The organism is Streptomyces sp. NPDC046759 (genome assembly GCF_040645475.1).
GTDB lineage: Bacteria > Actinomycetota > Actinomycetes > Streptomycetales > Streptomycetaceae > Streptomyces.
On sequence record NZ_JBEYYJ010000029.1, the window covers coordinates 35777 to 93447 of the forward strand.

Genomic DNA, 57671 nt, shown 5'->3' on the forward strand with positions numbered 1-57671 from the left:
CCGTCACCACCAGAGCGCGCGGCCCACCACGCCGTCACCACCAGAGCGCGCGGCCCACCACGCCGTCACCACCAGAGCGCGCGGCCCACCACGCCGTCACCACCAGAGCGCGCGGCCCACCACGCCGACGCGGTCCACCACGCCGTCCCCACACGAACCGGCCCACGAGAACCGGCCGCCCGCTACGCCGTCACCACCGCCGCCTGCGGACGGATGGGGAGCCGGTTGACCGGGCGGCCGGTGGCCGCGCGGACGGCGGAGGCGATCGCGGCCGGGGCCGTCACGACCGGGACCGCGCTGACCGACTTGGCGCCGAAGGGGGCGACCACGTCCCGTTCCTCGACCAGTTTGACGATCTGGATGTCCGGGGCGTCCAGGGCGGTCGGGAGGGCGTATCCCGTCAGGTCGGGGTGGCGGATCAGACCACGGGGCGTACGGAGGTTCTCCGTGAGCGCGATGCCGACGCCCTGGGTCACGCCCGCCTCGATCCGGGCGGCCAGCTGGGTCGGGTTGAGGATCCGGCCCACGTCCTGGGCGACCGCCAGCTCCACCACCCGGACCGAGCCGAGCTCGATGTCGACGTCGACGACCGCGCGGATCGCGCAGAAGGCCAGACCGACGAAGGCGTCGCCCTGGCCGGAGGCGTTCAGCGGCTCGGTGGGGTGCGGGCGGCACTGGGCCGTCGCCCACAGCTCCTTGCCGTCCATCGCCTCGGTGACGGTCGTGGAGAGCACGCCGTCGTACGAGGTGATCTTTCCGTCGGTGATCTGCAGCAGCTCCGTCGACATGCCGAACTTGTGGGCGAGCGGCTGGAGGAGCTGGGTGCGGACCATCTTCGCCGCCCGCTCGACCGCGCCGCCCGACACCCAGGTGTGCCGGCCCCGGCAGCCCGCACCGGCCGGCGGCTGGTCGGTGTCGACCGGCGCCACGTGGACTTCCTCGATACCGAGGGTCTCCTGCACGATCTGCCGGGCGAGGGTCGTGAAGCCCTGGCCGGTCTCCACGGCCGCGCAGAGCACGGTCGCCACGCCGTCGTGGACCTTCACGGTCGCCGTGGACACCTCGTCGGCGCCCTCCGCGCCGAGCATGTGCACCATGCCCAGGCCGTAGCCGACGCCGCGGCGCACCGCGCCCGGCTCGCCCGCGCCCTCGGGGCCGCCGGGCAGCAGCCACTCGTCCTCGGGCGTGTCCTTGGGCAGGGCGGGCAGCGGGAAGTCCTGGACCGCCTGGAGGAGTTCGGCGACCGGGGCGGGACAGGTCACGGTCTGGCCGATCGGCAGGACGTCTCCCGTCGCCAGGACGTTGCGCAGCCGCAGCTCGGCCGGGTCCAGGCCCAGTTTCTTTGCCAGCTTGTCCATCTGCGCCTCGTAGGCGGCGCACACCTGCATCGCGCCCTCGCCGCGCACATGGCCGGAGGGCGGGTTGTTGGTGCGGACGGCCCAGCCCTCGATGAAGGCGTTCGGGACGACGTACGGGCCGCACGCGAAGGAGACCGCCGCGGCCAGGGCGTCGGAGGAGGTGTCGCCGTACGCGCCCGCGTCCAGCAGGATCTGCGCCTCCACCTTCACCAACTTGCCCTCCGCGTCGGCGTGGTGGCGGTAGCGCAGCAGGGTGGGATGGCGGTGGGCATGGCCGAGGAAGGACTCCTCGCGGGTCGCCGTGAGCTTGACCGGGCACCCGGTCTTCAGGGCGAGCAGGCCGAGCGGGAGCTGGAAGCCCTGGTCCTCGCGGTCGGCGGTGGCGCCCGGCACCCCGGTGACGACGATCTTCACCCGATCCGGGGACAGGCCGTAGCAGGCCGCGGCCGTGTTGCGGTCGGTGTGCGGGTCGGTGGAGGCCAGGTACAGCTCCACACCGCCGTCGGGGCGGGGCACGGCGAGGCCGGCCTCGGCGCCGATCGGGGCCGGGTCCTGGCGCCCTATGCGGTACTGACCCTCGACGACGATCTCGCCGACCGCCGACGGGTCGCCGTGGTGCAGCGGGATGTGCCGGATCAGGTTGCCGTCGGGGTGCAGTGGCTCGGCCTCGAAAGCCTGTTCGGGGTCGATGACCGGGTCGAGCACCTCGTACTCGACGATGACGGCCGCCGCGGCCATCCGTGCGGTGTCCGGGTGGTCGGCGGCGACGGCCGCGATGGGCTCGCCGTGGTGCCGTACGACCTCGGAGGCGAACACCGGCCGGTCGGGCGTGCCGCGGCCGTGGCGCGGCGTGCCGGGCACGTCCTCGTGCGTGATGACGGCCCGTACGCCGGGCATCTCGCGCGCGTGGCTGGTGTCGATGGACACGATGCGCGCGTGCGCGTGCGGGGAGCGCAGGACGGCCGCCCACAGCAGGCCCTCGGCCCACAGGTCGGCCGCGTACGGGAAGGTGCCCTCGGTCTTGGCGCGGGCGTCGGCGTGCGGCAGGGAGGCGCCGAGGCCGTGCGGCAACGCCTCGGACTCGGGGGCGGGTTCCGCGGCGGTGGTCGCCGCGGCGGTTTCGTTGCTCACGCCTGGCCTCCGTCCTGGCCGTAGTGCGGGCCGTGCGGTCCGGGGGTGCCGTGCGGCGGGGTGCCGTACGGGGCGGGCGTGCCGTACGGGTCCGGCGTGTCGTACGGGTCCGGCATGTCGGGGTAGCCGCCGCGAGCGGCCGGCGGCGTGTCGAACGCGCCGGGTGCCTCGAACGCCGACGGGTTGACGCCACCGGCGCCCGGGCCCGCCTGATGAGGAATACGAGCCTCTCCCACGTCCGTCCCGGCGTCCGCGGCGCGCGCCCCTTCGCGTTCGGCGACGACCTCCTTGACGGCCTCCAGGACGCCCCGGTAGCCGGAGCAGCGGCACAGGTTGCCGCACAGCGCCTGCCGGGTCTCGAGTTCGGTCGGCGCGGGGTTGCCCTCCAGCAGGTCGTGCAGCGTCATCGCCATGCCGGGCACGCAGAAGCCGCACTGCACCGCGCCGCACCGGGCGAGGGCGCGCTGCACGTCGGAGGGCTGTCCGTCGGCCGCCAGGCCCTCGACCGTGCGCACCTCGCTGCCGGCCGCGGTGACCGCCGGGACCAGGCAGGAGGCGACCAGGCGGCCGTCGACCTGGACGTTGCAGGCCCCGCACTCGCCCTGGGAGCAGCCGTCCTTGGCGCCCGCGAGGCCCAGCCGCTCCCGCAGCACGTAGAGCAGCGACTCGCCGATCCAGGCGTCGGTGACGGGCCGGTCGGCGCTGTTGACACGCAGGACGTACGAGGCGAGCGGGTGGTCGTCGTGCGGCGGGAGTGGCGCGGCGGCTTCCTCGGTGGGCGCGTCCTCGGCCGCCTGTCGGGCGGCCGAGGCGGTGACGGGGTCCGCGGCGGTGTCCGGCGCCGGGTCCGCCGTGGATGCCGGGGGCTCCTCGAGGTGTCCGTGCTGCGCGGGGGCGCCGGCGGCGGACCCCTCGGGGGTTTCAGGGGCTTCGGGGGCTTCGGGGGCTTCACCGGAGGGTCGCTCGCCGGATTCCCCGTCGGGTTCCGCGGTGGGTCCGCCCTCGGCGGCGGCGCGCGGCGCGCCGGCGGCGGTGTCGGCCGGGTGCGCCGTGACCGCCGTGTCCGCCGCTGTGGCGGCCTGCGGAGTGGCGCCGTGGTGTGCGGGGCCCTCGTGGCTCGCCGGGCCGCGAGCGGGGCCCTCAGGGGCCTGCGCGGCGGCGTGCGCGTCGAGGGGGCCGGGCGCGTCGGCGCGTTCGCTGCGGCGGTCGGCCCGCGCGCGGTCGGCGCCGTCGTGACCGAAGTCCGCGTGAGGGGCCTTGGCCCGGCCCCCGGCGTCGTGACCGAAGTACGGGTGGCCGGTCTCCGGGTGGCCGGACTCCGCGTGGCCCGGTGCGTCGCGTACCGCTTCGGCCGGAACCGCAGCCGAGTGGCCCGTCTCGGCGTGGCCCGCCGGAGCGTGCCCGTACCGCTCCTCGCGCCTGTAGGCCTCCGGAGCCGGCGTGTCGTCGGCGGGGTGGGGGCCGGCCGGCTCGGGCGCGGGAGCGGACCGTCCGTCGGCCGGGCTCTGGCCCCAGGCGGTGCCGGCGCCGTCCGTCGCCCAGGGCGCGGGCGCGCCGCCGGGCAGGGTGGCCGGCGGGGTGCCGCCCCACTGCTCGACCAGGGAGGACGTGGTGAACTCGCCCGACTCGTCCGGAAGGTCACCCCCGGCGACCGGGATCGACCACTGTCCGGTGACGTCGTGCCCGGGCGCGGCCGGGGCCGCCTGCTCGTCGAAGGTCCAGTGCTGCGTCGCACCGGGCTGGTAGGTGAACCGGTCGTCCGCGGCCTGCGTCTGTGCCGCAGCGTTCGGGTCGGGCCACTGGGCGCCGCCCGCGGGCGCGCTCCAGGTGCCCGTCGCCGCCGGGTCGCCGGTGCCTGGCGCGACCGTTATCTGCGGCGGCACATAGCCGTGACCCGGCGCGGCCAGCGGGCTGTCGCCGGACAGCAGGGCGTCGATGCCCCCCTCGGGGAGCTTGACGAAGGCGGTGGCGCCGTCGTCGTAGTCGCCCTGGGGCAGCGGGTCCCAGCGTCCGCCGCCCTGGGGCCTGCCCTCTCCGTGCTGGTCGTCGGTCACGACAGCGCCCTCCCCAGTGCTCGTCGGGCCAGTGCGGCGACGGTGCGCCGCAGGTGCAGTACGGCGGGCGGAAGCGGGGGCACCGAGCCGTCGGGCTCCGGTGCCGGGTCCGGGATGCAGGCCGCGGCGACGTACTCGCCGAAGGCGTTCAGCGCCTCCGGGACGAGGGCGCGGTCGTTGTCCCAGTCGATCAGCTGGGCGACCCACTGCTCGGCCTCCAGGGGCCTGAGCGGCATCGGCGCTATGGCGCCCACGGCGCACCGCACTCCGCGCCGGGCGGGGTCGAGGACGAGCGCGACGGAGGCCAGCGCACGGCCCGGGCCGGTGCGTCCGGTCGCCTTCAGGAAGACCTGCGGGGCGTGCAGCAGCGGCACGCGCACGTAGCCGATGAGTTCACCGCCGCGCAGCATCTCCATGCCGGCCAGCAGGTGCGACACCGGGATCTCCCGGCGGGCTCCGCGCGGGCCCGCGATGATCAGTGTGGCCTCCAGGGCGGCCAGCACCGGCAGCGCGTCGCCCGTCGGAGCGGCCGAGGCGATGTTGCCGCCGAGTGTGCCCGCGTTGCGGATGTGCGGCGGGCCCGCGGCGCGCGCGGCGGCGGCGAGCGCCGGAATCAGGGCCGCGAAGTCGGGGCGGCCCATGCGCGCGTGCGTCAGGCCCGCGCCGAGCAGCGCGTGGCCGTCCTGGTACTGCCAGCCGCGGATCTCGCTGATCCGCCCGAGGCCCACCAGGGCGGCGGGCCTGAGCTGGCCTGAGTTGACGGCGGCCATGAGGTCGGTGCCGCCCGCGACGGGAACGGCCGTGGGCATGGCCACCAGGGCCGCCACGGCCTCGTCCAGCGTCGTGGGCAGCGTGACGGCCTGCGCCGCCTGCGGTGCGTGCGTGGTCAAACCGGCTGCCCCTTCCCGCTGCCCCACCTGGTCCCACCTGTGTGGCCGTACGGTACGTGCTCACAGGGCGGACGTGGCAACTCTGGCACATCTTCGCAAGGGCCGAACGCGGGGGTCCCTTAGGAGGCGTTCGCCCACTTCACCGCCGAGATGGTCCGTTTTCACACGGCATCGCCGATGCGCGCCGATTGACACTCTTCGGTGACCCTGGGAGCGGTTTTCCAGCACTTGTTCGGGACGGCCACCCGGGCGAGGCGGCCACTCCGGCGGGACTGCCACCGGGCGAGGCGGCCACGCGGGCGGGACGGTCACCCGGCCGGCGGCGGACCCTCGATCGGGCGGCCCAGGACACCGGGGCGCTTCTGCCACGGCCGGGGACCGGTGGGCGGCCGGTAGGCGACGCCGAGAGCGTCAAGTCGGGCGTAATGGGCGCCCATACGGCGTTCGAAGCCGGCGAAATCCCGTTCCGCGGGGGCGGGCAGCCGGCTCCAGGCCACCTCGGCGAAGGCCGCGAGCCGGGGGAAGGTCTGGTAGTCCACGCGCGCGGTGTCCTCCATCACCTCGGTCCAGACGTTGGCCTGAGTACCCAGCACATGCCGGGCCTCCGCCTCGGTGAGGTCGGCCGGGACGGGCTCGAACCGGTACACGTCCTCCAGGGTGCGCACGAACCCGATCGGCACGGGTTCGTCCTCGCCCGGCGCCTGACGGTGGTCCAGATAGACGTACTGCTCCGGGCACATGACGACGTCGTGCCCGGCCCGCGCGGCCGCGATCCCGCCGCCGTAACCGCGCCAGGACGACACCGCGGCCCCCTCGGCGAGCCCGCCTTCCAGAATCTCGTCCCAGCCGATGAGCCGGCGCCCGCGCGCGGCGAGCCAGGCGTCGAAGTGGCCGATGAACCACGACTGCAGTTCGTCCTCGTCGGCGAGACCGAGTTCCGCGATCCGGTTCTTCGCCGTCACGGATCCGGTCCACTGCTCCTTGCGGCATTCGTCACCGCCGACATGGATGAACTCCGCGGGGAAAAGCTCCAGGACCTCCTCGAACACCCCCTCGTAGAAGCGCAGGGTGGCGTCGGTCGGGGCGAGCACGTTGGCGGAGATCCCCCAGTTGTCCCAGACGTCCAGGGCGGTGGTGTCGACGACGTCGGTATTGCCGAGTTCCGGGTACGCGGCGATGGCGGCCTGCGAATGGCCCGGTACGTCGATCTCCGGGACGACGGTGATATGCCGCTCGGCGGCATAGGCGACGATCTCCCGGATGTCGTCCTGGGTGTAGTAACCGCCGTGCGGTTTCTCCTCCCAGAACGGCGAGGCCCGGTGACCGAATTTCGTCCGCGCCCGCCAGGAGGCGGTTTCGGTCAGTTTCGGATACCGCTCGATCTCGATCCGCCAACCCTGGTCGTCGGTCAGATGGAAGTGGAAGACGTTGAGTTTGTGCGCGGCCATCAGGTCGAGATAGCGCAGCACGCCCTCCTTGGGCATGAAGTGCCGCGCCACGTCGAGCAGAAGACCGCGCCACCGGAAGCGGGGGGCGTCGTGGATGGTGACGGCGGGAAACTCCCACTCGGTGCGGCCGGTGACCGGTGCGCGCCGGAAGGCCTCCGGGCCGAGCAGCTGCCGGAAGGTCTGGGCGCCCCAGAACAGGCCGGCCTCGCTCGCTCCGTCGATGGCGATGAGGTACCCGTCGGCGCACAGCCGGTAGCCCTCGTCGCTGCCGAGTTCGCCGGCCAGCGAGGGGATGATCCGCAGCAGGATGCGGGAGCCGCTGTCCCGGTTCGGGGCCAACGGCAGCCCGGTCGCGGCTCCGACGGTCGTCCGCAGCCAGCGCGCGACCCGGTCGGTGCCCTCGGTGGCGTCGATCTCGGTGCCCGCGTCGATGACGTGTCCGGTGCCGCCGCCCGGCAGGGAGGCCGTCACGCGGCTCGGCGCCGGGATCAGCGCCACGTCGGGTTCCGGGAAAAGGGATGGTTCGCTCATGCCGCCCGTCGCACCTCCGCACAGCGTTGCACGTCGTGCAACGACCGTTCCGCTCCGCACAAACCGCTAGGGAGGCTACGGAGTCCGGCGACGGCCGACAAGAGGTCTGGACCTCTTCGAGCCGCCCGCCGTGCGGGGCTGCCGGCCACTCGCCCGGCCAGGGCATGCCGAAGGCCCCGGTGGACGCCGAAGCGCGCCGGGGCCCGCAGGTCGGGCCAGGGGCGGATCCCCTACTTGTCGCCGCCCTTGTCCTCGCCGCCGCTGCCCATGGACTCGTAGATCTCCTTGCACATGGGGCACACGGGGTACTTCTTCGGGTCGCGGCCCGGCACCCACACCTTGCCGCACAGCGCCACGACGGGGGTGCCGTCGAGGGCGCTCGCCATGATCTTGTCCTTCTGGACGTAGTGGGCGAAGCGCTCGTGGTCACCGTCGCCGTGGGACACCTGCGGCGTCGGCTCTACGAGGGTCCCCGTACCAGTCCCGCGCTCGGGCTCGAGAGTGCTCATAAGCCCCAGGGTACTGAAGCCCCCCGGTATCAGTTGAGCGACGGGTCGTCCGGATACGTGGCCACCATCGCCAGCTCGTTGCGCTGGCGGCGCAGGACCTCGCGCCACAGTCTCTCGGGGGCCGGTGAGGAGACGTCCCCGGGCTCCGACTCGACCACGTACCAGGCGCCCTCGACCAGCTCGTCCTCCAGCTGACCGGGGCCCCAGCCGGCGTACCCGGCGAAGATCCGCAGGGATCCGAGGGCCGAGGCGAGCAGCTCCGGCGGGGCCTCCAGGTCGACGAGACCGATCGCGCCGTGCACCCGGCGCCAGCCCAGCGGGGCGAGGTCGCCGTTCGCACCGCCCGGGATGACCGCGACACCGAGCGCCGAGTCCAGCGAGACGGGCCCGCCCTGGAAGACCACACCGGGCTCGCCGGCGAGGTCGGCCCAGCCTTCCAGGATGTCGCCCACGTCCACCGGGGTGGGGCGGTTGAGGACGACACCGAGGGAGCCCTCCTCGTCGTGGTCGAGAAGGAGCACCACCGCGCGGTCGAAGTTCGGGTCCGCCAGGGCGGGAGTGGCCACGAGCAGCCGCCCTGTGAGCGAGGACACCTCGGTCATGCCAGACATGATCCCGCATCTTCCCCTTCGGTGGGGAGCCAATCGGGGTGCGGGAGTGAACGCAGCTCAGGGAGCACGGGGGCGTCATGGGCGCACGTCGTGCCCGGTGACCCCATGTGCCCGATTGGCAGCGGTTCGTGTTGTGACACAGCTTTGACGTGGCTGGGTCGTACTTGGGCTTACGGACGGGGGGTAATCGGCGATTACGCTGTCTCCCCGGCCCCTGCGCACAGTGATCGGCCGCAGCCACCCCCTGCCCAACTCATCGGAACGCGAGATACATGACCGTCAACGACGATGTCCTGCTTGTCCACGGCGGAACCCCGCTGGAGGGCGAGATCCGTGTCCGCGGTGCGAAGAACCTCGTACCGAAGGCCATGGTCGCCGCCCTGCTGGGCAGCGCGCCGAGCCGACTGCGCAACGTTCCCGACATCCGTGACGTGCGGGTCGTCCGCGGCCTGCTCCAGCTGCACGGGGTGACGGTCCGCCCGGGCGAGGAGCCTGGCGAGCTGGTGCTCGACCCGACGCACGTCGAGAGCGCCAACGTGGCTGACATCGATGCCCACGCGGGCTCCAGCCGTATCCCGATCCTGTTCTGCGGTCCGCTGCTGCACCGCCTCGGGCACGCGTTCATCCCGGGCCTCGGCGGCTGTGACATCGGCGGCCGGCCCATCGACTTCCACTTCGACGTGCTGCGGCAGTTCGGCGCGACCATCGAGAAGCGCGCGGACGGCCAGTACCTGGAGGCCCCGAAGGGCCTGCGGGGCACGAAGATCCGGCTGCCGTACCCGTCCGTCGGCGCGACCGAGCAGGTGCTGCTGACGGCCGTACTCGCCGAGGGCGTCACCGAGTTGTCCAACGCGGCCGTCGAGCCGGAGATCGAGGACCTCATCTGCGTGCTGCAGAAGATGGGCGCGATCATCGCGATGGACACCGACCGCACGATCCGCATCACCGGTGTGGACAAGCTCGGCGGTTACACCCACCGCGCCCTGTCGGACCGCCTGGAGGCCGCGTCCTGGGCGTCGGCGGCGCTCGCGACCAACGGCAACATCTACGTCCGCGGCGCCCAGCAGCGCTCGATGATGACGTTCCTGAACACCTACCGGAAGGTGGGCGGCGCCTTCGAGATCGACGACGAGGGCATCCGCTTCTGGCACCCCGGCGGCCAGTTGAAGTCCATCGCGCTGGAGACGGACGTGCACCCCGGTTTCCAGACCGACTGGCAGCAGCCGCTGGTGGTGGCCCTGACCCAGGCCACGGGTCTGTCCATCATCCACGAGACGGTGTACGAGTCCCGGCTCGGCTTCACCTCCGCGCTGAACCAGATGGGCGCGCACATCCAGCTCTACCGCGAGTGCCTGGGCGGCTCCGACTGCCGCTTCGGCCAGCGCAACTTCCTGCACTCGGCGGTGGTCTCCGGCCCGACCCGGCTGCAGGGCGCCGACCTGGTCATCCCCGACCTGCGCGGCGGCTTCTCGTACCTGATCGCGGCGCTGGCGGCCGAGGGCACCTCGCGCGTCCACGGCATCGAACTGATCAACCGCGGCTACGAGAACTTCATGGAGAAGCTCGTCGAACTCGGCGCGAAGGTCGAACTGCCGGGCAAGGCGCTCGGCTGAGTTCCGCTACGGCGATGGGGCGGCACCCGGTGTTCCGGGTGCCGCCCCATCGTCGTTGTTCAAAGGTTCCCCACGCCGTCCCGTCGGCACGGGGACGGCAAGGTCACTTGCCCTTCGCCGCTTCCTTGAGCTTGGAGCCCGCGGTGACCTTCACGCTGTATCCGGCGGGGATGTTGATCGGCTCGCCGGTCTGCGGGTTGCGCGCGGTGCGAGCGGCACGGTGGGTGCGCTCGAAGGTCAGGAAGCCGGGGATGGTGACCTTCTCGTCGCCCTTGGCGACGATCTCGCCGACGGTCTCGGCGAACGCGGCCAGCACGGCGTCGGCGTCCTTGCGGGTCACCTCGGCGCGGTCGGCCAGCGCGGCCACCAGCTCACTGCGGTTCATGTTGTTACTCCCGTGTTTTTCTTGCCGTTGGGGTGTGCCACGCGGCGGATACGCCCGAGGCACTGCGATGCCGATGCGCTCGCGCCCAGGGAGGCATCCTGCCCCTACCTGCGGCGGTAAAGCCAATCCGGCACCCGTAGGAGTCGTGAGAACACCCTGGGGAGTCACACGAAGAGCGCCCGCTCGGCGTCACCCTAGAGCGCGCCCGGCGTCGCCTGGTTCCACGACGCGCCGGTGCTGGGGCCGCCGTGGTGATCCTTACAGCCTCTGCACAGTACGGCACGCCGTCACCATGCCGACGCCCGGCCGCCCCTTTCCCTTCACCCGGCCGGGGCGGGCGCCCCGTCGACCAGGCCGGGGGCCGACGCGAACCGAAGCCTGGTGCCGCCCTGGCCGAAGCCGAACGTGCCGGGCCGGGCCGGGCCACCGACCACACAGCCGGAGCCGGGCCACCGCCCCCACCACCGAGAGCGGTGCAGCCACGCCACAGCCCCCGCCGAGACCGGTCCGACCGAATCCGCCGTCCCCGCCGGGGCCGGTGCGCGGCCGGCTGACCGCCCGCGACGAAGCCGGTGCACCCGACCGCCCCCACACGACCGGACCGACACCCACCGAGGCCGGCACGACCGGGCCAACCGTCCCCACCGAGACCGGTGCGACCGCGCCCACAGCGCCCGCCGGGACCGGTGCGACCACGTCCACACAACCCCCGCCAAGGACCGGCGCGGGGCCAGCCGACCGCCCGCAACGGACCGGCGCTCACATCAGACCGGTGCCACCGGACCACGGCCCCCACCGAGACCGGTGCCACCGGATCACAGCCCCCACCGAGACCGGTGGGACCACGCCCACACGACCACCCCCGCCAAGGGTCGGCCGGTCCCCCGGACACTGTGCCGTGGGGACCGGTGCGCACAGGGCGCCGTCCCGGCCGGAGCGGGGAGCGGGCCGCTGTGCCTAGGCCGTCGCCCCCGCCGCCTTCGCAGCCTCGCGGACCGCGCCGGCGACGGCGCCCGCGACCTTGTCGTTGAAGACGCTCGGGATGATGTAGTTCGGGTTCAGCTCGTCCTCGGTCACCACGTCGGCGAGGGCCTGCGCGGCGGCGAGCATCATCTCGGTGTTGACGGTGCGGGACTGGGCGTCCAGCAGGCCGCGGAAGACACCCGGGAAGACCAGCACGTTGTTGATCTGGTTCGGAAAGTCGGAGCGGCCGGTGGCCACCACGGCCGCCGTCTGCCGGGCGATCGCGGGCTCCACCTCGGGGTCGGGGTTCGCGAGCGCGAACACGATGGCGCCGTCGGCCATGGCGGCCACGTCGTCGCCGTCGAGGACGTTCGGGGCGGAGACGCCGATGAAGACGTCGGCGCCGCGCACGGCCTCCTTCAGGGTGCCGGTGAGACCCTCGGGGTTGGTGTTGTCGGCGATCCAGCGCAGCGGCGAGTCGGCCGGCGCGTTCACCAGGTCCTCGCGGCCGGAGTGGACGACGCCGTGGATGTCGGCGACGACGGCGTTCTTCACGCCCGCGGCGAGCAGCAGCTTGAGGATGGCCGTGCCGGCGGCGCCGGCGCCGGACATGACGACCCGGATGTTCTCGATGGCCTTGCCGGTGACGCGCAGGGCGTTGGTCAGGGCGGCGAGGACGACGATGGCGGTGCCGTGCTGGTCGTCGTGGAAGACGGGGATGTCGAGGGCCTCGCGCAGACGGGCCTCGATCTCGAAGCAGCGCGGCGCGGAGATGTCCTCGAGGTTGATGCCGGCGAACCCGGGGGCGATCGCCTTGACGATCTCGACGATCGCGTCGGTGTCCTGGGTGTCCAGGCAGATCGGCCAGGCGTCGATGCCGGCGAAGCGCTTGAAGAGGGCCGCCTTGCCCTCCATGACCGGCAGGGCCGCCTTGGGGCCGATGTTGCCGAGGCCGAGCACGGCGGACCCGTCCGTCACGACCGCAACGGAGTTGCGCTTGATGGTGAGGCGGCGGGCGTCCTCGGGGTTCTCGGCGATGGCCATGCAGACGCGGGCCACACCCGGCGTGTAGACCATGGACAGGTCGTCACGGTTGCGGATGGGGTGCTTCGACGCCATCTCGATCTTGCCGCCGAGGTGCATCAGGAACGTACGGTCGGAGACCTTGCCGAGGGTGACGCCCTCGATGCCGCGCAGCTTCTCGACGATCTCCTCGGCGTGGGCCGTGGAGGTGGCCGCGATGGTGACGTCGATACGGAGCTTCTCGTGGCCGGACGCGGTGACGTCGAGGCCGGTCACCGAGCCTCCGGAGGACTCCACGGCGGTGGTGAGCTGCGAGACGGCGGTTCCGCTCGCGGGCACCTCCAGCCGGATGGTCATCGAGTAGGAGACGCTGGGCGCCGTTGCCATGGCCGACTTCCTCTGCTTTCACCGTGTCGCGAGTTGTGCCGTCCGATCGTCGCACCTACCGCGGAGTACGTGGTAGTCGCCCTGGATTGCGGACGTTTTGTTCATGAGCGGTGCCTGATTTCGGAAAAGTACTTCCACCATACGAGAATCGATCAGGCGGGAAAAGAGGCGCACCTCCCAAAGAAAGAGACCCACGTCACTTCCGTGACGTGGGTCTCCCTACGCTCATGACACCGACCCGCCATGCTCGCCTCGCGGCAAGTGGTCCCTCTGAGGGACGAAGGTTGGGCCCGGGGGCTTGGATCGGGCCGGTGCCACACCAAGGCTAACAAACCGTGGCCGTACGGCCATTCCCGTGCCGGATGTTCACAGGAAAGTTCAGTCCCGCAGCAGGTCCGGCACTCCGGCCGCGTCGGGCTCGTCCCGCTCCCCCGACACCACCGTCAGCTGCTGGGTGGCCCGGGTGAGGGCCACGTAGAGCACGCGCAGGCCCGCCGGGGACTCGTCGGCGATCTCCGCCGGCGAGACGACGACGGTCGCGTCGTACTCCAGGCCCTTGGCCTCCAGGCTGCCGAGCGCCACCACCCGGTCCCCGAGCCCGGCCAGCCAGCGCCGGGCCTCCTCGCGCCGGTTCATCGCGACGACCACGCCGACCGTGCCGTCCACCAGCTCCAGCAGCCGCGCAGCCTCCGCCCGCACGGTGGCCCCGAACGACCTGCCGGCCACGGTGAAGCGCGGCTCGATCCCGGTCGACCGCACGGCTCTGGGCGCCTCGGAGCCGGGCATGGCGAGCGCCAGCACCTTGGCGGCCAGCTCGGCGATCTCCGCGGGGTTGCGGTAGTTCACGGTGAGCTGGAAGCGGCGCCGGGGCCGGGTGCCCAGCGCCTCGTCGCGGGCCTCGGCGGCCTCGTCCGGATCGGACCAGGAGGACTGGGCAGGGTCCCCGACGACCGTCCAGGTGGCGTGCCGGCCGCGGCGGCCGACCATGCGCCACTGCATCGGCGTGAGGTCCTGCGCCTCGTCCACGATGACGTGCGCGTACTCGGTGCGCTCCTGTGCCAGCCGCTCGGCCCGCTCCCGCTGGCTCTCCTCGCGCACCGGCATCAGCTCCTCCAGGCCGGTGAGCTGGTCCAGCGGATCCAGCTCGCGCTTCCTGCGCGGCCGGGCCGGCGCACCGAGGATCGACTGGAGTTCGTCGAGCAGGGCGATGTCGTGGACCGAGTACCCGTCCCGCTGGAGCGAGCGGACGACCTTGCGGATCTCGCCCGGGTTAAGGATCCGCCGGGCCCACCGGCCGAGCCGCCTCTCGTCGGCCATCGCGGCGAGCACCGCCTTCGGCGTCAGCTCCGGCCACCAGGCGTCGAGGAAGGCGAGGAAGGCATCCTCACCGGAGACGTCCTCGTCGAAGGAGGAGCGCAGCTCGGCGGCCAGCTCGGGGTCGGTGTGCCGGGCGGCCGCTCCGGACTTGGCCCACAGGGCGTCCAGCAGCAGCCTGCGGGCGCGTGGGCGCAGCAGGTTCACGGGGGCGGTGCCGCCGAGGGCGGTACGGCGGATACGTTCCAGCTCCTGCGCCTCCAGCTCCAGCCGGCGTCCGAAGGCGACGACTCGGAGACGGGACGGGGGGCCGTCGAGGGCCCGCGGTGCGCCGTCCCCGGTGCCGTCGGTGTCGGCGGTGTCGGCGCCCAGGGCGAGCTGCCGCACCGCGCCCGTGCCGGCCGGCCCCAGTTCCAGGGCGCCCCGCGCAGCCTTGCGCAGCACCTTCAGCATCCGGTACGAGCCCTTGGCGCGGGCCACCGACGGGGAGTCGTAGAGCGTGGCCTCGGCGCCGTCGACAAGCGAGCCGATGGCGCGGATGGCGACCTGGCCCTCCTCGCCGAGCGAGGGCAGCACGCCCTCGGTGTAGGCCACGAGCAGGGGGGTCGGGGAGACGATCAGGATGCCGCCCGCGTAGCGGCGTCTGTCCTGGTAGAGGAGATAGGCGGCCCGGTGCAGGGCGACGGCGGTCTTGCCGGTGCCCGGGCCGCCCTCCACCTGGGTGACGGAGGCGGCGGGGGCCCGGATGACCAGGTCCTGTTCGGCCTGGATGGAGGAGACGATGTCCCGCATGGTGTGGCTGCGGGCCTGGCCGAGCGCCGCCATGAGGGCGCCGTCGCCGATGACGGGCAGTTCGCGGCCGTCGAGGCGGGCGGTCAGCTCCGGCCGCATCAGATCGTCCTCGACACCGAGGACCCGGCGCCCCTTGGACCGGATGACACGGCGCCGTACGACCCGGCCGGGATCCACCGGCGTGGCCCGGTAGAAGGGGGCGGCGGCGGGCGCCCGCCAGTCGATGACCAGCGGCGCGTAGTCCTCGTCGAGCACTCCGATGCGCCCGATGTGCAGGGTCTCGGCGATGTCGGCGGTGTTGTCGTCCCGCACCGCGCCTTCCGCGGGCTCGACGGCCGTGTAGGCCCCGTCGGGCCCCTTCTTGCCGTCCTTGCCGAGCAGCAGGTCGATGCGGCCGAAGAGGAAGTCCTCGAACTCGTTGTTGAGCCGGTTCAGGTGGATGCCGGCCCGGAAGACCTGAGCGTCCCGCTCGGCCAGCGCGCCCGGAGTGCCGACCTGGCCGCGCTTGGCCGCGTCGTTCATCAGGAACTCGGCCTCGTGGATCTTCTCCTCCAGCCGCCGGTACACCCTGTCCAGGTGTTCCTGCTCGACGCTGATCTCCCGGTCACGGACGGAATCGTGTGCGTCGTGTACCGAGCCGACCGCGGACTGCTGAACCTGAGCGGCCACCTGGCCCCCTTCTGACGTGCTGGGCAGCCGTCAACCGTACGCGAAGGGGGCCCGCGGAAGCTACGCGTTCACCTGGACCAGCTTCTTCCCGTCGAAGGTCACGACCTCGAAGTGGTCGATCTCGTTCGGCTTGAAGGCTGCGGCTCCGCCGATGTAGAGCGGTTTCTTCGCCTCCTCGACCTTGGCGTTCGGAATGCCGTATCCATGGTTCGGCACGGACCAGGAGGACATCGTCACCCGCTGCCCGTTCTTCGCGACGAGCACCAGGGAGCACCTCAGCGGGCCCGTGGCGTTCTTCAGCTCCAGGACCGCCTGGGTACCCCAGTCCTTCTGCTCCATACCGACGGTTGCGCTGACGTGGGACGACGGATCCGTCGCCGCCTTCTTGTCGGGCATGGCGTCGAAGGTGGTCTGCGCCGAGGACGCGGTGGTCTGGCTGCTGCCCCCGTCCGAGCCGCCGTTCACCGCCACCGCGGCGAGCGGTCCGGCGATGATCAGGGCGGCCGCCGCCGCGATCATGTAGAAGCTGCGCCGGCGCTTCTGGGCGCGCTTGTCGGCGACCTCGTCGACCAGTTTCTCCACCAGCCGCGGGCTGGGCTTGGCGGACAGCGACTCGCCGATCGAGGGGCTGCTGCCGGAGCCCGGCAGATCCGCGAGGGCGGCCAGCATCGGCTCCATACCGGCCAGCTCGTCCAGTTGCTGGGCGCACCACTCGCAGCCGGCGAGATGAGCCTCGAAAGCGGTTGCCTCGGCGTCGTCGAGGATCCCGAGGGCGTAGGCGCCGACGGTCTCGTGCTCGCTCGGCACCGAAGATCCCGGACTGGGGTTCATGGGGCCAGACATACCCGGACCACCCGGTCCGAATCCCTGCATCCCCCCGTATCCACTGCTCATCACGCCGTCACCCCCCGCTCCTCCAGTGCCAGCTTCATCGACCGCAGGGCGTAGAACACCCGAGAGCGCACCGTGCCGCTGGGTATGCCCAGCGTCTCGGCCGCCTCATTGACCGTACGCCCCTTGAAGTACGTCTCGACGAGCACCTCCCGGTGGGCCGGGGTCAGGTCGTCGAGCGCGTCCGACAGCGTCATCAGCCACAGCGCCTTGTCGATCTCGTCCTCCGCGGGGATGACCTCCAGCGGCGACGGATCGACCTCCTGCGGCCGGGCCTGCCGGCTGCGGTGGCCGTCGATGACGATGCGGCGTGCGACCGTCACCAGCCAGGGGCGTACCGATCCGGTCGCCCGATTGAGCTGACCGGCGTTCTTCCAGGCACGGATGAGCGTTTCCTGTACGACGTCCTCGGCGCGCTGCCGATCACCGGCGACCAGCCGCAGGACATACGCGAGCAAGGGTCCGGCGTGCTCTCGATACAGCGCACGCATCAGCTCCTCATCTGGTTCCGAGGGCTGTGAGGACATGCGATGTCGGGCCCTCGATCCACGTTCATTGGCCACGGCCGCATCCTTGCGCACGCCCACCTCCGGTGTCCGGGGGTTCCCCCAGTCGGTCGCTCGCCCACCCGTACGGAAGAAGGAGCCGCGATGTTCAAACGGAGGTGACAGTTTTCTCGGGAACGACGTGACGAGCGGGACATGCGCACACAATCCCACCGGCCGATCTTTACAATTCAGACACATCGCCGGGAGCGGCTCGCGATCCCCGTGTAACGGGCACTCAAACCTGGTGTTACGGAAATCACGCCCTCGTGACCGCGGCGCGCCGCCGGTGCCGGGCCACCCGCTCCCGGTTCCCGCAGACCTCGCTGGAACACCACCGCCGGCGCCGGCCGCGGGACGTGTCGAGGTAGACGAGCGGGCAGTTGTCGCCCTCGCACTCCCGCAGGGCCGCCCGTGCGACCGGATCGGTGAGCAGCTCCACCGCGTCCCGGGCGACGAGCGCGAGCAGCCCCGCGCCCGTCGCAGGGCCGGCCAACTCCCGCACCAGGCACCCGCCGTCCCCTCGTACGGCACGCAGGGCCGGGGGCGCGGAGCGGGCGACCTCGTTGACCCGCCCGAGCGCCCGCGCGTACGAGGGTGTGTCCGTCGCCCTGCCGCCCCGCACCAACTGCCCGAGGTGCGCGCGCAGTTCCCGGAACCCGACGAGCCAGGAGGCGTCGGCGTGGGTCAGCTCCGTACCCTCGGGCACCAGCCCGGCCCCACCGATCCACGCGCACAACGCGCCGACTCCGTCCAGCCGTTCGGACGGATGCGTGGTCGCGAGGAGGTCGAGGCAGATCCGTCCGGCGTCGAACCGCAGCTCGTACGGGGTCGTGGCCGTACCCAGTGCCATGTGCCTGTCACCGCCTAGGCAGGAACCGTGGGGGCTCTTCCCTTCACAGTGCCTGCCCGCGGGCGCGGCCGGAACCCCTCGTACCACCTGGACGCACGCGTATGCGCACGCGCGCCTCGGGCATGTCCGGCGGGAGGGGTCCCCCGGTTGGCTGGAGACATGACGAACACAACGCTCACGGCGGCGACGGCGCCCACGACGACCACGCACGGCAGGGCCGCCGTCCTGATCGCGGCCACGGTCACCACGGGCCTGGGCGCCGGCGTCTTCTACGTCTTCGCCTGCGCGGTGATGCCGGCCCCGGCCCACAGCGTCGACCGCACCTATGTCGAGGTCATGCGGAACATCGACACCGTGATCCAGAACCCGGTGTTCTTCCTGAGCTTCATGGGGGCGCCGGCGCTGACGGCCCTGTCGGCGTGGCAGCTGCGCACAACGCCCTGCGCCCGCTGGGTCCGGGCGGCCCTGGCGGCGTACGCCCTGGTCCTCCTCGTCACGATGACGTTCAGCATCCCGCTGAACAACGCCCTGGCGGCCCAGGGTGACCCCGCCCGGCTGCGGGAGCAGTTCGAGGGCCCCTGGGTGGCGTGGAACGCGGTGCGGGCGCTGGGCTCGACGCTGGGGCCCTCGCACTCCTCGCCCGCGCGCTGATGCTGTACGGCCGCCCCGCCCGCGCCGCGTAGTTCAGGCGGACCCGGGTGTCCGGCGAAGGACCAGGGAGAGGAAGCCGAAGGAGTCCCGGTAGACGTGCAGCCACTCGGCGCGACGGGCCGTGGCCGTCGCGAGGACCTGTGCGCTGTCCGGATCGTCCGGGTGGTCCAGGGCCCATGCGGCCAGCGAACCCCAGCAGGCCCATTCGTACTCGTCCAGCTCCTGACGCGTGCTGACATGACCGTCGACCGGGGTCCAGCCGTCGGCGACGACACGGTCCACGGTGGTCGCCAGGTCGGTGAAGTCTCCGAGCATCTCGACGGCCTCCTGCGACGGGGGCCGTTCCCAGAACCCGTCACCGATCAGGACACAGCCGCCGGGAGCCAGGTGCCTGCGGGCCGCGGCCAGGGTGGGAAGCAGACCGCCGAAGGCGTGCGCGGCGCCGAAGCTGAGGACCACGTCGAACGGCTCGGCCGGCACGAACTCCTCGGCCTTCAGGTGGTGGAGGACGAGACGGTCGCCGACGCCGAGGTCCTGGGCCGCGGCGGCCGCCTGAGCCAGGGAGTCCGCGGAGACGTCCACGCCCTCGGCGCGCACATCCGGTCGTGCGGCCAGGGCCCGCAAAAGCCATTCCCCTGTGCCGCAGCCGAGGTCGAGCACCCGCTCGTCACCCCGGGGTAGGCCGCGTTCCAGCAGCCTGCGCACCGAGTCGTCGGCGAGCGGGGACTTGATCGGATGCTCATGATGAGAGATCCGCGACACCTGTTCACGATTCACCCGTGCAGCGTGCCAACCACGGGGGACGGACGCATCTCATTTAGACGTCCGCGTACTTGGCGTCCGTCGCCGGGTCCAGGGCGAGCCGGTAGCCGCGCTTCACCACCGTCTGGATCAGCTTCGGGGCGCCGAGGGCCGTGCGCAGCCGGGCCATCGCCGTCTCCACCGCGTGTTCGTCGCGGCCCGCGCCGGGCAGGGCGCGCAGGAGGTCTGCCCGGGGCACCACCCAGCCCGGGCGGCGGGACAGGGCCCGCAGCAGGGACATCCCCGCCGGGGGGACCGGCTTGAGGGCTCCGTCGACGAGGACCGCGTGGCCGCGGATCTCCACCCGGTGGCCGGCGATCGGCAACGCACGGGAACGGCCGGGGAGTTCCTGGCACAGGAGCTGGACCAGGGGACCCAGACGGAAGCGCTCCGGCTGGACCGTGTCGACGCCCTGCGCCTGCAGCGGCAGCGCGGTGACCGGGCCCACGCAGGCCGCGAGGACGTCGTGGGAGAGGGCCGACCGCAGGTCGGGCAGCAGGCCTCGGTCCTCCGCCCGTGACAACAGCGACGCCGCCGCGGGGGCGCTCGTGAAGGTCACCGCGTCCAGGGAGCGGGAGACCGCCGCGTCCAGGAGGCGGTCCAGCGGGGTGATGTCCTCCGGGGACATCCAGCGGTAGACCGGGACCGGGACCACCTCCGCTCCCCCGGCCCGGAGGGATTCGACGAACCCCGGGAGGGGTTCGCCGTGCAGCTGTACGGCGATGCGGCGGCCGTCGACGCCTTCCTCCAGCAGGCGGTCCAGGACCTCGGCCAGGGACTCGGACGAGGGGGACCACTCCTCCGTCAGGCCCGCCGCGCGGATCGCCCCCTTGACCTTCGGGCCCCTGGCCAGCAGTTCGGCACCACGCAGCCGGCCGAGCAGCCGCTCGCCGAGACCCCAGCCGTCGGCGGCCTCGATCCAGCCGCGGAAACCGATCGCGGTGGTGGCCACGACCACGTCCGGCACCTGGTCGATGATCTCCTTGGTCGAGGCGAGGAGTTCGCCGTCGTCGGCGAGCGGCACGATCCGCAGGGCAGGCGCGTGCAGGACGGCGGCACCGCGCCGCTGGAGCAGCGCGCCCAGCTCCTCGGCCCGCCGCGCGGCGGTGACGCCCACGGTGAAACCGGCGAGCGGCCCGTGCTCGGACCGCCCGGCTTGCTGCTCTTCGTCGTACATGGGGCTCTCCTAGCTGACCGGCACGCGAACGAGCGTGTCAACGGCGCGTGACAGGCTCGGTTCGGGTCGATGTCACCGGTGTTACGTCACACTTCCGCGTAGCTGAGCTGCGCCTTCGCCTCGGAAGCGGCAACTGCCACAGTTTCTCCCGCCGGGCGGCGAAGGTATACGGCCCACGTCACCGCGAAGCAGAGGCCGTAGAAGGCGAGGAAGGCGACGAACGCGCCGGTGCCGGAGCCGTAGGACAGGAAGGACTGGCGGAAGGCGAGGTTGATGCCCACCCCGCCGAGCGCGCCGGCCGCGCCGATCAGCCCCATGGAGGCACCGGACAGACGACGGCCGTGGGCCACGGCCTCCTCTCCCGTCAGGCCCTTGGCCAGGGCCTTGGCCTGGAAGATGCCAGGGATCATCTTGTACGTCGAGCCGTTGCCGAGCCCGCTGAGCACGAACAGGACGACGAACACGGACACGAACAGCGGCAGCGACTTCTCCTGGCTCGCGACGATCAGGACGGTCGTGGCGGCGGCCATGGCGATGTAGTTCCACAGGGTGATGCGGGCACCGCCGAATCGGTCCGCGAGCCGCCCTCCGACGGGCCGGACCAGCGAGCCGAGCAGCGGGCCCATGAAGGTGAGGTACGTCGCCTGCAGCGGGGTCCGGCCGAACTGGTTCGTCAGCACCTGGCCGAAGGCGAAGCTGTAGCCGATGAAGGAGCCGAAGGTGCCGACGTAGAGGAAGGACATGATCCAGGTGTGGGCGTCCCTGGCGGCGTCCTTGGCCGCTCCGGTGTCGTTGCGCACCGTCGCCAGGTTGTCCATGAAGAAGGCGGCGAGGGCGGCGGCCACGACGATCAGCGGGATGTAGATGCCCAGCAGGGCGCGCGGGCCGCCGTTCGCCCCGATGACGGCGAGGGCCACGAGCTGGATGGCCGCCACGCCGACGTTGCCGCCGCCCGCGTTCAGGCCGAGCGCCCACCCCTTCTTCCGCAGCGGGAAGAAGGCGTTGATGTTGGTCATGGAGGAGGCGAAGTTGCCGCCGCCGATGCCCGCCAGCAGGCCGACCCACAGGAACGTGGAGAAGGACGTTCCCGGCTCCATCACCGCGTACGCGGCGACCGTCGGCACCAGCAGCAGACTCGCCGAGATGATCGTCCAGTTGCGCCCGCCGAAGACGGCCACGGCGAAGGTGTAGGGGACCCGGACGACGGCGCCGACGAGGGTCACCATGGAGGTCAGCAGGAACTTGTCGGCGGGGCTGAGGCCGTACTCGGGGCCCATGAAGAGGACGAGGACGGACCACATGGTCCAGACCGAGAAGCCGATGTGCTCGGAGAGGACGGAGAACCAGAGGTTCCGGCTGGCGATCCGCTCCCCGGTCGCCTTCCAGAATCCCTCGTCCTCCGGGTCCCAGCGTTCGATCCAGCGGCCACTGCGACGGGTTGGGGCTGGGGCTGTCATCACGCCTCCACGGGGATCCGGCTGCTCGGTCTGCCGTCGACCTGCCATCGACCGACTTGCCCCGAAGGTAGGGAGGGCGCGTTTCCGGCCCGTGGCTGTGGGTGACCGGAAGGGAACGTTGCTCTCACCCCGGCCGGAGCGGGGATGAGAGGTCCCGCGGCACCGGGGGCGCGGCCACACCGCCCATGCGGCGCAGCTTTTGCCAGCGCAGCCGTCCGCCGGTGAGGGCGGTGATCCAGGACTGGAGCAGCACGACGTACATCAGCTGACGGTAGAGAAGCTGCTGCAGGGGCAGCGAGAGCAGCGGGGTGAGCGGCTCCCGGTCCAGGGTGAAGGCGTAGGCCGCGCAGACCGCCTGCACCGCGAGAACGCCGCACCAGGCCCCGATCGTCTTCGCGGTCGGCCCGAAGACCAGGCCGTAGACGAGGAAGAGGTCGATCAGCGGGGCCAGCAGCGGGGCCACCACCATGAACAGGGACACCAGGGGCAGGCCCACGCGGCCGAAGCGGCCGGAGGGGCCCCGCTCGAACAGGGCCCGGCGGTGCTTCCAGATGGCCTGCATGGTGCCGTAGGACCAGCGGTAGCGCTGGGACCACAGTTGCTGGACGGACTCGGGCGCCTCGGTCCAGGCGCGGGCGCGCTCGGCGTAGACGACCCGCCAGCCGTCGCGGTGCAGCGCCATCGTGATGTCGGTGTCCTCGGCGAGCGTGTCGTCGCTCATCCCGCCGACCCGTTGCAGAGCCGAGCGGCGGAAGGCCCCGACCGCCCCGGGGATCGTCGGCATGCAGCGCAGGACGTCGTACATCCGGCGGTCGAGGTTGAAGCCCATCACGTACTCGATGTGCTGCCAGGCGCCGATGAGCCGGTTCTTGTTGCCGACCTTGGCGTTGCCCGCGACGGCGCCGACCCGCGGGTCGGCGAAGGGCTGCACCAGTTCACGGACGGTGGACGGCTCGAAGACCGTGTCGCCGTCCATCATCACGATCAGGTCGTGAGCGGCCTCGGCGATGCCGCGGTTGAGCGCGGCCGGCTTGCCCGCGTTGACCTGCCGGATCACGCTTGCGTTCGGCAGGTCCAACGCCTCCACGATCCCGGCGGTGCCGTCGGTGGAGCCGTCGTCGACGACGAGCACCTCGATCGGATGCTCGCTGCGCATCAGGGAACGGACCGTGTTCTCGATGCACTTGGCCTCGTTGTACGCCGGGACCAGCACCGAAACCGGCTCGGTCACCGGCTCCTCGCCCCACCGGAAGTCCCGGCGCCGGGTGCGGCGCGCGTGGACGCCGGCCAGCAGCAGCATCAGGGCGAAGCGGGCGAGGACGAGGAGGCCGGTGACCGCGAGACCGGCGACGAGGGCACCGGTGACGCTGTCCGCCGCCCCCACGAGGAAGATCCAGACCCTGCCCTTCCACAGGTCGAGGCCGGTGACCGGGGTGTCGGCGCTCGGCGCCTTCAGTGCCTCGGTGACCGTCTGGAACGTGTAGCCGCGCTGCTGGAGCTGGGAGAGCAGCCGGTCCAGCGCCTGGACCGTCTGGTGACGGTCGCCGCCGGAGTCGTGCATGAGGACGACCGCGCCCTTGCCGCCGTGGGGCGTGGCGTTGCGGACGATCCCGGCCACGCCCGGTTTGCGCCAGTCCTCGCTGTCGATGTCGTCGACGACGGTGAGATAGCCGCGGCTGCCGATGTACTCGGTCACCGGCCAGGACTTGTCGTCCATGGCGTTGGCGAAGGAGGAGTACGGCGGGCGGAACAAGGAGCTGCGGATCCCGGCCGCACCGGCGAGCGCCAGCTGGCTCTGCGACAGCTCCCAGTCGATGCGTTGCCGGGAGTGGTACGAGAGGTCGGGGTGGTCGAAGGTGTGCACGCCGACCTCGTGCCCCTCCGCCACCATGCGCCGGACGAGGTCCGGATAGCGCGAGGTCATCGTGCCGGTGACGAAGAAGACCGCGTGCGCGTGGTGCTTCTCGAGGACGTCGAGGACCTTCGGCGTCCAGGTCGGGTCGGGGCCGTCGTCGAAGGTGAGGACGATCCGGTGGTCGGGTATCCGCAGGCTGGTGACGGCGCCGTCCCGAGTGTCGATGACCGGGCCGCCGCCGAGGATCTTCGACGGCACCTTGTCCTGCGCGGACTCGGGCCGGATGCGGTGGTCCGCGAGGATTTCGCTGTGCACGTAGCCGCGCAGCATGAGCATCGCCAGGGTCGCGCACAGCACCAGGACGGGGAGCAGATAACGCAGCGGCAGTCGGGTGCGCCGTACCGGCGGCGGGGTACGGCGGCCGCGGAGACGCGAAGCCATCGGAGGGTGTTTTCCCTGGTCGGAGTCAGAGCGGGAACGGAAGGTGCGAGTGTCTGCCCCGTCCGGGGGGTGTGCGCCTGCTGCGCGTCGGCGACGGGGAGGGCGCGGGGGAGGTTGCGCCGCCGGAGGCAGACGGGGTCGGGGACGCGGCCGCCGATGCGGACGGGGAGTCCCCCGGGCTCGACGCGACAGCGGTGGGGGTGCCGGACGTGGACGCGGTGGCTGCCGGCCCACCGGACGTGGGGCTGGGCGAACCGGCACCAGGTACGGCGGTGGCGCCCGCCGGCGCGGGAATGTCCGCGCCGGGACCGGACAGGTTCGCTGCGGAGGAGGCGCTGGGGCGCGGCGAGGTGTGCATCTGGCCGGCCGGCTTGTCGTCGTCCTGGCCGGGCACCGGCAGCCACGGGGCGCTGGAGTTGCCGGACAGCAGGGTCGCGGCGATGACGGCGGCGTAACCGGCGCAGGCGACGGCGACGAGCATGCCGAGCCGGCGGAAACGACGGCCGCGGCGGCCGGAGGCATCGACGAAGACGGGCCCGTCACCACGCTCGCCGTCGGCACGCGGGGCTTCGTCGGCCGGTCCGGCGTGGGTCTCCCCCGGCCGGACCGGGGCCAGTCGGACGGTGAGTACGGTCAGCTCGTCGGCGAGGTCGCCGGCCGCGGGCTCCGCGGAGGCTGCCGGGTGTTCGCCGCCGGCGCTCTCCACGGCGTTCGCGACGCCCGCGCCGTCCTCGGTGCCTTCACCAGCCGGGGCGTCGGGAGCGTCTTCGGCGCGCTCGCCGTCCGCGGTGTCCACGGCGCCCACCGCGCCCTCGCCCTCGCCCTCGCCGTCCGCGAGGTTCGCGGCGGGCTCCGCGCCCACGGCGGCGCCCACGGAGTTCGCAGCGTGCACAGCCTTCGTGTCGCCGTCGGCGCGGCCGTCGGCCGGAGCGTCCGCACGACCCGGTATCGCCCCGGGGTGCACATCGGTGACCGGGAGGCTGTCCGAGGAGGTTGCCTCGTCCTGATCGCCGCCGGGCTCCGGCACGGCCGGGTTCCCGCCCCGGGCCGCCGTCGTGTCCGCGGGTGCGGTTCTCGGACCTTCCGGTTGGGCGTCTTCTGGCCACTCTTTCACGCGCGCACATCCCCCCACGGGATAGTTCCGGGTGCGCTGACGGCCCGGGCGCCGCCGACCGAAACACGCCTCCACCTGGTCCGAGCGCCCTCAAATGCCAGCCTGCGCTCGGGCCATGAATGTAGCGCACGCCGTGCACCGGTGACGCCCAGGCATCTCTTCCGGCCGCAGGTCACCCTCTCATCACGCTCTCGTCCATGGCCGGAACCCATCCCCCGGCGGGCCGCCTGAGCCACCCCTTCGCCGCTGCGAGCTCGGCAGCCGCCCGGCGCAACGCGACCAGTCCGGGATGGACCAACCCTTTCCGCCACACCAGGGAGACCGGCGACAGCGGGACGGGGTCGACGAGCGGCCGGCAGACCGTGCGGGGCATGACCGGGAAGCCGACCACGGCCAGCACCGGATGACGGGTCTTGGCCATGATCCGCTCGAACTCCTCGTCCCCGACCGCCAGCGGCAGCGGCGCGGCGACCTCGATACCGCGCCCCTCGAAGAGCCTGTACGCCAGGTCGGTCCACTCCCCGGTGCGCGGGTTCCCGGCACCGGCGTACACCGTCTCACCGGCCAGCGCCGCCAACGGCACCTCCGGGCGGACGGCCAGCGGATGGTCCTCGGGCAGGACGACGGCCATCGGCTCGCAGCGGACCGGCTGCTGCTCGAGACCGGACCGCAACGCCGGGTCCAGGCCGGCGAAACGGCCGAAGGAGGCGTCGAGCCGGCCGGCCAGCAGCTCGGCCGCGGCACCGGTCAGGCCGCTCTCGTAGCGGGCCATCAGCTCGCAGTCCGGGGCGAGTTCGCGCGCCCGGTGCAGCACCCGGCGGCCCGTGGTCAGGCCCGGCGAGTTCAGGTCCACCAGCAGCGGGCGGCACTGGCCGGGGGCGAAGGCGGCGAGCAGGTCGTCCTGGGCGGACAGGACCCGGCGCGCGTGCGGGAGGAGGCGTTCACCGTCCGCGGTCAGGGTCACGTGCCGGGTCGTCCGCACGAACAGCTCGGCGCCCAACTCCCGTTCCAGCCGCCGTACGTCGCGGCTGAGCGCCTGCTGGGCGACGTAGAGGCGGGCGGCGGCACGGGTGAAGTGCAGTTCCTCGGCCACGGTGACGAAGGCACGCAGAAGTCGGGGATCCATGACCGGGAACCTACAACACAGGTGCGTGAATCCGCGCCGAGAAGGTGTTGGACCCCTTGATCCACTCGGGACCAGGGTGGACGCATGCCCTCGGTCATATCCACAGTCAGCGGCTATCGCCGTCTCTTCTCCCTTCCCGGCACCCGTGCCTTCACCACCGGCAACCTCGTCGCCCGGCTGCCCATGGGCATGTTCAGCGTGAGTGCCGTGGTGATGATCGCCGGCTCCCGGGGCTCGTACGCCCTGGCCGGTGCTGTCACCGCGACCGGTCTCGCGGCGACCGCGCTGGCCGGCCCCTGGATCGCCCGGCTGGTGGACCGGCACGGGCAGGCCCGGGTCGCCGTGCCGGCCACGCTCGCCTCCGTGCTCGGCAGCCTCGCCCTGCTGCTGTGCGTGCGCTACGACGCCCCCGACTGGACGCTGTTCGCCGCCTACGCCGGCACCGCCGCCACCCCGAACATCGGCGGCCTGTCCCGTGCCCGCTGGGCCCATCTGCTGCGCGACGACCCCGGGGCGCTGCACACCGCGAACTCCTTCGAGCAGGCCGCCGACGAGCTGTGCTTCATGCTCGGCCCGGTGGTGGCGTCGTTCCTCACCGGCACGTTCTTCCCGGAGGCGGGCACGCTCGCGGGCGCGGTGCTGCTGCTCGCCGGCGTGCTGCTGTTCACCGCGCAGCGGGTCACCGAGCCACCACCGCGGGCCCGTTCACAGGCGCGGTCGCCGCTGCGCACCCCTGGCATACCGCCGCTGCTGGCCTGTTTCACCGCGACCGGGGCGGTGTTCGGCTCGATGGAGGTCGTCACGATCGCCTACGCCGACGCACAGGGACATCGCGCGGCGGCCGGTGCGATCCTCGCCCTCCAGGCGGCCGGATCATGCGCGGCGGGGCTGCTGTACGGGGCGGTGAAGCCGACGGGGGTGCGGCTCGGCCACTGTCTGGCGGGGATGGCGGCGCTGATGACACTGCCGTGGGCCGCCGCGGGGGGCACCGGTTCGCTGTGGGTGCTGGCGGGGGCGCTGCTGATGGCGGGGATGGCGACGGCGCCGACGATGGTGACGGCGATGACGCTGGTACAGCGGCGCACGCCGGCCGACCGCCTGAACGAGGGCATGAGCCTGATGGTGACGGGGCTCCTCGCGGGCATCGCGTGCGGCTCGGCGGCGGGAGGCTGGGCGACGGAGCACTTGTCCCCCACCATCGCCTACGCCGTACCCGTGTCCGCCGCGACCCTCGCCCTCGGGCTGGCCACGCTCACCCGCGCCGGCGGGACGCCGCCCGCGTCCTGAGGGGGCGCGGGGAACGGCGCGGCCGGCCACGGCGGGCCCGCCGGCGAACGACAACGGCCCCGCCGCTCGAAAGCGACGGGGCCGTTGCCCACATGGGGTGAACCCCCTGGGGGGCCTGGTGGAGATGGCGGGAATCGAACCCGCGTCCAACGGTGCGGAATCAGGGCTTCTCCGTGTGCAGTCCGCTGTGATTTTCTCAGCCCCGGCGATCACGCGAACAAGTCGCCGACGGGCTCAGTCACTGTTTGGTTTCCCTCTTCACCCCGTGACCGGGATCAAGGTTTAGTTCCCTAGCTGATGCCAGGATCCGGGTCGGGAACAGCCCCGGGCTGACACTTCGCGAGTCGCTACTTAGGCAGCGAGGGCGAAGGAATCGCGCTTGGTGTTGGCGATTATTTTTTGCGACATATGGTTTACGAGATCATTGCCGCTTCCTCGACACGCTTCCCCTGCTTCGACAGCCGCTGTCGAAACCGATCATCCCCATGTTGATTTTTCAATCCCCTCCGTGGAGGGGTCGCGCACCCTCGGTGGAGTGCGCTGCCATCGTACGTGACCAACGCACGACGATGCCAGCCTATTCCCGGCGGCCGGCCGGCTAGACGCCGCGCTGCCTGCGCTTCGCCGCCGCGATCGCCCGGTCCGACTCCCGCCGGTCCTGCTTCTCCCGCAGCGTCTGCCGCTTGTCGTACTCCTTCTTGCCCCGTGCGAGGGCGATCTCGGCCTTCGCCCGGCCGTCCTTGAAGTAGATGGCGAGGGGCACGATCGTGTGACCCGTCTCCTGGGACTTCGACTCCAGCTTGTCGATCTCCTCGCGGTGCAGGAGCAGCTTGCGCTTGCGGCGCGCGGAGTGGTTGGTCCAGCTGCCCTGGTGATACTCCGGGATGTGGGCGTTGTGCAGCCACGCCTCACCCCGGTCGATCTGGACGAAGCCGTCGGTCAGCGAGGTCCGCCCCTCGCGCAGCGACTTGACCTCGGTGCCCATGAGCACGAGCCCGGCCTCGTAGGTGTCGATGATCGCGTAGTCGTGCCGGGCCTTCTTGTTCTGGGCGACGATCTTGCGCTTGCCGCCCTTCTCGCCGTCCCTGGCCTTGCCGGCCCCGCCGCCCTGCTTGGGCTGGGACTCCTTCGGTACGTACATTCCCTTGCTCATAGTGCCGACCATTTTCGCACCACACAGGGGGTGCGAGTACAGCGATTACGAGTGCCTACGACGGGTCGCCGAGGCCGGTGAGGACCGTCTCGGCGCGGCGCAGGGCCTGGTCCGGGCCCGCCTCGAGGTCGGGGGTGATGCCCCGGCCGTCGACCGCGTGGCCCGAGGGGGTGCGGTAGTGGCCGACGGTCAGCTCGGCCACCGAGCCGTCCGGGAGCTCGGTCGGCATCTGGATGGAGCCCTTGCCGAAGGTGCGTTCGCCGATCACCACCGCGCGGCCCCGGTCCTGCAGGGCCCCGGTGAGCATCTCGGCCGCGCTCATCGTGCCGCCGTCCACCAGGGTGACCAGGGGGCGGGCGGTGTCTCCGCCGGGGTCGGCGTGCAGGGAGCGCTGGGCGCCGTCGACGTCGTAGGTGGCGACCAGGCCGCCGTCGAGGAAGGCGGACGAGGTCTCCACCGCCTCGGTGACCAGGCCGCCCGAGTTGCCGCGCAGGTCGAGGACGATCCCGCCGCCGGCCGGGGCCTGCCGTACCGCGGCGCGTACGGCGTCTCCGGAGCCCTTGGTGAAGGCGGCGATCTTGATGAGGGTGACCCCGCCGGGCAGCCTGCGCACGGTCACCGAGTCGGTGGACAGCCTGGCCCGGCGCAGCGTCTCGGTCCACGCGCGCGTGCCGCGCTGGAGGCCGAGGGTGACGGTCGTGCCGGCGGCCGCGTCGTCGGCGTCGCCGCGCAGTAAGGAGACCACGTCCGTGACCGGCCGCCCGTCGACCTTGCTGCCGTCGACGCTGCGCAGCCGGTCGCCCGTGCGGATGCCCGCCTCGGCGGCCGGTGAGCCGGGCTGCACCTTGTTCACCTCGATCCGGCCGTCCCGCTCGCGCCGCGCCCACAGGCCGACGCCGGTGTACCGGCCGTCGAGGGCCTCCAGGAACTCCTGGTACTCGCCCTCGGAGTAGACGGCGCCCCAGCGGTCACCGCTGCGGCTGACGGCCCGCTCGGCGGCCTCCATCGGGGACGTGCCGTCGGCCATCGCCTCGGCGGCGGCCTTCCGAACGTCCTCGTGCCGCACGTCCTCGTGCCGGGTGGCGGTGCGTGGGGGGCTCGCGACGGCCTTCCGGACGGTGGCGTCGGTCTCGGGGAAGGAGCCGGTGGCGGCGCCGGTGACCAGGACCCCGGCGAAGACCAATGTCAGGGCGGCCCCGCGGCGGATGCGGCGGGGCTGGCAGAACAGGTCTCGGCCCGGCATGGCGGTGAGTCTAGGACAACGCGAAGGGCCGTACGGCCGGTTGCCCGTACGGCCCTCTTGGCATGCGTCACACCTTCAGGTACTTGCGCAACGCGAAGAACGCCGCCAGCGACGGCATCAGCACGCTCGTGGCGAGGATCAGCGGCAGCTTGGTCAACACCGCGTCCCAGCCCACGAAGTTGATGAGGGTGAGCTTGTGGGAGAGGTCCATGCCGTGGTCGATGGTGAAGTACCGGCCCACCACCAGGGCCACGCAGGCGAGTCCGCCGCCGATGAGCCCGGCGACCGCGGCCTCGGCGATGAACGGCGCCTGGATGTAGAAGCCCGACGCGCCGACCAGGCGCATGATCCCGGTCTCACGCCGGCGGCTGAACGCCGAGACGCGCACGGTGTTGACGATCAGCAGCAGCGCGACGATCAGCATCATCGCCATCACGCCGAGCGCGCCCCGGTTCATCAGGTTCAGCAGCTGGAAGAGGTTGTCCAGGATGCCCTTCTGGTCCTGCACCGACTGCACACCGGGCCGGCCGTTGAAGGCCGACGCGATCACCTGGTACTTCTGCGGGTCCTTCAGCTTGATCCGGTACGACTCCTGCATCTGGTCCGGCGTCAGCGAGCTGGCCAGCGGGGAGTTGCCGAACTGCTCCTTGTAGTGCTTGTACGCCTCGTCCTGTGACTCGTACGAGACCTTCTCGACGACCGGCATGGTGTGCAGGTCGTGGAGGATCTGGTTCTTCTGGTCCTGGGTGACCGCGCCCTTGGCGCAGTTGACGTCCGAATCGGCGTCGTGCTTGTTGCACAGGAAGATCGAGACGTTGACCTTGTCGTACCAGTAGCCCTTCATGGTGCTCACCTGGTCGCTCATCAGCAGCGAGCCGCCGAAGAGCGCCAGGGACAGGGCGACGGAGACGATGACGGCGAAGGTCATCGTCAGATTGCGGCGGAGACCGACACCGATCTCCGACAGGACGAACTGGGCGCGCATGGCGTCTGGTCGAGCCTTTCCGTCGTGAACTTGCTTAGTGCTGGTAGCCGTAGACGCCGCGGGCCTGGTCGCGGACGAGGCGGCCCTTCTCCAGCTCGATGACGCGCTTGCGCATCTGGTCCACGATGTTCTGATCGTGTGTCGCCATGATGACCGTGGTGCCCGTCCGGTTGATCCGGTCGAGCAGCTTCATGATGCCGACGGAGGTCTGCGGGTCGAGGTTGCCGGTGGGCTCGTCGGCGATGAGCAGCTTGGGCCGGTTGACGAAGGCCCGCGCGATGGCCACGCGCTGCTGCTCACCACCGGACAGCTCGCCGGGCATCCGCTCCTCCTTGCCGCCGAGCCCGACGAGGTCGAGCACCTGCGGTACGGACTTGCGGATCTCGCCGCGGGACTTGCCGATGACCTCCTGGGCGAAGGCCACGTTCTCCGCGACGGTCTTGTTCGGCAGGAGCCGGAAGTCCTGGAACACCGTCCCCAGCTGGCGGCGCATCTGCGGCACCTTCCAGTTGGAGAGGCGCGCGAGGTCCTTGCCCAGGACGTGCACCTGGCCGTGACTGCACCGCTCCTCGCGGAGGACGAGCCGCAGGAAGGTGGACTTCCCGGAGCCGGAGGACCCCACGAGGAACACGAACTCGCCCTTCTCCACTTCCAGGGAGACATCCCTGAGTGCGGGGCGGGTCTGCTTGGGGTAGACCTTGGAGACGTTGTCGAATCGGATCACGGTGCACCACGGGTCGCCGGGGGTAGATGAGCGTGACCATACGCGAACCGGGTGTGCAAGTGCAGTCGCAGGTCGAGGTTGGGTAAGGGTTGTACGTTTTTGTACCGGCACATGCATCCGCCCGACTCTCCCAGGCCCCGCGCACCCGCTCCGTGAACCTGGCACAGTGGAGGGGGGAACGTTCTCGTTCCCGTGAGCGTTGTACGAGTGATGGCCGGGGCAAGGAGGGCGAGCGCATGACGTACGACCGGTTGGTGTGCGCGAACTGCGCGGCGCCCGTGAGCGAGGGCCGGTGCCCGGTGTGCCGTGCCAATCGCGAGCGACTGCAGCAAGAGGGTTTTCTGGGCGGGGTGAACCCGATGGCGCTGATCGCGCTGCTGGCGGTGCTGATCGCCGCGGTGGCGCTGCTGGCGCACCAGACCGCGTAAGGCAGCCGCGAAACCCGCAAGGGCCCGGAGCGCCAGGCTCCGGGCCCTTGGGTTTGTGCGAGGTGCGCGGTGCGTGACCGAGCGGCTACGCTCAGGCGGCCGCGCCGCCCCGGCCGTTCACCAGACGCGGCAGAACGCGGAAGCCGATGCCGCCGGCGATCATCGTCGCGGCGCCGATGACGAGGAACGCGGTCTGACCGGCACCGGTCTCGGCGAGCTGCTTGTCGCCGCCCTGGGCCTGCGTGTCGGAGCCGGTGTCGGTGAGGGTCGCGGAGCCCTCGTCCTGCGAGGCGTTGTTGTTGCCGCCCTGCGGGGTGTCGTTGTTGCCGCCGGTGCTGGAGCCGCCACCGGTGCTGCTGTGCCCACCGGTGCTGCTGCCACCGCCCGTGCTGCCGGAGCCGCCGCCGGAGGTGGTGGCGCCACCGTTGCCGCCCGTGCCGCCGTTGTCACCGGTGCCACCGTTGTTACCGGTGCCACCGTTGTTGCCCGTGCCACCGTTGTTGCCCGTGCCACCGTTGTTGCCCGTGCCACCGTTGTTGCCCGTGCCACCGTTGTTGCCCGTGCCGCCGTTGTTGCCCGTGCCGCCGTCGGTGGTGGTGCCACCGTCGGTCGTGGTGCCACCGTCGGTCGTGGTGCCACCGTCGGTCGTGGTGCCACCGTCGGTCGTGGTGCCACCGTCGGTCGTGGTGCCACCGTCGGTCGTCCCACCATCGGTGGTGCCACCGTCCGTCGTGCTGCCGTCGGTCGTCCCACCATCGGTGGTGCCACCGTCCGTCGTGCTGCCGTCGGTCGTCCCACCATCGGTGGTGCAGACGGAGATCGGGCAGCCGCCGTCGTCACCGCCGTCGGTGCCGCCGTCGTCGTTCCCGGCGTTCGTGTGTGCACCCAGGCTGATCGGGCCCGCCTGGACATTGAAGTCCAGGGCGGACGCCGCGCCGGCGGCGGTCAGTGACGCACCGGCCGCGATCACGGCGCCGGCGGCTATCCGCGCGACCCGGATCCGCGTCTTCTTCGTCATGTGGTTGCTACCCCCAGTAGCTGTTCGTCAATGAGGCGGCGCAAGGGGCGTGCCGTGATCGACGGGAGGCAGCCGGTGACGAAGAACGCGTCAACTCATTCCCCCGGTTCACATGCGCCCCGCGAGTACGCATGCCGCGCCTCACTTTTCCGATTTTTCAAAGCAACGTCAAGGCCATTGCGGGCGCAATGTCCTATCGGGGGGCCTTTGGGGGCAGTTGAAGCCTGTGAGTGTGATGTAGAACCCAGACAAAAGACAACTGCCGCCCGTCGTGCGGCAGTTGTCATGTCGACAAAGTTACTTCTCCTGCTGCTTGCGCCAGCGAATACCGGCCTCCAGGAACCCGTCGATCTCGCCGTTGAACACGGCCTCCGGGTTGCCCACCTCGTGCTCGGTGCGCAGGTCCTTGACCATCTGGTAGGGGTGCAGCACGTACGAACGCATCTGGTTGCCCCAGGAGTTGCCGCCGTCGCCCTTGAGGGCGTCCATCTTGGCCTGCTCCTCCTGCCGGCGGCGCTCCAGCAGCTTGGCCTGGAGGACGTTCATCGCCGTGGCCTTGTTCTGGATCTGCGAGCGCTCGTTCTGGCAGGAGACCACGATGCCGGTGGGCAGGTGGGTGATGCGGACCGCGGAGTCGGTCGTGTTGACGCCCTGGCCGCCGGGCCCGGAGGACCGGTACACGTCGATGCGCAGGTCGCTCTCGTCGATCTCGACGTGGTCGGACTGCTCCACCACGGGCAGCACCTCCACACCCGCGAAGGAGGTCTGGCGGCGCCCCTGGTTGTCGAAGGGCGAGATGCGCACGAGGCGGTGGGTGCCCTGCTCGACGGAGAGGGTGCCGTAGGCGTAGGGCGCCTGGACGGAGAAGGTGGTCGACTTGATGCCGGCCTCTTCGGCGTACGACGTCTCGATGAGCTCGGTCTTGTAGCCGCGCTGCTCGGCCCAGCGCAGGTACATGCGCTGGAGCTTCTCGGCGAAGTCGGCGGCGTCGACGCCGCCGGCCTCGGCGCGGATGTTGACGAGCGCCTCACGGGCGTCGTACTCGCCGGACAGAAGGGTGCGGACCTCCATCTCGTCCAGCGCCTTCTTCACCGCGGCCAGCTCGGACTCGGCCTCGGCGCGGGTGTCCGGGTCGTCCTCCTCCTCGGCCATCTCGAAGAGGACGGCGAGATCGTCGATCCGGCCGCGCAGCCCCTCCGCCTTCCTGACCTCGGCCTGGAGGTGGGAGAGCTTGCTGGTGATCTTCTGCGCCTCGTCCGGGTTGTCCCAGAGGGACGGCGCGGCCGCCTGCTCCTCGAGCACGGCGATGTCTGCCCTCAGCTTGTCGAGGTCCAGGACGGCCTCGATCGACTCCATGGTCGAGGAGAGGGACTTCAGCTCTTCGGATACATCGACGACTGCCACGGTTCCAGCGTAACGGCTGTCGCAAGCGACCTCGGCCGAACGGTACCCGGGTGCCCTCTCGGCCGGCGGATACGGGTGGGCGAGTGGGAAACGGGTGGCCGGGCGGCGCAGCCCCCCGGGAAGCTCAAGGGGCCGACGTGCTGTGGGTGTTCCGGGCCGGCTGATCGTCGCCGCCCGAAGAGGCGTACCACGCCCCGACGCCCACGACAGCGGCCACGACCACGCCGGCCACTGCCAGGGTCACCCTGCGCCGCCGCACCGTCGCCCTGTGCCGGGCCGACCCCGGCCGGGGTGCACCGGTCGCCCGGGGAGCGCGAGCCGTCCCGTGGGCGCCTCCCGCCAGCTCGTCCGGCCCCGGCACCCTCATCGACGTGTGCGTGTCCCGGTTGGAGTCCGGCTTGGCCCCCGGCACCAGCGACGACGCGCCCCGCCGTCGTACCGGCTCGTCCGGCGCGTCCGCCGGCACCGGCTCGTCGGCGGCCTCGTCGGTCAGGTCCGGCTCGTCCACGTCCAGCGGCGGCAGCCCGGCCAGCGTCGGCAGCTGCTCGCGCAGCCGGGCCGCCAGCTCCGAGGCGCGCAGCCGGGACGCGGGCGCCTTGGCCAGGCACTGCACGATCAGCTGCCACAGCTCTTCCGGGATCCCGGGCAGCGGTACGACGGTCTCGGTGACGTGGCGTCGCAGAACCGCGCCGGGATGCCCGCCGCCGAAGGGGGTGAAGCCCGCCAGCAGCTCGTACAGGACCGTCGCCAGGGCGTAGATGTCCACGGACGCGCGCGGCGGCAGGCCCTCGACGATCTCCGGGGCCAGGTAGTCCGGCGTACCGATGATCTTCGTGGCCCGGGTGCGCTTCGGGGTGTCGATCAGCTTGGCGACGCCGAAGTCGGTGAGCAGAGCGGGATGGGCCCCGCCGGGCCCCAGCGGGCCCTGCATGTCGAGGAGCACGTTCTCCGGCTTGACGTCCCGGTGGACGACCCCCGCCGCGTGGGCCGCCGCCAGCGCGTCGGCGACGTCGGCGACGATCGCCACGGCCGCCTCGGGGGCGAGCCGCCGCTCGCGCTCCAGCCGGGTGCGCAGGTCGGTGCCGCGCACAAGGTCCATGACCAGGGCCAGGTCGTTGCCGTCGACCACCAGGTCGCGCACGGTGACGATGTGCGGGTGCTCCAGGCCGAGCAGCGCGGTGCGCTCCTGCACGAAGCGTCCGACGAGCTCCTGATCGGAGGCGAGGTCCTCGCGCAGCAGCTTGATGGCCACGGGACCCTCCGGCCCCTCGCCCAGCCACACCGTGCCGGCGCTGCCCCGCCCCAGGATCTGGTTCGCGGTGTACCGGCTGCCGATCTTCCGTGCCAAGACTGCTCCTACCGACGCGTGTTGTCGTTAAAACTACGCGTCCGACGAGCCAACCTTCACCGCGGAGACGGAAATCACCCGCCAGATGTCGACAAATCCCCAAACCCGCGGCCGGCTGCCGGGGGCTCCCCGGGTCAGCCGCCCGAGGAACCGCCCAGCTCCTTGGCCCACCGGCTGATCTGGCCGGCCCAGTGGGTCACCTCGTGCCAGTAGCTGCGGCCCTGGCCGACCCAGGTGTGCAGCGGGGTCAGCTCCCAGACCAGCCAGCTCGCCACGACCAGGATGACGATCGTGAACAGGCAGCCCTTCAGGCAGCCGAGCCCCGGGATCTTCATCGGGTTGGCGCTGCGCTGCCGGGGCGCACGGGGCTCGCGCACGGGCCGCTGCGGCTCCGGGGCGGGCGGCGCGTACCGCTGCGGCTGCTGCGGCGGCGCGTACTGCTGGGGCTGCTGCGGCGCATAGCCGTAGCCCTGCTCGTACCCCTGCTGCCGGCCACGCCGCTGCGGCTGCTGGGGACGGCCCTGAGCGGCCGGGCGCGGCTGCTGCTGGGGCCGGGCGACCTGCCGCTGGGGCCGGTGGCGCAGCGGGTCGTCCTCCGGTGACAGGTACTGGACCTGCGTCTGCTCGTTGCGGTCGCGGGCCGCGCGCAGCTGGGTCTGCCAGGGGTGCGGCTGCTCGGGCTGCTGTCCCTGCGGACCGGTGTTCGGCAGCACCGCCGTCGGGTCCGCCGCGCCCGTGTTCGGCAGGACGGCCGTGGGGTCGGCGGCGCCGACGGGGCCGCCGGTGTGCGGCAGCACACTGGTCGCCGCGTTCGGGTCGTACGCGCCCCGGGGGCCGGTGTTCGGCAGCACCTGGGTGGGGTCGGCGGCGCCGGGCACGCCCGGTACCGCGGTCGGGGCCGGGTCCGGGGCCAGCAGCGCGCCCACGCCCTCGGCGGCGGCGATCTGCGCGGCGTTCGCGTGCACGCCGACGCCCTCGGCGACGACCCTGAGGCCCCGCGCGAGGTTCTCGGCGCTCGGCCGTTCGTCGGGGTTCTTGCGCAGGCAGCGTTCTATGACCGTCCACAGCGGGTCCGGGACGGTGGAGGGGCGGCGCGGCTCGGCGCTCAGGTGCTGGTGCAGGACTTCCAGGGCCGTGCTGCCGGAGAACGGCGGACGGCCGGTGACCAGCTCGTACAGCAGGATGCCGGCGCCGTAGATGTCCACCGCGGAGGTCTGCGGGCGGCCCTCGGCGGACTCCGGTGCCACGTACGCGGGCGTGCCGACGAACTCCTGGGTGCGCGTCAGGCCCGGGGAGTCGGCGAGGCGGGCGATGCCGAAGTCGGTCAGCATCGGGTGCATCCGGTCCTCGTACTGCGCGAGCAGCACGTTGGCGGGCTTCAGGTCACGGTGGACGACCCCGTCGGCGTGGCTCGCGGCGAGCGCGTCGGCGATCTGCGCGGTCATCAGCGCGGCGGCGACCGGTGTGAGGGGGCCGCTCTCCCGCAGGTAGCGGTGCAGGTCGGGGCCGTCGACGAGGTCCATGACCAGCGCCAGCAGGTCGCCCTCGACGACCAGGTCGCGGACCCGGACGATGTTCGGGTGGGTGAGCCGGAGCAGGACGGAGCGCTCACGCAGGAAGCGCATCACGATGTCCGGATCGCTCGCCAGCTCCTCCTTGAGGACCTTGATCGCGACGGTCTCCCCGGGCTGCCCGGGCACGGCCGCCTCGGCGCCCGCGGCCTCGCGCTGGCGGGCACGCCAGACGGTGCCTGTGGCGCCGCGTCCCAGCGGCTCCTCAAGCAGGTACTTGCTGCCGACTGGCCGCACGTCACGCGCTCCCTGCTGCTTGCCGAGGCTTGCTTGCCTGCGTTCCGGTTGTTCCGACCCACTGTAGTGCCGCCCTTGTGGGCATCACGTGTCGACGGGAAGACGCGCATACCGGTCCGCCGGTTGCCGGGACCGGACGTGACCGATCTCAACTGATCGCCGGGGGGCCACCGGTCAGGCATTTTTGGGGGCACAGCCGACCAATCAAGATCACTTGTCATCGGGTGTCGAGCGCTCTGTCGGTGCCAGGTGCAAGGATGCCTTCCAGTACTGGCCGTCGTGCTCGTGTGGGGTGGGGATGCAGATCCGGCTGACCGTCGTAGACCCGCTGGGCCCGTCCCCGCAGCGGGGCCGCGCCGCGAGGCGCGACGTGCTGGTCACGGCGCCCGCGGGCACGGACCTGGCCGCGGTCGCCTCGGCGCTGGCCGCAGCGGTCACGGGGGAGGGCCGCGACGCCGCCAACTCCACCGTCGTGCTGCACGCGGGCACCGAACGCCTCGACCCGCGCCGCAGCATCCTCGGCGAGCCCCCGCTGGTCGACGGCGCCGTGCTCTCCCTGGGCGCCCCGGCGGCCGCCGAACCGCATCCCGAACTCGACGAGGCCCCGACCCAGCTGCATGTCGTCGCGGGCCCGGACGCGGGCGGCGTCCATCTGCTGCACGGCGGCCGGATCACCGTGGGCCGCTCCGCCGAGGCGGACGTGCCGCTGGACGACCCCGACGTGTCCCGGCTGCACTGCGCGGTCACCGTCGGCCCGGACGGCCGCGTCTCGGTCGCCGACCTCGGCTCCACGAACGGCACGGCGCTGGACGGGGTGCGGGTGGGCGAGCGTCCGGTGCGGGTCCCGGCCGGGGGCTTGCTGCGGATCGGGGAGTCCGCGCTCCGCGTTGCTCCGTCCGGAGGGCCCGGGGCTCGGGTGCGGACCGTCTCGGACGGCGAGGGGTGTGTGCGGGTCGTCGGGCCTTCGTCCGCGGGTGCGGGTGCGCCGTGGGGCGCCCGGTCGCCGGCCGGGGCCGGATTCCCGCCCGCACCCCCCGCGCGGCCGTCGTCCGGTGCGGGCGGCTCCGCCGGGGGTGAAGCGCCGCCGGCGGGTGCCGGTGGTGGGCCCGGTGGGGTCGCAGCGCCGGCGACCGGTGGAAGTGATCGCCCGGTGGGTCCCTCCGGGGCGGGGCAGCACGGCTATGGCTCCGGCGGCTGGGGGACCTCCGGCAGTGGCGGGCAGGAGCATCGGCGGGGGGACGCGGCCGTGGTGCCGGGGCAGGCCGGGGCGCCGCGGATCGAAAGCGCGTCCGGTGCCGCTTCCGGCGGGGACACACACGCGGGCCGCCCGGGTGTCGGCGGGACGGACGCGCGGCCTTCGGGCAGCGGCCGCGAAGCCGCTGCCCTGCGGGGCGCCGACGCCCCGCAGGGGGCCCGGCGGCGTGGGATCGGCGCGTGGGCGCGCCGGCTGACCGGCGGCCGTGCGGAGCAGGCCGCCGGTCTCGACACCCACGGCGTCCCCGCGGCCTCCTCCGGCGCCGCGCCGACGGCCGTCGCGCCCCAGCGGCCCGAGACCTGGCCGGATCCGGCCGCGCTGCTGCTGACGGCGCTCGGCCCAGGCCCCCGGCTGTGGGAGCGCGGGCCGGACCACGCCGAGACACTCACCGTGCGGCTCGGCACGGCCGACCGGAGCGCGCCGGACGGCTCGGGCATGCTGCCCGCGGTGCCCGTGACGGCGGCACTGCGCGAGGCGGGCGCGCTGGGCCTGGCCGGTCCGCGCCCCCGGCTCGCCGGACTGGCCCGCGCGGCGCTGGCCCAGCTGGCCGCCTTGCACTCGCCCGACCTGCTGGAGATCGTGCTGATCAGCGCCGATCGCACCCGTCCCGTGGAGGAGCGCACGGCCGAGTGGGCCTGGCTGGGCTGGCTCCCGCACGTCAGGCCGGGCCACGGGCAGGACTGCCGGCTGCTGCTCGCCTACGACCGCGAACAGGCCGCGGCGCGCACGGAGGAACTGCTGCGCCGGGTCGAGGACCACGCGGCGGCGGGCCGAAGCGCGGCCCACCCCGCCCGCGTCCCGGCCCCCGCCACGGCATCGGGCGTCCCCGCTCCCGCCGAGCCGGCCGGCACAGCCCCGCACGGCTCCACCCCCGGTGCCGTCGCCGAGGCCTCCCCCACCGGCGCGCCCGCCCGGAGCACGCCCGTCCTGCCCGGCCGCGCACCTGCCCAGGACACCCCCGTCGCCCCCGGCCGGGGGCCCCTTCCCGGACACTCCGGCAGCCCCGCGTTCGGCCACACCCGGGGCACGCCCGACCAGGGACCCGCAGCCTCCCAGGCCGGCGCCGCCCCCGCCCGCCGCCCGTCCTGGGCCAGGGAAGACTCCGAGGTCACCGGCACCAGCGGGTTCTCGGGGCCGTACACGGTCGTCGTCGTGGACGGGGACCCCGGCGGGGCCGCGCTGCAGGACGCCGTGGCGCGGCTGGCCGCCGCCGGGCCGCGGGCCGGGATCCACGTGGTCTGCCTCGCCGAGACCGAGCCCGCCTCACCCGCCTCACCCGTGGCGCTGACGTACGAGGCGGCGTGCGCGGTGGCGCCGACGTTCCGGCACTGCGGTGCCGTGGCGCTGCTCAGCGGCGATGTCGCCACCGCGCTGCGCCTGATGCGGGTGGCGCCGAGCGGGCCGGTCGGTCCGGGCACGCTCGCCGCGGTGGACGCCGTCTCCGCCGCCTGGGCGGAGCGGTTCGCGCGGGCGCTGGCGCCGCTGCGTCCGGACGGCGCGGCCGGCGGGCGGGACACGCGCGTGGCGGCGCCGTTGCCGCAGTCGGCGCGGCTGCTGGACGAGTTGGGGCTGGCCAGGGCCACCCCGGCGTCGCTGATGGCCCGCTGGGCGGACGCGGCGGACGACACCCAGGCGCTGGGCGGCCGGGCGCGGGCGGTGCTCGGTGCCGGGCCGCGCGGGCCGCTCACCGCGGATCTGGTGGCCGACGGACCGCATCTGCTGGTCGAGGGGCCGGCCGGCAGCGGTCGTACGGAGTTGCTGCGGGCCGTGGTGGCCTCGCTGGCCGCCGCCGAGCGGCCGGACCGGCTGGGCGTGGTGCTGATCGACGGCCGGGACGGTGCCGGGACGGGCGCGGCGGGCGGCGAGGGCCTGCGGGCGTGCACCGAGATACCGCATGTCACGACACACCTGATCGCCAACGACCCGGTGCGCATGCGGGACTTCGCCCAGTCGCTGGCCGCGGAGCTGAAGCGGCGGGCGGAGCTGCTGGGCCGGACGGACTTCGCCCAGTGGCACGCGGGGCACGGGGTGTCGGGCCGGATCGTGGCGCAGCGCACTCCTTCGAGCGGGGACATAGACACCCCGCCCAGTTCCACCCTGCGGCTGCGTCCCGGAGCGGCCGCGCGGCAACGGGCCGAGGCCGCGCCGCCGTTGCCGCGGCTCGTGGTGGTCGTCGACGATCTGGACGCGCTGGTCTCGCCCCCGCTCGGCTCACCGGGCCGGCCCGCCGCCGGGTCGGTGATGCGCGCGCTGGAGGCGGTGGCCCGGGAGGGCGCGCGGCTGGGTGTGCATCTGGTGGCGGCGACGGGGACCGGCGGCCGTGCGGCGGAGACCGAGCCCGCGCGGCGGGCGACCCTGCGGGCCGTGCTCGACCCTCCCCAGCAGGGGCCGGACGAACCGGCGCCGGGGCGTGGGCGGCTGGTGTACGCGGACGGACGGGCGGCCGGCTTCCAGGGCGGCCGGGTGACGGGCCGTATTCCGCGCACCGCCACCCAGCGGCCCACGGTGGTCCCGCTGGACTGGCAGCGCATGGGCGACCCGCCGGCCCGCCGTCCCGTGCGGGAGCTGGGCAACGGCCCCACCGACCTGGCCCTGCTGGCGAGCGCGGTGGAGCGGGCTGCCCGGGAGGTGTCGGCGGCACAGGTGCCGTCCCTGCTGTAGCGAAGGTACGACGAATCCACTACGGGTCACGAGCCGGTCACGATGAGCGGCTGGACACCGCAGGCGCTCTTGCCTGCCCTGAGCGGCCCGGCGTAGACCGGACCGCACGGGACAGTGATATTGACGTTCAGCGATGAGCCATGACCTTCAGTTCCATGACGTTCAACGGAGAACGACGAACGGGGAAGTGATGCGCAGCAAGAGCAGCACCATCCGGACCCACAGGACCGTCACCACCCTCGCCGCACTGCTCGCGGGATCCCTGGCGCTCAGTGCCTGCTCCAGCGGTGACAACCACAAGAGGGGCGGCGGCGACAGCAGCCCTGCAGCCACCGGCTCCACCGTGACCCTGCCGAAGCTGAACGGTGCGAAGCTGGAGATCGCCGCCGTCTGGACCGGCCAGGAGCAGAAGAACTTCAAGCAGGTCCTGGCCGAGTTCGAGAAGCGCACCGGCGCGAAGGTCACCTTCGTGCCCGCCCAGGACCCCATCATCAACTTCCTCGGTTCGAAGATCGCGGGCGGTCAGCCGCCGGACGTGGCGCTGCTGCCGCAGCCCGGCGCGATCAAGCAGGCCGTGCAGCGCAAGTGGGCCAAGCCGCTCGGGCCGGAGGCCCTGAAGGAGTTGCAGAAGAACTACTCGCAGGGCTGGCAGGACATCGGCAAGGTCGACGGCAAGCAGTACGGCGCCTACTACAAGGCCGCCAACAAGTCCCTGATCTGGTACAACGCCAAGGTCTTCGCGAACGCGGGCGCCAAGGAGCCGAAGACCTGGAAGGACCTGCTGACGACGGCGCGGGCGGTGTACGACTCCGGGGTCACCCCGTTCTCGGTGGCCGGCGCCGACGGCTGGCCGCTGACGGACTGGTTCGAGAACATCTATCTGTCCCAGGCGGGCCCGCAGAAGTACGACGAGCTGGCCCAGCACAAGATCAAGTGGACGGATCCCTCGGTCAAGCAGGCGCTGACCACCCTCGCCCAGATCTGGGGCAAGAAGGACTACCTGGCGGGCGGCCAGGACGGCGCGCTGCAGACGGAGTTCCCGGCCTCGGTCACCCAGACCTTCACCGGCGGCGACCAGCCGAAGGCCGCGATGGTCTACGAGGGCGACTTCGTGCAGGTCAACATCGGTGAGACCAAGGCGAAGGTGGGCACGGACGCGAAGGTGTTCCCGTTCCCGGCGGTCGGCGCCACCGCGCCGGTGGTCTCCGGCGGTGACGCGGCCGTGATCCTGAAGGACTCCAAGGCCGCCCAGGCCCTGGTCACCTTCCTCGCCTCCCCGGACGCGGCGACGATCCAGGCGAAGCTCGGCGGCTATCTCTCGCCGAACAAGAACGTGCCGATCTCGGCGTACCCGAACCCGGTGCAGCAGAAGATCGCCAAGGCGCTGATCGCGTCCGGTGACGACTTCCGCTTCGACATGTCCGACCAGGCCCCGCAGGCCTTCGGCGGCACCCCCGGCAAGGGTGAGTGGAAGGACCTGCAGGACTTCCTGAAGAACCCGACGGACGTCGCGGGCACCCAGGCGAAGCTGGAGAAGGACGCGGCGGCCGCGTACGGAAGCGGGAGCTGATCCGGCGATGGCGCCGGCGGCAACGGCGGCCGGGGCCCCACCGGGCCCCGCCGCGCCCCGCGGTCGCAAGAGCGTGACCGGCACCCGCAGGACCGTGGCAGCCCTGTTCCTGCTGCCCGCCCTGGTGCTGCTCGGCGCGCTCGTGGTCTACCCGATCGGGTACTCGGTCATCCGCAGCTTCTACAACGCCTCCGGCGACGGTTTCGCCGGCGCCGACAACTACAAGACCCTCTTCACCGACGACGGCATCCGCACCGCTCTGAAGAACAACGTCATCTGGGTGGTGTTCGCACCCACGGTCTCCACCGCGCTCGGTCTGATCTTCGCGGTGCTGACCGAACGGGTGCGCTGGGGAACGGCGTTCAAGCTGGTCGTCTTCATGCCGATGGCGATCTCGATGCTGGCGGCCGGGATCATCTTCCGGCTGGTGTACGACCAGGACCCGAACAAGGGGGTCGCGAACGCGGTGTGGGTGGGCATCCACGACACCTTCGCCCAGTCCTCGGCGTTCCCGAACGCCCACCCCGGCCGCGAGTCGCCGCTCACACCCGACGGCGGCGGCTTCATCACCAAGGCAACCGTCCACACGGGCCGGACCGTCGCCCTGCCCCTCGTCGGTGTCGCCCCCGACCAGATGCCGGACGGCGCGAGGAGCGCCGTGGCGGCCAGGCCGGAGCCCGGGAAGATCACCGGCACCACCTGGCAGGACTTCACCCGCGGCAAGGGCGTCGGCAGGCTCGGCGCCCCCGACCCGTCCGAGCGTGGTTACGACGGGATGCGCATCGAGGCGGTCAGGGACGGCAAGGTGGTGGCATCGGCCACGGCCGCCGCCGACGGCACGTTCACCCTGCCCGCCTCTGCCGACGGGGCCCGCCTCAGGCTTCCGGCGAGCAACTTCAGGCAGCCCTACAACGGCGTCGAATGGCTCGGTCCGTCCCTCGTGACACCCGCCATCATCGGCGCGTACGTGTGGATGTGGGCCGGTTTCGCGATGGTGCTGATCGCGGCCGGGCTCGCCGGCGTGCCCCGGGAGCTGCTGGAGGCGGCACGGGTGGACGGCGCCAACGAGTGGCAGGTGTTCCGCAAAGTCACCGTGCCGCTGCTCGCGCCGGTCCTCGCGGTGGTCGTCGTCACGTTGATGATCAACGTGCTGAAGGTGTTCGACCTCGTCTACATCATCGCGCCGGGTTCCTCCCAGGACGACGCGAACGTGCTGGCCCTGGAGCTGTACCGCAAGGGCTTCGCGGAGGACCAGCCGGGCGTCGCGAGCGCGATCGCGGTGCTGCTGCTGGTGCTGGTGATTCCGGTGATGGCGTTCAACATCCGCCGGCTGAGGCGGGAGGTGCGGCGATGACGGCGACCACCGGGAGCATCGGGAAGGTGTCCCCCGCCGGCACGACGGTGAAAGGGCGCCGGTCGCTCGGCTCCAAGATCGCCGAGAAGCTCGGCGGCGGCCTGGTCCGCGTGTTCCTGATCGTCGTGGGCCTGTTCTGGCTGGTGCCGACGATCGGTCTGCTCATCTCCTCGCTGCGGGCGCCCGAGGACATGAGCGCGAGCGGCTGGTGGACGGTGTTCACCAAGCCGTCCCAGCTCACCTTCGACAGTTACCGGAAACTGCTGGAGAACGGCGACATCACCCACTCCCTGCTGAACACCGTGCTGATCACGGTCCCGGCGACCGTCCTGGTCGTCGTGGTCGGCGCGCTCGCGGGCTACGCGTTCGCGTGGATGGAGTTCCCCGGCCGGGACTGGTGGTTCCTCGGCGTGGTGAGCCTGCTGGTGGTGCCCGTGCAGGTGGCGCTGATCCCGATCGCCGAACTGTTCGGCAGGATCGGCCTATTCGGGACGATCCTGGGGGTGATCCTGTTCCACACCGGCTTCGGTCTGCCGTTCGCGGTGTTCCTGCTGCGGAACTTCTTCGCGGAGATCCCGCGCGAGCTGCTGGAGGCGGCCCGTCTGGACGGCGCCGGTGAACTGAGGCTGTTCGCACGGGTGGTGATGCCGCTCGGCGGGCCGGCGATCGCGAGCCTCGGCATCTTCCAGTTCCTGTGGGTGTGGAACGACATGCTGGTCGCGCTGGTGTTCACCAAGTCGGGCACCCAGCCGATCACGGTCGCACTGCAGACGCAGGTACGGCAGTTCGGCAACAACATCGACGTGCTGGCACCCGGCGCGTTCATCTCCATGGTGATCCCGCTGGCCGTCTTCTTCGCGTTCCAGCGGCAGTTCGTGTCCGGGGTGATGGCGGGCGCGGTCAAGTAGCCACGCACCGGTGGCACTCCGTGAGGGGCGGGCCCTGCGCCGTAAGGGGCCCGCCGCTTCCCGTTCACCGGGTGTCCCCCACATGCCGTACGCCCCGTAACCAATTCACTCCATCGGCCGTTCCCGGTCAGAACCCCGCGCCGACCGACGACCCATGGATGCCCCTTGCCCAGGTTCAGTGTCATTGTCCCCGCGTACCAGGTCCAGGCGTATCTCTCCGAGTGCCTGGACTCGGTGCTCTCGCAGTCGTACCCCGATCTCGAACTGATCGCCGTGGACGACTGCTCGCCCGACGCCTGCGGGGCGATCATCGACGAGTACGCGGCCCGTGACGCCCGGGTGCGGCCGGTGCACCTGGCGGCGAACCAGGGGCTCGGGCGGGCCCGGAACGCCGGGATGGCCGAGGCGAGCGGCGACTACCTGGTCTTCCTGGACAGCGACGACACCCTCACCCCGGACACACTGCGCTCGATCGCGGACCGGCTCAAGGAGACCGGCGAGCCGGACGTGCTGGTGTACGACTACGCGCGCACCTACTGGGACGGCCGGACGGTGCGCAACCAGCTCGCCGCCCGGCTCGCCGAGCAGGGCCCGGTGCCGTTCCGCCTGGAGGACCGGCCGGGGCTGCTGTGGGTGCTGATGGTGGCCTGGAACAAGGCCTGCCGGCGGGAGTTCGTCGAGGAGCACGGCTTCGCCTTCCCGCCGGGCTACTACGAGGACACGCCGTGGACCTTCCCGGTGCTGATGACGGCGGAGTCGATCGCCACCCTGGACCGGGTGTGCGTGCATTACCGGCAGCGCCGGCAGGGCAGCATCCTCGGCACCACCAGCCGCAAGCACTTCGACCTGTTCGAGCAGTACGACCGGGTGTTCGCGTACGTCGACGCACACCCGGAACTGGCACGGTGGCGGCCGGAGTTGTTCCGCCGCATGGTCGACCACTGTGCGACGGTGTTCACCAGGCCGGGACGGCTGCCGCGCGGCAGCCACGGCGAGTTCCTGCGCCGGGCCCGTGCCCACTGCCGCCGCCACCGCGTCCCCGGGAGCCGGCTGCGGTGGCGGCACCTCCTGGTCCGCTTCGGCCTGCACCGCACGTTCCGCGCGTGCCGGCTGGCCGCGGCCGTGCGCCGGCGCACACTGAAAGCGGTGGTGAAGCTGGCCCGCGTCGTGCGCGCCGGCGCGCTGCGGCTGCACTACCGGATCCAGCTGCGGCTGCCGGTCCGCTCCGACCGGGCGGTGTTCACCGCCGGCGCGGGCCGCGGCCACGGCGGTGACCCGGGCGCCCTGGAGGAGGCGTTCCGCACCCACACCCCGCACATCCGCACCGCCTGGATCGCCCGCCCCGAGCACCAGCACGCGGTCCCGCCCGGGCCGCGCCGCCTGCGGCCCGGCACCGCTGCCTACTGGACGGCGCTGGCCCGCTCCAAGTACCTGGTCACCGACGACGTCCTGGACCGGGGGCTGCGCAAGCGGCACGGGCAGATCCTGATCCAGACCCGGCAGGGCACCCCGCTCAAGCACATGGGCCTGGACCTCCAGGAACGTCCGGCGGCGGCCCACGGCACCGACTTCGCCGAGCTGCTGCGCGGCGTCGACCAGTGGGACGTCGTCCTGTCCGGCAACCGGCACTCGACGCTGGTCTGGGAGCGGGTCCTCCCGGGCCGGTACCGCACGCTGGAGTACGGGTCGCCGCGCAACGACGTCTTCCAGCGGGCGACCTCCGCGGACGTCGCGCGGCTGCGGGAGGGGCTCGGCATCCCCGAGGACGCGGTCGCGATCCTGTACGCGCCGACCTTCCGCGACCATCTGCGCACCCAGCGCCCGCTGCTGGACCTGGAGCGGATCGTGCGCCGCCTCGGCCCGCGTTTCGTGATCCTGGCCCGCCCCCACCCCGTGCACGGCGGCCCGCTCGGCACGGGCGGCCGGGTCGTCGACGTCTCCGGCCACCCGAGCGTGGAGTCCCTCTGTCTGGCCTCGGACGCCCTGCTCACCGACTACTCGTCGATCATGTTCGACTACGCCAACCTGGACCGCCCGATCGTGGTGCACACCGGTGACTGGGAGGCGTACCAGGCGGCCCGCGGGACCTACTTCGACCTGCGCGCCTGCCCGCCGGGCGCGGTCGCGCGCAGCGAGGACGAGCTCATCGACATCTTCGCCACGGGCCACTGGCGCGGCACGCGCTCGGCCCAGCTGCGGGCGGCGTTCAGGGAGCGGTTCTGCCCGTACGACGACGGGCGCGCCGCCGAGCGGGTCGTACGCCATGTGGTGCTGGGCGGGACGGGGCTGCCGCCGGTGGTGCCGCTCGCGGAGCGCAAGCCGGTGCCGTCGGCCTGCGCCCGCTCACCGCTGGCCACCCTGCCGCAACCTTCCGGTTCCCTCCCCGTCACCGAGGGGCGCTGAACACCGTTGGTCCTTCCGGTAGCTCCTGTGCCCCTCGGCTCGACGCGGCCCAGTCCGAGCCGGCCGTCCACCTGGCGTCCGGCGGGGCGGCCCGGGCGCGTCCCCGGCCGGGTCCGCAAGACAACGGAAAGAGCAGAATGCCCCGCTTCAGCATCATCGTCCCGTCCCATGGGGCCGCCGCCCGGCTGTCCCAGGCGCTGGACTCGGTCCTCGGCCAGTCGTTCGGCGATCTTGAGCTGATCCCGGTCTGCGACGCGCCCGACTCCCCGGCCGCCGCCGTGGCCGCCGGCCACGCGCAGCGGGACTCCCGGGTGACGCCGGTCGACTCACCGCCGTCCGCCGGCCTGAGCGGGGCACGCAACGCGGGGATCCGGGCGGCGACCGGCGCGTACGTGCTGTTCCTCGACGGCGACGACCTGCTGCTGCCGGGCGCGCTCGCGGCGCTGGACTCCCGGCTGACCGAGACCGGCGCAGTGGACGTGCTCTACGTCCAGCACGAGCGCGCGCCCTGGTGGGAGGGCGAGCCGGCCAACCCGGCCGCGCCGCTGCTCGCCGGGGCCCCGAAGGGCGGTTTCGCCCCGGCCGACCTCCCGGAACTGACCGGCGTACAGCTACCGGCGTGGAGCGCGGTCTACCGCCGCTCCTTCCTCACCGAGCACGAACTCACCTTCCCCGACAGCCACTTCACCGACCTCGGCTGGGGCGGGCTGACCACGCTCGCCGCCGCGCGGATCGCGGTGCTGCACCGGGTCGTCGTACGGCACCGGCTGCGCCGCCAGGGCAGCCGGCTCAATCTGCCGGGGCCGCACCAGCACGACCTGCTCGACCAGGTGGAGCTGGTGCTGACCCGGGCCGCCGAGCGCGCGCTGCCCGCCGAGCGGATCCGCCCCCTGTTCGAGCAGCTGTTCACCTACGTGCTGAAGACCGCGTCCCGGCCGGAACGGCTGCCGTCCGGGCGCCGGGCGTTCTTCCGCCGCGCGGCACGTCTCTACCGGCGCCACCGGCCGGCCGGCTACCGGCCGCCCGGCGGCAGTCTGGGCGTGCAGCACGGGCTGCTGGCGACCGGGGCGTACAGCGCGTTCCGGGCCCTGCGCGGCGCCAACCAGACCGCCGCTTACGCCGCCGAGCGCCTGCCGCGCCCGCACCTGCTGCGCACCCGGCTGCGCTACACCCGCGATCTGCACCGTCCCCTCGATCCCCAGCTGGCCGTGTACTGCGCCTACTGGGGCCGCGGCTACACCTGCAACCCGGCGGCGATCCACGCCAAGGCGCGCGAACTCGCCCCGCACATCCGCTCGGTGTTCCTGGTGGAGGCCGACCAGGCGCACGCGATGCCGGAGGACGTGGAGTACGCGGTGATCGGCTCCCGCCGCTACTGGGAGGTGCTGGCGCGCGCCAAGTACCTGATCAACAACGCCAACTTCGCCGAGGGGATCGTCAAGCGGCCGGGCAGTGTGCACCTGCAGACCCAGCACGGCACCCCGCTGAAGACGATGGGCGTGGACCAGGCGCCGTACCCGGTGGTGGCCGCGCAGTCGGGCAGCTACACCAGGCTGCTCGGCCGGGTCGACCGCTGGGACTTCAACCTCTCCTCCAACCGCCACTCCACGCAGATGTGGGAGCGCGCCTTCCCCGGTTCCTGGGAGGCACTGGAGTACGGCTATCCGCGCAACGACGTCTACTGCACGGCGACTGCCGCGGACGTGGCACGGATCAGGCGGCATCTGGGCGTCCCGGAGGGCAGGACGGCCGTCCTGTACGCGCCCACCCACCGCGACCACCACACCGGCTTCGAGCCCGGCCTGGACCTGGAGGCCTTCTGCGAGGCGGCCGGCGAGGACGTCGTCGTGCTGCTGCGCGCCCACTACTTCTACGACCGGGGGCCCCTGCAGAGCTCCGGCCGGATCATCGACGTCACCGCGCACCGCTCCTCGGAGGACGTGTGCCTGGCGGCGGACGCGCTGGTCACCGACTACTCGTCGATCATGTTCGACTACGCCAACCTGGACCGTCCGATCGTCGTGTACGCCGACGACTGGGAGGTCTACCGGGAGACGCGGGGCGTCTACTTCGATCTGATGGCCGAGCCGCCCGGCCCGGTCGCGCGCACCCCGCAGGAGCTGGCGGCGGTCTTCCGCGACGGTTCGTACGCGGGCCCGGAGGCGACGGCGCTCAGGGCCGCGTTCCGGGAGCGGTTCTGCGAGTTCGACGACGGCCGGGCCGCCGAGCGCGTCGTACGGCGGGTGCTGCTCGGCGAGCCGCCGGAGGCGGTTCCGCCCGTGATCCCGCTCGCGCAACGCGTTCCCGCCCCCGCCGCCGCGACCCTCGTGAGGAGCTGACCCGCCGTGCCCCGCTTCAGTGTGATCGTGCCCTGTTTCAAGGTGCAGGGTTTTCTGCGCGAGTGCCTGGACTCGGTGCTGCTGCAGTCCTTCGGCGACTTCGAGCTGATCGCCGTGGACGACCGTTCCCCGGACGGCTGCGGCGCCATCCTCGACGAGTACGCCGGGCGTGACCCGCGGGTGAAGGTGCTGCACCTGCCGGAGAACGTGGGCCTCGGCCGGGCCCGCAACGCCGGGATGCCGCACGCCACCGGCGACTACCTGTTCTTCCTGGACAGCGACGACACCCTCACCCCGGACGCGCTGCGGGCGATCGCGGACCGGCTGGCGGAGGCCGAGGACCCGGACGTGCTGGTCTTCGACTACGCGCGTACCTACTGGTGGGGCGGCACCCGGCGCAACGTCCTGGCCGAGGTGCTCGCCGAGGCCGGCCCCGGCACGTTCACCGTCGACGAGTTCCCGCGGGTCCTGGACCTGCTGATGGTGGTGTGGAACAAGGTCTACCGGCGGGACTTCGTGACGGAGAACGGCTTCGAGTTCCCGCCCGGCTACTACGAGGACACCCCCTGGACCTTCCCGGTCATGCTCAGCGCCCGGCGGATCGCCACGCTGGACCGCATCTGCCTGAACTACCGGCAGCGCCGGCAGGGCAGCATCCTGTCCACCACCAGCCGTAAGCACTTCGACATCCACGACCAGTACGAGCGGGTCTTCGGCTTCGTCGAGCAGCACCCGGAACTCGCGCACTGGCGGCCGTATCTGCACCGCAAGATGGGCGAGCACTGCCTGGACATCCTGGCCAAGCCGGACCGGCTGCCGCCCGCCGACAGGGCAGAGTTCTTCCGGCGTACGGCGAGGATGTTCCGCGACCGCAGGCCCGAGGGCGCCCTGGTCGACGGCGAGGTCGGCATGCTGGAGGGCACCTGGACGGGTTACCGGATTAAGCGGCAGGCGGTGCGGGCCGGACGGGAAGCGGCACGCCGGGCCGGTGTGGTCCGCGACGCGGCCGCCGCCCGGGCCCGCTCCGGCTGGGCGTCCGTGCACGCGTGCCGCCCGCTCGACCCGCACCTGGTCGTCTACTCGGCGTCCTCGCACCGCGGCATGCTCGGCGACCCGGCCGCCGTCTACGCCAAGGCCCGCGAGATCGCCCCGCAGTTGCGCGGTGTGTGGGCGGTGAAGGACGCGGAGAGCGCCGCGCAGCTGCCGCCCGGCGTGGAGCACGTGATCGTGGGCTCCCGGCGCTATCTGGAGGTCACCGCGCGGGCGACGTTCTTCGTCAACGACGTCAACTGGCCCGGCACCCTGGCCAAGCGGCCCGGCACCGTGCACGTCCACACCCACCAGGGCACGCCGCTGAAGCACATGGGCGCCGACCTGCTGGACAAGCCCGGCGCCCGGCTCGGCCTCGACGTGCCGCAGATGCTGCGCAGGGCCGACCGCTGGGACTACAGCCTGGTCGCCAACCGCCACTCCGAGCTGGTCTGGGAACGCGCCTACCCCTGCCACTTCGCCTCGGTGCGCACCGGCAGCCCCCGCAACGACGTCCTGGTGAACGGCGGTCCGGGCGATTTCCGGGAGCGGTTCGGCATCCCTGCGGAGAACAGGGTCGTGCTGTACGCGCCGACCCGCCGGGACTACCGGCGCAGCGGGCATGTGGACCGGATCGACCTCGACCGGTTCGCGGCGGACCTGGGCGAGGGGCACACCCTCGTGGTCCGGCTGCACCCGTCGCTGGCGCAGGGCCCGGCGCGCGGAATGGGTCTGGCCGAGCTGGCCCGGCGCGGGATCGTGGTCGACGCGACCGACGAGCCGCGTGTGGAGGACGTGCTGCTCGCGGCGGACGTGCTGGTCACCGACTACTCGGCCGTGATGTTCGACTACGCCAACCTGGACCGGCCGATCGTGGTGCACGCCGACGACTGGCCCGCGTACAGGGCGAGCCGGGGCGCCTACTTCGACATCACCGCCGAGCCGCCCGGCCATGTCACGCACTCCTACCGGGACCTGGCCCGGCTGTTCGCGTCGGGTACCTGGCAGGACGAGGAGTCGGCGCGGCTGCGGGCCTGCTTCCGGTCCCGGTTCTGCGAGTTCGACGACGGCCGGGCCGCCGAGCGGGTGGTGCGGACGCTGCTGCTGGGCGAGCCGATGACCGGCCCGGACGTGGTACGGATCCCGGGCCAGCCGGCCGGCCGGGACACGCTGGCGCCGGCGTAGGGCGCACACCCGCGGGGCGCCGGTGGCACCGGCACCCCGCGGGTCGCGTGCCTCACTCGATGACGAGGTCGACCTCGATGTTGCCGCGGGTGGCGTTGGAGTAGGGGCAGACCTGGTGGGCGGTCTCGACCAGCTTGCGGCCGGTCTCCTCGTCCACGGTGCCGGGCAGCTCGACGCGCAGCGTCACCTTCAGCCCGAAGCCCTCGCCCTGCTTGCCGATGCCGACCTCGGCGGTGACCGCCGCGTCGCTGACGTCGACCTTCGCCTGCCGGCCGACGAGGCCGAGGGCGCTGCCGAAGCAGGCGGCGTAACCGGCGGCGAAGAGCTGCTCGGGGTTGGTGCCCTCGCCGTTGCCGCCGAGCTCCACGGGCGGGGCCAGCTTGAGGTCGATCCTGCCGTCGGACGAGACGGCACGACCCTCGCGGCCGTGGGTGGCGGTGGCGACTGCGGTGTAGAGCGCGTCCATGGTGACCCGTCCTCTCGATATGTGTCCGTTGCGGTCTTGCGAGCACAAGTAGAGCACACAATTAAGTTGTGCACAACTAAATGGCTCGAAAGAGCTACCCTGGATCCATGACCGCCTCGCCCATCGCCGACGCCGACTGGCTCCGCCTCGACCGCCAGATCTGCTTCTCCCTGCACGCCGCGTCCCGCGCCTTCAACGGCGTCTACCGCGTCCTCCTCAAGGACCTCGGGCTCACCTACCCGCAGTACCTGGTCATGCTGGTGCTGTGGGAACAGGGCGATCTGCCCGTCAAGAAACTGGGCGAGCATCTGCGGCTCGACTCCGGCACGCTCTCCCCGCTGGTCAAGCGGCTGGAAGGGGCCGGCCTGGTGCGCCGGGAGCGCAGCGCGCAGGACGAGCGCTCGGTGCGGGTCCTGCTCACCGAGGAGGGTGCGGTCCTGCGCGAGCGGGCCCTGGAGGTGCCGCGTCGCATCTTCGATGCGACCGGCTTCGGCCTGGAGGAGATCGCCGACCTGCGCGACAGCCTCGACCGGCTCACCACCGCGCTGGACGCGGCGACCGGAGCTCAGGAGCCCGAGGCCGGCTAGCCGCTGCGGGCAGGGGGTCACGGACATACAGCCGTACGGCCAGCCCACCTCGCAGCACTTCCCGCCGCCCGGTGAAGTCCCGGTGCAGTACGGCGAGTTCGGCTCGCAGGGTGGGGTTGTGCGGGCGCCGGCGCCCGGTGAGCAGATCCGGGTCCGCCACGACCCACACCCGTTTCAGCCGCGCCAGCCTCCGCCACACCTCCCGGGGCCCGGCCTCCCGCCCGTACAGACTCCCCGAGCTCGCGGCCCCCTCCACCAGCGCCACGTCCCGCGCCCCCCGGAACGCCCCCGGGTAGGCGAGGGCCACGTTGCGCACGTTCGCCGGCAGGAACAGCACAGGGTCGGCGGGCGCCAGTTCCCGCGCCACCACCCGTGAGGCGGCCCCGAGATCGTCGGGGCGGGTGCGGGGGTCGCGGTCCGCGCGGAGGAGGGGGAACTGGTGGAGGAAGGCGAGGCCGATGGCGAGAACACCGGTGAGGGTGACGAGGGCCGGCCGCAAGGCCTTGCGGGACCGCGGCACAGGGCGCCCGGCCGGCCGGCCGTCGCACAGCCGCCCCACCGCCCCGGCCACCCGCTCGGCCCCGGCGGCGACCAGCAACGGTGCCCCGCCCAGTGCGTACAGCACGTACCGGTCGACGAACAGCGGCGAGACCTGGGACGCCAGCATCAGCACCACGGGCGGCACCACGGTCAACGGCAAGGCGACACCCGCGAGGGTGATGTCGCGCCGCCGCACCGTAAGCCCGCTCAGCCCGGCCAGCGCGAGGACCAGACACACCGCGCACACCGCACCCGAGGACCCGAGGAACTGCCGGCACAGCCCTTGCGCCGTGGACGCCGTGGGCCTCTGCAACCACGCCACCTGCGCCGCCTGCCCCTGCGACACGAGCACCATGGGCACCAGCGACACGGCCACCGCACCGGCCGCGCACCCCCACCCCCGCCACACCCGCGCCCCGGCCCCCGCCAGCGCCAGCGACACCGCGTGGGCGCACAGCAGCAGGACCGCGAACTCGTGCAGCAAGCAGGTGAGGCCCAGGACGGCGCCGTACGCCGCCCAGGACCGCCGGGACGGGTCCTGCACCGCCCGCGCCCACAGCAGCGTGGCACCGGTGGCACCGGCGGCCACCAGGGCGTACGAGCGGCCTTCCTGTGCGTAGTGGCCGGCCATCGGCACGACGGCGTACAGCAGCCCCGCCCACAGCCCGACGCGCGGCCGGGCCAGCCGGGTGCCGAGCGCCGCGACCAGCGCGGCCGTCACCGCCGCCGCGCACACCGAGGGCAGCCGCAGCACGACCTCGCCGGGGTGGACGGCGAGGACGGCGTGCACGAGGAGGTAGTACAGGCCGTGCACGGCGTCGACATGGTGCAGCAGCAGCCAGATCTGCGGCACCGTACGCCGCCCCACCTGGAGACTGACAGCCTCGTCGCGCCACATCCCGCCGCGGTCGAGTCCCCACAGCCCGACCGCGGACATCACCAGCGCGGGCACGCCCACGGCGGCCCGCCGGCGGATCCGGGCCCGCCGGCCCTTTCGCGCAAGCGTCGCCCCACCGGCCGGTACGACCACTGAGGTTGCAGCCGCCTCGCGCGACTGCGGTTGCACAGGGAGCCCGACGTTCACCACGGTCCGCCCGATCTTTTCCGATTAGCCAACCTTTTTGCAGTCATGACGGCGTATCAGCATGGATACGCCATCCGCGCCGCTTAGGCTGCCATGCGATGAACCGTCTCCGTGTCAACTCCGGCCCGGTCCTCGGCGTCACCGCCCTCTGGCTGGCCACCCGTGCCCTGATGCTGTGGCTGCTCGTCCACGACAGCTCTCCGCTGCTAGGCGGGGGAGCGGTGGACCGTGAGGTATGGCGCCTCTACTCCGGCTGGTACGGCGTCCTCGCGCACGGCTCCTTCCCGGCGCACGACACGCTCTGGCAGTACCCGCCGGGCGCCGGCGTGGTGCTGCTGGCGCCGCGTCTGCTGCCGTGGCTGACGTACTTCCAGGCGTTCGTGGTGCTCACGCTGGCCGTGGACGCGCTGGTCACGGTGGCGCTCACCCGCACGGGCACGCGCACCGGGCGCAGCCTGCTCGGCGCGGCCCTGTGGACGGGTGGCCTGCCGCTGCTGCTGCACATCCCGCTCGCCCGCTACGACGTGCAGGTCACCGCCCTGGCCGTGCTCTCCCTGCTGGCGCTGGGCCGCTCGGCGCGGACGGGCGGGGTGTTCGGGGCGCTGGGTGCGCTGGTGAAGGTGTGGCCGGCGCTGGTGCTGCTGGGCACGCCCCGGGGGCCGGTGACGCGCCGGGCGTGGGGGTGGGCGACGGCGACCGCAGTCGCGGCGCTCGGTGTTCTCGCCGTGTTGTTCGACCATCCCCTGTCCTTTCTGTGGGAGCAGGGCGGACGGGGCGTGCAGATCGAGTCGCTCGGCGGTACGGCGCTGAACCTGGCGCGGCACGCCGGCTGGCCGGGCCGTGCGGACTACCGGTACGGCGCCGTCGAACTGGTCGGCCCGCACGTGGACGCCGTCGCGGCCGCCTCCCTGGCACTGACGGTGGTCGCCTTCGCGCTGCTGGTGCTGTGGCGGCTGCGGGCGCGGCACTGGAGCGGCGCCACGCCGTTCGACGCGGCGCTGTGCGCGGTGCTGCTGTTCACGGTCACCAGCCGGGTGATCAGCCCGCAGTACATGGTCTGGCTGCTCGGTCTCGCCGCCGTGTGCACGACCTCGCGGCACACCAGCCAGCGGCCGGTCGCGGGGCTGGTCCTGGTGGCCACCGCGCTGAGCTCCCTGGTGTTCCCGATGCACTACGCCGAGGTGGTCGACGGCACCTGGACCGGCTGTCTGCTGATGCTGGCCCGCAACGGGGTGCTGGCGTCCGCGGCCGTGCTGTCGTTCCTCCGGCTGTGGCGGGCGGCGCGGCCGAACGGAAAGACCCCGCCGGCAACGGAACCCCGCCCCGGATACGACCGTCTTCCGAAGCGAGCGCTAAGTCTTTCTTAACGTTGTATTACTGAACATTTCTACGCTCCGCTCGTGGACCTGATGCGACCAGACCCGCCAGACACCTCCGACACCTCCGACACCTCCGACACCTCCGACGCCCCCGGCGCCGCCGACACGGCGGTCACCTCCGTCACGGCAGTCACGGCGGACACAGCAGTAACCGCCGACACACCAGATACGGCAGGTACCCCAGACCCGGCAGGTACCGGGGAGTCGCCGCGCTCGCCGCAGGTCGGTGTCGTCGTCATCGGGTACAACGACCGGGCCCATGTCGGTGACGCCGTGCGTTCGGCGCTCGCCCAGGGACCGGCGGTCGCCGAGGTCGTCGCCGTGGACGACAGCTCCACGGACGGCAGTGCCGAGCTGCTCGACCGGCTGGCCGCCGACGAACCCCGGCTGCGGGTGGTGCGCCGGGACGTGAACAGCGGCGGCTGCGGCAGCCCGCGCAACACCGGCATCGACGCGGTGACCACGCCGTACGTGATGTTCCTGGACAGCGACGACGTGCTGCCGCCCGGCGCGGTGGACGCGCTGCTGACGGCGGCCGAGGGGGCGCGTGCCGAGGTCGCGAGCGGGCTGTGCGTGCGCCGGGAACTCCCCTCGGGGCGTGAACAACCGTGGCAGGAAGCCCTCTACACGGCGCACACCGTTCTCGCGCGCCCCGCGCAGCGGCCGCGCCTGGTCCACGACACCCTGTGCGTCAACAAGCTGTACCGCACCGACTTCCTGCGGGCGCACGGCATCCGCTTCCCGGAGGGCCGCTTCCTCTACGAGGACATCGTCTTCACCGCGCGCGTGCTGGCCGCCGGCCCGCGCATCGCGCTCGCACCGGACCGCGTGTACGTGTGGCATGTGCGCCGATCCGCCGAGCAGCTGTCGCTGTCCCTGGACCGCGAACACATCGACAACTGGAAGGCGCGCCTCGAGGCGTGC

The 57671-nt window shown here is 72.4% G+C and carries 42 protein-coding genes and 1 other RNA gene (1 of these 43 cut by a window edge); 14 read left to right on the forward strand and 29 right to left on the reverse strand.

Going from position 1 to position 57671, the window contains the following annotated elements:
• Positions 1-182: 182 nt before the first annotated feature.
• The 6 genes from ABZ919_RS31965 to ABZ919_RS31990 all read right to left on the reverse strand — a co-directional run bounded on the left by ABZ919_RS31965 (position 183) and on the right by ABZ919_RS31990 (position 8523).
• Positions 183-2489, reverse strand: coding sequence for a molybdopterin cofactor-binding domain-containing protein (locus ABZ919_RS31965; RefSeq protein ID WP_361254512.1), 2307 nt, complete (start codon positions 2487-2489; stop codon positions 183-185).
• Positions 2486-4543, reverse strand: coding sequence for a 2Fe-2S iron-sulfur cluster-binding protein (locus tag ABZ919_RS31970; RefSeq protein WP_361254514.1), 2058 nt, complete (start codon positions 4541-4543; stop codon positions 2486-2488). The genes ABZ919_RS31965 and ABZ919_RS31970 overlap by 4 nt, the downstream gene beginning before the upstream one ends.
• Positions 4540-5433 (reverse strand): FAD binding domain-containing protein, encoded by an 894-nt coding sequence (locus ABZ919_RS31975; RefSeq protein WP_361254517.1) that lies wholly within the window; start codon positions 5431-5433, stop codon positions 4540-4542. The genes ABZ919_RS31970 and ABZ919_RS31975 overlap by 4 nt, the downstream gene beginning before the upstream one ends.
• A gap of 308 nt (positions 5434-5741) precedes the next feature.
• Positions 5742-7412, reverse strand: coding sequence for a beta-N-acetylhexosaminidase (locus tag ABZ919_RS31980; RefSeq protein ID WP_361254520.1), 1671 nt, complete (start codon positions 7410-7412; stop codon positions 5742-5744).
• 230 nt (positions 7413-7642) lie between these two features.
• Complete coding sequence (locus tag ABZ919_RS31985) at positions 7643-7921, reverse strand: DUF3039 domain-containing protein (protein WP_069780555.1); 279 nt, start codon at positions 7919-7921, stop codon at positions 7643-7645.
• A gap of 29 nt (positions 7922-7950) precedes the next feature.
• Positions 7951-8523: a YqgE/AlgH family protein gene (locus ABZ919_RS31990; protein WP_360160461.1), complete on the reverse strand. Its 573-nt coding sequence runs from the start codon at positions 8521-8523 to the stop codon at positions 7951-7953.
• A gap of 281 nt (positions 8524-8804) precedes the next feature.
• Between ABZ919_RS31990 and murA the strand changes: the two genes are divergently transcribed.
• The gene (gene murA, locus ABZ919_RS31995; RefSeq protein WP_361254525.1) at positions 8805-10145 is read left to right on the forward strand and encodes a UDP-N-acetylglucosamine 1-carboxyvinyltransferase; all 1341 of its coding nucleotides are present in this window, start codon (positions 8805-8807) and stop codon (positions 10143-10145) included.
• 103 nt (positions 10146-10248) lie between these two features.
• On the opposite strand, the gene ABZ919_RS32000 is transcribed toward murA, so the two are convergent.
• The 6 genes from ABZ919_RS32000 to ABZ919_RS32025 form a co-directional block, all read right to left on the reverse strand.
• On the reverse strand, positions 10249-10530 hold the full coding sequence (locus ABZ919_RS32000) for an HU family DNA-binding protein (RefSeq protein WP_023550134.1): 282 nt from the start codon (positions 10528-10530) through the stop codon (positions 10249-10251).
• Positions 10531-11487: 957 nt separating this feature from the next.
• On the reverse strand, positions 11488-12903 hold the full coding sequence (locus ABZ919_RS32005) for an NAD-dependent malic enzyme (protein WP_361254529.1): 1416 nt from the start codon (positions 12901-12903) through the stop codon (positions 11488-11490).
• 378 nt (positions 12904-13281) lie between these two features.
• Positions 13282-15678 carry a UvrD-helicase domain-containing protein gene (locus ABZ919_RS32010; protein ID WP_361254532.1) on the reverse strand — a complete coding sequence of 799 codons (2397 nt, stop codon included), beginning with the start codon at positions 15676-15678 and terminating at the stop codon, positions 13282-13284.
• Between the two features lie 60 nt (positions 15679-15738).
• A complete protein-coding gene (locus ABZ919_RS32015) occupies positions 15739-16509 on the reverse strand; it encodes a zf-HC2 domain-containing protein (RefSeq protein ID WP_361254535.1) in 771 nt (256 codons plus the stop codon).
• Positions 16510-16571: 62 nt separating this feature from the next.
• Entirely contained in the window at positions 16572-17156 is a 585-nt protein-coding gene (locus ABZ919_RS32020) for a sigma-70 family RNA polymerase sigma factor (protein WP_030167252.1), read from the reverse strand.
• Positions 17157-17373: 217 nt separating this feature from the next.
• Positions 17374-17967: an ABATE domain-containing protein gene (locus tag ABZ919_RS32025; RefSeq protein WP_361254540.1), complete on the reverse strand. Its 594-nt coding sequence runs from the start codon at positions 17965-17967 to the stop codon at positions 17374-17376.
• 159 nt (positions 17968-18126) lie between these two features.
• On the opposite strand from ABZ919_RS32025, the gene ABZ919_RS32030 reads away from it, so the two are divergent.
• Positions 18127-18618, forward strand: coding sequence for an anthrone oxygenase family protein (locus ABZ919_RS32030; protein WP_361254543.1), 492 nt, complete (start codon positions 18127-18129; stop codon positions 18616-18618).
• A gap of 33 nt (positions 18619-18651) precedes the next feature.
• Here the strand turns inward: ABZ919_RS32030 and ABZ919_RS32035 are convergent, their stop codons facing one another.
• The 6 genes from ABZ919_RS32035 to ABZ919_RS32060 form a co-directional block, all read right to left on the reverse strand.
• Positions 18652-19395 (reverse strand): class I SAM-dependent methyltransferase, encoded by a 744-nt coding sequence (locus ABZ919_RS32035; RefSeq protein WP_361254546.1) that lies wholly within the window; start codon positions 19393-19395, stop codon positions 18652-18654.
• 40 nt (positions 19396-19435) lie between these two features.
• Positions 19436-20596, reverse strand: coding sequence for a uroporphyrinogen-III synthase (locus tag ABZ919_RS32040; RefSeq protein ID WP_361254549.1), 1161 nt, complete (start codon positions 20594-20596; stop codon positions 19436-19438).
• Between the two features lie 86 nt (positions 20597-20682).
• A complete protein-coding gene (locus ABZ919_RS32045; protein WP_361254552.1) occupies positions 20683-22053 on the reverse strand; it encodes a nitrate/nitrite transporter in 1371 nt (456 codons plus the stop codon).
• Between the two features lie 124 nt (positions 22054-22177).
• Complete coding sequence (locus tag ABZ919_RS32050) at positions 22178-24349, reverse strand: bifunctional polysaccharide deacetylase/glycosyltransferase family 2 protein (RefSeq protein WP_361254555.1); 2172 nt, start codon at positions 24347-24349, stop codon at positions 22178-22180.
• 25 nt (positions 24350-24374) lie between these two features.
• Complete coding sequence (locus ABZ919_RS32055; RefSeq protein WP_361254558.1) at positions 24375-25376, reverse strand: hypothetical protein; 1002 nt, start codon at positions 25374-25376, stop codon at positions 24375-24377.
• A 259-nt stretch (positions 25377-25635) separates the two neighbouring features.
• Positions 25636-26589 carry a LysR family transcriptional regulator gene (locus ABZ919_RS32060; RefSeq protein ID WP_361254561.1) on the reverse strand — a complete coding sequence of 318 codons (954 nt, stop codon included), beginning with the start codon at positions 26587-26589 and terminating at the stop codon, positions 25636-25638.
• Positions 26590-26673: 84 nt separating this feature from the next.
• On the opposite strand from ABZ919_RS32060, the gene ABZ919_RS32065 reads away from it, so the two are divergent.
• Positions 26674-27876, forward strand: a complete 1203-nt coding sequence (locus tag ABZ919_RS32065; RefSeq protein WP_361254564.1) for an MFS transporter — start codon at positions 26674-26676, stop codon at positions 27874-27876.
• A gap of 116 nt (positions 27877-27992) precedes the next feature.
• Here ABZ919_RS32065 and ssrA read toward each other — a convergent pair.
• The 5 genes from ssrA to ftsE all read right to left on the reverse strand — a co-directional run bounded on the left by ssrA (position 27993) and on the right by ftsE (position 31981).
• Positions 27993-28361, reverse strand: a transfer-messenger RNA (tmRNA) gene (ssrA, locus tag ABZ919_RS32070).
• A gap of 113 nt (positions 28362-28474) precedes the next feature.
• Complete coding sequence (gene smpB / locus ABZ919_RS32075; protein ID WP_361254690.1) at positions 28475-29017, reverse strand: SsrA-binding protein SmpB; 543 nt, start codon at positions 29015-29017, stop codon at positions 28475-28477.
• A 67-nt stretch (positions 29018-29084) separates the two neighbouring features.
• Entirely contained in the window at positions 29085-30272 is a 1188-nt protein-coding gene (locus ABZ919_RS32080; protein ID WP_361254567.1) for a S41 family peptidase, read from the reverse strand.
• Between the two features lie 67 nt (positions 30273-30339).
• A complete protein-coding gene (gene ftsX, locus ABZ919_RS32085; protein WP_361254570.1) occupies positions 30340-31257 on the reverse strand; it encodes a permease-like cell division protein FtsX in 918 nt (305 codons plus the stop codon).
• Positions 31258-31291: 34 nt separating this feature from the next.
• Entirely contained in the window at positions 31292-31981 is a 690-nt protein-coding gene (gene ftsE, locus ABZ919_RS32090; protein WP_189949054.1) for a cell division ATP-binding protein FtsE, read from the reverse strand.
• 236 nt (positions 31982-32217) lie between these two features.
• Here ftsE and ABZ919_RS32095 point away from each other — a divergent pair, with 236 nt between their 5' ends.
• On the forward strand, positions 32218-32409 hold the full coding sequence (locus ABZ919_RS32095) for a hypothetical protein (RefSeq protein WP_023550109.1): 192 nt from the start codon (positions 32218-32220) through the stop codon (positions 32407-32409).
• Between the two features lie 91 nt (positions 32410-32500).
• Here ABZ919_RS32095 and ABZ919_RS32100 read toward each other — a convergent pair whose 3' ends face one another.
• The 4 genes from ABZ919_RS32100 to ABZ919_RS32115 form a co-directional block, all read right to left on the reverse strand.
• Positions 32501-33427 (reverse strand): hypothetical protein, encoded by a 927-nt coding sequence (locus ABZ919_RS32100; RefSeq protein WP_361254574.1) that lies wholly within the window; start codon positions 33425-33427, stop codon positions 32501-32503.
• Between the two features lie 297 nt (positions 33428-33724).
• Positions 33725-34831 carry a peptide chain release factor 2 gene (prfB, locus tag ABZ919_RS32105; RefSeq protein ID WP_361254577.1) on the reverse strand — a complete coding sequence of 369 codons (1107 nt, stop codon included), beginning with the start codon at positions 34829-34831 and terminating at the stop codon, positions 33725-33727.
• A 124-nt stretch (positions 34832-34955) separates the two neighbouring features.
• On the reverse strand, positions 34956-36179 hold the full coding sequence (locus ABZ919_RS32110; RefSeq protein ID WP_361254580.1) for a serine/threonine-protein kinase: 1224 nt from the start codon (positions 36177-36179) through the stop codon (positions 34956-34958).
• Between the two features lie 134 nt (positions 36180-36313).
• Positions 36314-37987 carry a protein kinase gene (locus ABZ919_RS32115; RefSeq protein ID WP_361254583.1) on the reverse strand — a complete coding sequence of 558 codons (1674 nt, stop codon included), beginning with the start codon at positions 37985-37987 and terminating at the stop codon, positions 36314-36316.
• A gap of 298 nt (positions 37988-38285) precedes the next feature.
• Between ABZ919_RS32115 and ABZ919_RS32120 the strand changes: the two genes are divergently transcribed.
• The 7 genes from ABZ919_RS32120 (at position 38286) to ABZ919_RS32150 (ending at position 52691) form a co-directional block, all read left to right on the forward strand.
• Positions 38286-41903, forward strand: a complete 3618-nt coding sequence (locus ABZ919_RS32120; RefSeq protein ID WP_361254586.1) for an FtsK/SpoIIIE domain-containing protein — start codon at positions 38286-38288, stop codon at positions 41901-41903.
• 190 nt (positions 41904-42093) lie between these two features.
• Entirely contained in the window at positions 42094-43473 is a 1380-nt protein-coding gene (locus ABZ919_RS32125) for an ABC transporter substrate-binding protein (protein ID WP_361254589.1), read from the forward strand.
• Between the two features lie 7 nt (positions 43474-43480).
• On the forward strand, positions 43481-44827 hold the full coding sequence (locus ABZ919_RS32130) for a sugar ABC transporter permease (protein ID WP_361254592.1): 1347 nt from the start codon (positions 43481-43483) through the stop codon (positions 44825-44827).
• Positions 44824-45735, forward strand: coding sequence for a carbohydrate ABC transporter permease (locus ABZ919_RS32135; RefSeq protein WP_361254594.1), 912 nt, complete (start codon positions 44824-44826; stop codon positions 45733-45735). Before ABZ919_RS32130 ends, ABZ919_RS32135 begins: the two co-directional genes overlap by 4 nt.
• A gap of 165 nt (positions 45736-45900) precedes the next feature.
• A complete protein-coding gene (locus ABZ919_RS32140; protein ID WP_361254597.1) occupies positions 45901-48138 on the forward strand; it encodes a bifunctional glycosyltransferase family 2 protein/CDP-glycerol:glycerophosphate glycerophosphotransferase in 2238 nt (745 codons plus the stop codon).
• 137 nt (positions 48139-48275) lie between these two features.
• Positions 48276-50477, forward strand: coding sequence for a CDP-glycerol glycerophosphotransferase family protein (locus ABZ919_RS32145; protein WP_361254600.1), 2202 nt, complete (start codon positions 48276-48278; stop codon positions 50475-50477).
• A gap of 6 nt (positions 50478-50483) precedes the next feature.
• Positions 50484-52691 carry a CDP-glycerol glycerophosphotransferase family protein gene (locus ABZ919_RS32150; RefSeq protein WP_361254603.1) on the forward strand — a complete coding sequence of 736 codons (2208 nt, stop codon included), beginning with the start codon at positions 50484-50486 and terminating at the stop codon, positions 52689-52691.
• 52 nt (positions 52692-52743) lie between these two features.
• On the opposite strand, the gene ABZ919_RS32155 is transcribed toward ABZ919_RS32150, so the two are convergent.
• On the reverse strand, positions 52744-53157 hold the full coding sequence (locus tag ABZ919_RS32155; RefSeq protein ID WP_361254606.1) for an organic hydroperoxide resistance protein: 414 nt from the start codon (positions 53155-53157) through the stop codon (positions 52744-52746).
• Positions 53158-53264: 107 nt separating this feature from the next.
• Here ABZ919_RS32155 and ABZ919_RS32160 point away from each other — a divergent pair, with 107 nt between their 5' ends.
• Positions 53265-53744, forward strand: a complete 480-nt coding sequence (locus ABZ919_RS32160; protein ID WP_361254608.1) for a MarR family transcriptional regulator — start codon at positions 53265-53267, stop codon at positions 53742-53744.
• Here ABZ919_RS32160 and ABZ919_RS32165 read toward each other — a convergent pair.
• Entirely contained in the window at positions 53692-55242 is a 1551-nt protein-coding gene (locus ABZ919_RS32165) for a glycosyltransferase family 39 protein (protein WP_361254611.1), read from the reverse strand. The two genes, ABZ919_RS32160 and ABZ919_RS32165, sit on opposite strands and share 53 nt — an antisense overlap.
• A 224-nt stretch (positions 55243-55466) precedes the next feature.
• On the opposite strand from ABZ919_RS32165, the gene ABZ919_RS32170 reads away from it, so the two are divergent.
• On the forward strand, positions 55467-56735 hold the full coding sequence (locus ABZ919_RS32170) for a glycosyltransferase family 87 protein (protein WP_361254614.1): 1269 nt from the start codon (positions 55467-55469) through the stop codon (positions 56733-56735).
• Between the two features lie 42 nt (positions 56736-56777).
• On the forward strand, positions 56778-57671 hold the 5' portion of the coding sequence (locus tag ABZ919_RS32175; RefSeq protein ID WP_361254693.1) for a glycosyltransferase family 2 protein. Its footprint extends 954 nt past the window's final position; 894 of the gene's 1848 nt are visible here — the first part of the coding sequence; its start codon is at positions 56778-56780; the stop codon falls past the right edge of the window.

Bases quoted from the DNA above. Each gene is read 5' to 3' on its own strand.
- ABZ919_RS32065 (WP_361254564.1), top strand. From the start codon at position 26,674: ATGCCCTCGGTCATATCCACAGTCAGCGGCTATCGCCGTCTCTTCTCC.
- ABZ919_RS32130 (WP_361254592.1), top strand. From the start codon at position 43,481: ATGGCGCCGGCGGCAACGGCGGCCGGGGCCCCACCGGGCCCCGCCGCG.
- ABZ919_RS31980 (WP_361254520.1), bottom strand. From the start codon at position 7,412: ATGAGCGAACCATCCCTTTTCCCGGAACCCGACGTGGCGCTGATCCCG.
- ABZ919_RS32125 (WP_361254589.1), top strand. From the start codon at position 42,094: ATGCGCAGCAAGAGCAGCACCATCCGGACCCACAGGACCGTCACCACC.
- ABZ919_RS32015 (WP_361254535.1), bottom strand. From the start codon at position 16,509: ATGAACCCCAGTCCGGGATCTTCGGTGCCGAGCGAGCACGAGACCGTC.
- murA (WP_361254525.1), top strand. From the start codon at position 8,805: ATGACCGTCAACGACGATGTCCTGCTTGTCCACGGCGGAACCCCGCTG.
- ABZ919_RS32170 (WP_361254614.1), top strand. From the start codon at position 55,467: ATGAACCGTCTCCGTGTCAACTCCGGCCCGGTCCTCGGCGTCACCGCC.
- ABZ919_RS32080 (WP_361254567.1), bottom strand. From the start codon at position 30,272: ATGCCGGGCCGAGACCTGTTCTGCCAGCCCCGCCGCATCCGCCGCGGG.
- ABZ919_RS32135 (WP_361254594.1), top strand. From the start codon at position 44,824: ATGACGGCGACCACCGGGAGCATCGGGAAGGTGTCCCCCGCCGGCACG.
- ABZ919_RS31990 (WP_360160461.1), bottom strand. From the start codon at position 8,523: ATGACCGAGGTGTCCTCGCTCACAGGGCGGCTGCTCGTGGCCACTCCC.
- ABZ919_RS32155 (WP_361254606.1), bottom strand. From the start codon at position 53,157: ATGGACGCGCTCTACACCGCAGTCGCCACCGCCACCCACGGCCGCGAG.
- ABZ919_RS32120 (WP_361254586.1), top strand. From the start codon at position 38,286: ATGCAGATCCGGCTGACCGTCGTAGACCCGCTGGGCCCGTCCCCGCAG.
- ABZ919_RS32095 (WP_023550109.1), top strand. From the start codon at position 32,218: ATGACGTACGACCGGTTGGTGTGCGCGAACTGCGCGGCGCCCGTGAGC.
- smpB (WP_361254690.1), bottom strand. From the start codon at position 29,017: ATGTACGTACCGAAGGAGTCCCAGCCCAAGCAGGGCGGCGGGGCCGGC.
- ftsX (WP_361254570.1), bottom strand. From the start codon at position 31,257: ATGCGCGCCCAGTTCGTCCTGTCGGAGATCGGTGTCGGTCTCCGCCGC.
- ABZ919_RS32025 (WP_361254540.1), bottom strand. From the start codon at position 17,967: ATGGCACTGGGTACGGCCACGACCCCGTACGAGCTGCGGTTCGACGCC.
- ABZ919_RS32000 (WP_023550134.1), bottom strand. From the start codon at position 10,530: ATGAACCGCAGTGAGCTGGTGGCCGCGCTGGCCGACCGCGCCGAGGTG.
- ABZ919_RS32100 (WP_361254574.1), bottom strand. From the start codon at position 33,427: ATGACGAAGAAGACGCGGATCCGGGTCGCGCGGATAGCCGCCGGCGCC.
- ABZ919_RS32030 (WP_361254543.1), top strand. From the start codon at position 18,127: ATGACGAACACAACGCTCACGGCGGCGACGGCGCCCACGACGACCACG.
- ABZ919_RS32005 (WP_361254529.1), bottom strand. From the start codon at position 12,903: ATGGCAACGGCGCCCAGCGTCTCCTACTCGATGACCATCCGGCTGGAG.
- ABZ919_RS32060 (WP_361254561.1), bottom strand. From the start codon at position 26,589: ATGGATCCCCGACTTCTGCGTGCCTTCGTCACCGTGGCCGAGGAACTG.
- ABZ919_RS32045 (WP_361254552.1), bottom strand. From the start codon at position 22,053: ATGACAGCCCCAGCCCCAACCCGTCGCAGTGGCCGCTGGATCGAACGC.
- ABZ919_RS32145 (WP_361254600.1), top strand. From the start codon at position 48,276: ATGCCCCGCTTCAGCATCATCGTCCCGTCCCATGGGGCCGCCGCCCGG.
- ABZ919_RS32160 (WP_361254608.1), top strand. From the start codon at position 53,265: ATGACCGCCTCGCCCATCGCCGACGCCGACTGGCTCCGCCTCGACCGC.
- ABZ919_RS31985 (WP_069780555.1), bottom strand. From the start codon at position 7,921: ATGAGCACTCTCGAGCCCGAGCGCGGGACTGGTACGGGGACCCTCGTA.
- ABZ919_RS32040 (WP_361254549.1), bottom strand. From the start codon at position 20,596: ATGTACGACGAAGAGCAGCAAGCCGGGCGGTCCGAGCACGGGCCGCTC.
- ABZ919_RS32050 (WP_361254555.1), bottom strand. From the start codon at position 24,349: ATGGCTTCGCGTCTCCGCGGCCGCCGTACCCCGCCGCCGGTACGGCGC.